Genomic DNA, 55,759 nt, shown 5'->3' with positions numbered 1-55,759 from the left:
AGGCGGTGGCCCCCCGGGTGGCCGCCCGGCTGAAGGCAGGCCTGGTGGCAGGAGCAGTGGCCCTGCCGGACACGTCCAACGGCTTCGTAGTGAAAAAGAACGTCTTCTCCGGAAAGGCATTCGCCCATATATCCCTGACCAGCCCCATAAAGGTGGTGGCGCTGAACCCCAATTCCTTCGCAGCGAAGACAAGCGATGGACAGGCTGAAGTAGCTGCGCTGAATGTGCAGGCGGACACTCCTAAAGTAAAGGTCGTCTCCGCCACCCAGGCTTCCGGCCAGGTCCCCCTCACCGAGGCCGAGATCGTCGTCAGCGGCGGCAGGGGCCTGAAAGGTCCGGAGAACTGGGGAATGGTGGAAGAGCTCGCCAGGCTCCTGGGTGCGGCGACGGCCTGTAGCCGTCCCGTAGCAGACGCCCACTGGCGCCCGCACAATGAGCACGTTGGACAGACAGGCATCGCCATCGCCCCCAATTTATACATCGCCATCGGTATCTCCGGCGCCATTCAGCACCTGGCGGGAGTGAACCGGAGCAAGGTCATAGCTGTTATCAATAAAGACCCCGAGGCGCCTTTCTTTAAAGCAGCCGATTATGGCATTGTCGGGGACGCCTTCGAGGTGGTTCCCAAGCTGATCGCCGCCGTAAAGAAATTGAAGGGATTGGCGTAAATAATACCCTTATAGTCAATATTTCACATGAGACGCCCCCTTGCAGGTAAAGCCGTTGGGGGGGGCGGGCCCCTGAAAGACATCGCCTTTCAGGACGTTAGACGAAAAATGTGACCAGGCCGATTTTTACTGCTTGGGCCGGTCACATTTTTTTTGGATAAAATCCCTTAGTTTCGTGAATTATTTATGAAGAAGATAGAACTGGAAATAGTGGCTTTATCGCACAGCATAACGCAAACCCACTCCTATGCAGTTGTGTTAGGTGAAGTGAACGGCCTGAGGCGTCTGCCCATCGTCATCGGAGGTTTTGAAGCCCAGGCGATCGCCGTCGCATTGGAAAAAATGCACCCCAGCCGCCCACTCACGCACGACCTGATGAAAAACTTCATGAGCGCGTTTACCATCGACCTCCAGGAGATCATTATTTGCGATCTGCAGGAAGGCATCTTCTATTCCAAGCTGGTATGTGTCAGCGAACATGATACGGTGGAGATCGATTCAAGGACCTCCGATGCGCTGGCGCTTGCCGTCCGCTTCGGATGCCCCATCTATACTTACGAGCATATCCTCGACAGCGCCGGCATCCTGATGGAAGACAGCTCTTCCAAAAAGAAAAAAACAGGTGTTGCCGCCACGACGACCACCACCCCCGAAGGAGGAGGCTCCCGGGAAGATCTCAAAATAATGACCATCGAAGAGCTGGGAAAATTATTGAACGAGGTGCTGGAACAGGAAGACTATATCCGCGCCATCGCCATCCGCGACGAGATCAACAGCCGACGTAAGGCCCGATAGTATGCTGTCTTTCCCCAATTGTAAGATCAACCTGGGACTTCGGATCCTGTGCCGCCGGGAAGACGGTTATCACCAGCTGGAAACAGCATTCTACCCCCTACCCGTTAAAGATGTCCTGGAGACGATACGAAGTGAGGCGTTGTCTTTCACCGCCACCGGTCTGCCGATACCGGGAGATGCTTCCGCCAATCTTTGCCTGAAAGCCTGGCAGCTGCTGAAGAAAGATTTCGAACAACTGCCTCCCGTGGAGATCCACCTGCATAAACATATTCCCATAGGGGCCGGCCTGGGTGGCGGCTCGGCCGACGGCGCTTTTACGCTCCTGCAGCTAAACAGGCAATTCCGGCTGGGGTTGAATGAAGAAAAGTTGATGGCCTATGCGGCACAGTTGGGCAGCGACTGCCCCTTCTTCATCCTGAACAAGCCCTGCCTGGCCGGAGGAAGGGGAGAAAAGTTGGAGCCCATTGAATTGGACCTGTCGCGATTTTGGCTGGCGCTGGTGAGCCCCGGCGTTCACATCGGCACTGCCTGGGCCTTTTCCCAATGCACCCCTGCCCAGGAAGGCAGATCCATCCGCGAGATCCTTGCTCAGCCGGCGGAGACATGGAAGGATCAACTGGTGAACGATTTTGAGAAGCCCGTGTTCCTTGCCCACCCCGGTCTGATAAAAATAAAAGAGCAATTATATCGTGCCGGAGCCGTATATGCCTCCATGACGGGCAGCGGGTCCGCTTTCTATGGCATTTTCCCGCGGGACACCGGACTCACTTTGCCGGACGCATCCCTCTTTCCTGGTTATTTTTTCAGTATCGTATAGTTCTTGTAGATAAAGAATTGTTTGCCCGTCAGCTCTTCCAGCCGGCGCATAAGCATTTCCTTTATGCTCATGTCATTGCGCGTAGGATCATAATGGAATTGCCAGTCCTGGGCATCGATCACAGACTTCATGACAGCGGGATGCGTACCCTCATAGATCTTTAAATAGTCATAGTCCGCATAGTTGAAATCCTTGTTGGTCTCCAGGTATTTTTGCACCACCTCATCCGATTCATACCGGGCGATGAACGCCGCCCTTTTCCGCACCTGGTTGGCAGGATTCTTTACATGACTGTAATGGAATATACGCGCCTCCAGGGGAACGACACGCAGCTTACGCCCTTTCTCTTCCCACTGCCGTTCGGGGTTTTCGAAAATGCGGAAGCCTTGTGAATCACGATACGACCGTACATGAGGATCATTGCGGGTAATACGGATCTCATGCTGGTGGAATCGGCGGGAAGGCCCGTAATGCCTGTAATCGCCAAAAAAATTGATGAAATTGAACAGGAAACCTTCCACTTCCGGGTCGCCTGCATACTTTTCCATGGCAGCCCGCACCAGCGGAATGTCATCTTCATGCAATACTTCGTCTGCCTGGATATGGAAAGCCCAGTCCCCCGTCACATGGTCCAGCCCGATATTGGCCTGTTGCGCAAAGATGCGGCCGGCAGTACGCAGCTGCTCATCCCAGATGGTATCGACAATGCGGATACGGGAGTCCCCCAGGGCCTCGATGGCCTCCCTGGTTCCGTCCGTGGAATCCCCTACCACCATGATAAACTCATGGCACAAGGGAAGGACGGACGTAATGGCCTGGATAAAAGGGTAATCGTACTGGAAACCATTACGCACGTAGGAATAGGCGGATACTTTCATGTTGGTTAGCTACAATTTGCGCAAATTAGCTTTTATTTTTTATCTTGCAGTCAGATGTTTGTTAATGCCGCATATTACCTTTCACGGCCGTTCCTGCAGCGGAACCTCGACCTCCTCGATCACAGTTGGTGACGATATGGCCCCATTCATCTGAGGCATCGCTTCCTTTACACTTTTTTTTCTTCTATAATTTAATATTTTATGCCTGGTACCTCCCTATCCCCTGCCCTTTCGGATCGCTCACGCCTTTACCTGGATCTGGAAGAAAAATATGGCGCACATAACTATCATCCCCTTCCCGTCGTTCTCAGCCGGGGAGAACGCATCTATCTATGGGATGTGGATGGCCACCGCTATATCGACTGCCTCAGTGGCTATTCTGCCGTCAACCAGGGACACTGCCATCCTAAGATCATCAACGCCCTGGTAGAGCAGGCACAGCAACTAACGTTGACGTCCAGGGCCTTTCACAGCAATACCCTGGGCGAATATGCTCAATATATTACGACCCTTTTCGGATATGACAAGGTACTGCCCATGAACACGGGCGTCGAGGCAGTGGAAACAGCCATCAAGCTCTGCCGTCGCTGGGGCTACCAGGTGAAAGGCATCCCGGAGAACAAAGCCAGGATCATTGTCTGCGCCGACAACTTCCACGGAAGGACAAGTACCGTGATCTCTTTCAGCACAGACCCCGATTCCAACAGCCGGTTTGGCCCCTATATGCCAGGCTTTGTCATCATCCCCTACAATGACACCAATGCCCTCCGGCAGGCATTGCAGGACCCATATGTGGCCGGATTCCTGGTCGAGCCGATCCAGGGCGAGGCCGGCGTGGTAGTGCCCGAAGACGGCTACCTGCGCAAAGCCTGGCAGCTGTGCCGGGACGCCAATGCCCTCTTCATCGCAGATGAGATCCAGACTGGATTGGGACGCACAGGTCGCATGCTGGCCTGTGACCATGAAGAAGTGCGGCCGGATATCCTCATCCTGGGGAAGGCGCTCAGTGGCGGCGTATTGCCCATCTCTGCCGTGCTGGCGGACGATGACATCATGCTGACCATCCGTCCCGGCGAACACGGGTCCACCTATGGCGGTAATCCCCTGGCCTGTAAGGTGGCAATAGCCGCACTCACCGTGCTGCTGGAAGAAAATATGACGGAAAATGCACAACAATTAGGAGAGCTTTTCCGCGCTGAGCTGCAAAACCTCGATTCACCTCATATTCAGCTGGTAAGAGGTAAAGGCTTGTTGAATGCCATCGTCATCCGGCATGCCAACCCCGGCGCCGCCTGGGAGCTTTGCATGGCCCTGAAAGACAATGGCATGCTGGCAAAACCCACACATGGCGATAAGATCAGGCTCGCCCCTCCCCTGGTGATCACAAGGGAAGAGGTGCTGGCATGCATTGGCATAGTGAAAGACAGCCTGCTTACCCTTGACCGCATCGGCCAATGACCCTTCTCTTTGTTGTGAAAAGGCGTTAAATTCGCGGTCACTATGAATAAACAGTTACAGGCTGGTCACGTCGAAGAGCATTTGAAGGGATCGGAGATCCTGAGAGATATCGTCATCGGTATGTCGGACGGATTGACCGTGCCCTTTGCCCTGGCGGCAGGACTGAGCGGAGCCGTCAGCGCCAATCACCTCAACCTTATTTGGATCGCGGGCATTGCAGAGATAGCCGCAGGCTCCATCGCCATGGGATTGGGAGGCTACCTGGCCGGCAAGACAGAAGTAGACCATTATAATTCCGAGCTGAAGCGGGAATACGATGAGGTCCAGCGAGTACCCGACAGGGAAAAGGAAGAGGTAAAAGAATTCTTTTCCGGCCTGGGTCTGAGTAAAGAACTACAGGAGAAGGCCGCGGACGAGATGACCAAAGACAAGGACGTCTGGGTGGACTTCATGATGAAATATGAGCTGGGCCTGGACAAGCCCGATCCCCGGCGGGCAGGAAAAAGCGCTTTTAATATCGGGTTCTCCTACATTGTCGGCGGTCTCATACCGCTAAGCCCTTATTTCTTCGTGGATGATGGACTGACAGGCCTGAAGATCTCCGCCTTCATTACTCTGATATGCCTGTTCATCTTCGGCTATTTCAAGAGCAGGATGACTGGCGTCAATCCGCTGGCAGGCGCCATACGGGTGATGGTCATCGGGGCCCTGGCGGCAGGCTGCGCCTTTGCCGTCGCAAGACTGATCCAGCACTAACGCGATTTGTCCTTCAGCTGGATATCGGGGAGCACCGCCGCAACGACCATGATAATGGAAGCCAGCAACATCAGGAAAATACCGAGCCTCTTTTCAGGGCAGATCCCCCTCGCGCAGCCGGTAAAGCGGATAAAGATATTAATGGCAAAAGCGAAATTTATAGCGCAGACAAAAAGATTACCCCGCTTGGCCCAGATCCGGGGAATAAGGAACAGGACAATGGCGATGCCGCAGAAAAACACAAAGATCCTGCCCGGCCGGCCATAAGCATTGTTCTCCGAAAAAAAACCGGTAAACTCCTTTTGCAGTTCCGGATAATACGCCCAGGGAAGATAACAGGCACCCATCAGCAACAGGGCGGCGGCGACCCCGATCCATTGAGAATACTTCATCCGCGCAAATTACAGCAAATTCATCATCCGGCCCTTATCTCCTCCAACTCATATCTCCAGCTTCTCCGGCCGCCCCGCCGTCAACCACACCAGCCTCTCCCCCAACCCCGCAGCGATGATCTGCTCCCTGGACGCTGCCCTGTCCTCCAAAAAATGCTCCCAGCCTTCCTGGTGAGTAGGGACCAGCTTGTTCACCTTCATAAGCTTAGCCGTGCGGATAGCCTCCTCCGTAGTGAAAGTGAGATAACGATCGCCTATCTGCGCCGGGAACCCTGCCCTGCCAATGTGGAGAATGGCCGTATCGACGGCATAGCGTTCCGCCACCTCCTCAACGCCCTCGAAAAAGACGGTATCTCCCGATATATACAATACCCCATTTTGCTGACCATCCCATTCCAGGATAAAGCCCAGTACATGTCCTGCTATACGATGCAGTTCCTCATCCGAACCATGCATACAGGGCGTTCCGGTGATCAGCAGGCCGGGCACCTTATCCGTTTCGATCCGCACCGTCTCCCACTCGTCGATGCCCGTCACCGTCGCAAGGCCCAGCCTTTCACGCGCCTCTTTTGTAGAGATCACCCGCGGCGCCGTCTGCAGGAACGCCCGGCCACTGTCATCCAGGTTGTCCTTATGCTGGTCATGGCTCAGCAACACCAGGTCCACTTGTCCCAACGCTTCCGGCCGGATAGCCGGAGAACCCGTTTTTTTCAATATCCTGCCCGAGCCGCTTTGATAGGTCCCGCCTGCCGCGTCGAAGGTAGGATCGGTGACGATGCGAAAACCATTGATGTCGATCAGCATACATGCCGTGTCGATCTGTGTAATAATAACTTGCATAAATCCTATTTTAATACCTGTAATTGCAATTCGATCAGCGGGCCGAGCGCCTTGGGATCAGGATGGATCCGGCGGGTGATATTCAGGCCATTCCACATGGTCTGTAAATAACGTGCCAGCACGGTTGGGTCTTCCTTTGTCTGCAATTCCCCTGATGCCTGTGCCGCAGCGATATAGTGACCGAACAGCGCTTCCATTCTTTCCAGCCGCCGGGCGGCACGTGCGCTCAAGGCATAGTCAGTATTGGTAAGCTCAACAACCGTGTTGCCCATAAAACATCCCTTTTTATGCTGGATGGATCTACCGTCCGCGATCTCCCGAAAGAATTCCCTGATCCTTTCGATAGGATGCGGGTGCGTGGGAAGATCGCCCGCCAGGCGGTGCACGGCGTCATTCACAAAGCGATCCATTACTTTCTCAAACAGCTCTTTCTTACTTCCAAAAGCATGATAGAAGCTGCTCTTGCCCATCCCCATGGCCCCCAGCAGATCGTCCAGGGAAGTAGCCTCATAACCCCTTGTCCAAAAGAGCTCCGTCGCTTTGTCCAGCACTGCTGCTTCATCGAATATGGACGGGCGTCCAGCCATGATCGTGTGTTTATTACGTAAAGTTAGTATTTTGTACTAATTAGTACAAAATTAATTTCTTGAAAATAAACAAATAAAGTATTTAATGTATATATTTTTTTGTATATTTGGACAGACCACTTGTCCTGCCGATCTTTTCTCCCTGATTCCTATGTCCCTCCTGCATATCCTGCAAAAATCAATGCATCGATCCCTTTATTTACTGCGCTGAAAAAACTAATGATCGCCGTCGACGTGATCAAGCAACGATATTGCCATAATTTATGATAGTTAATCTATTGCCCCGCCATTCCTCGAAAAGGTGTCATTCTCCCCCTTATGAGCTGATTCCAGCACGTTCTGTTTTTTTATTAATCCCTAACCAACACAATAGATCATGAAATCAGTAAAATTTGCCGCAACAGCGATTGTATTTGCCATAGCCATCTTTTTAAGCTGTAAACGCGAAAACTTAAGTGACTCCGCCTCAACAGACGCGCGGGCGGCAACAAAAAAAGTCCCATTGAATGCGCCTGTGATCACATGCGGAACTTCAACAGACTCCTCTATAAACATCCAGGTATGCGCAGGTGCTTCCGGCGCCCCGGCTGGTATTTCCGTTCAGTGGATGCTGAAGTCGGATTATGACGCCCACGGATGGGGCAGCGACTCGGATACTACGCTCTGCGGTGCGTCATTCTCCGGGGTACCAAAGTGCTCTAGCTTCAAGCTGACGGCCAATGCCTGTATGACGATCAACATCGGAGCGAACCGGTTCGACGCCTGCGGCGCCTCTTCATCCTGCACTGGCAAGCTTGCCTGTGGCTCCGATTATGTTTTCCGTGTATTCGCCCACAACGACCCTGTTTCCGGACTCGGGAAAAGTGGTTTTTCAAACACGCTTACCTGCTCCACGCTGCCTTGCACTTGCACTTATTCCCAGGGATACTGGAAAACACATGGCCCCGTGGGATGTGCCGCCGGCAACAACGTCAATACATGGAAAGCGACGAGCTTGTGGCTGGGCACTGTCTCATACTCTGACTTGCAATTGTGCAGCATCCTGAACACGCCTGTTGGCGGCAACGGGTTGCTCTCATTGGCTCATCAACTGATTGCTGCGAAATTAAATATTGCCAAAGGTGCCAACGGCTCGGCAGTTACCCAGGCGATTGCAGATGCAGATGCATTGATCGGAAGCCTGGTAATTCCCCCTGTTGGCGGCGGAAGCCTTGCCCCGGCTACGACAAGCGCGCTTGTTACAGCCCTGACCAACTATAATGAAGGGGTGACTGGTCCCGGACATTGTGCCAACTAAGCTGGCATCCTTAAAACAACAACAAAAGAGGATCTTACGAAAGTAAGGTCCTCTTTTTTGATCAAACCGCCGGGAAATCTTAACTTCAGTAGGCTAACTTTGTTGCAAACCTTCAAATCCTGTAAACATGAGCGCTATTTCACGGAGACGTGCCATTAAAACGATCGCTGCCGGCGGCGGCATCCTGTTACTCTCTCCCAAAACGATCTTCTCATCCTCCCGCAACTATAAAGACAAATTGGGCGTGGCCCTGGTAGGCCTGGGATATTACAGCACCGATTTGTTGGCGCCTGCATTACAGCAAACAAAACATTGCTACCTGGCAGGCATTGTTACGGGCACACCCGCCAAAGCTGAAGCATGGAAGAAAAAATACAACATCCCCGACAAGAACATTTATAACTACCAGAATTTCGATTCCATTGCCAATAATTCTGATATAGATGTGATATATGTGGTGTTACCTCCTTCGATGCATAAAGAATATGTGATAAAGGCCGCGAATGCAGGCAAAGAAGTGTGGTGCGAAAAACCAATGGCTTTGACGGAAGCCGAATGCAGCGCCATGATCAATGCCTGTCGCTCCAACAAAAAGTCACTGGCCCTTGGCTACCGGTTGCATCATGAGCCGAATACACAGGAGTGGCGCCGGATCGTGAAGGAACGGCAGTTGGGAAAGATTATCAAAGTGAATTGCGCAGCCGGTTACTACGAAACCCGCACCAACCACTGGAAACAGAAAAAAGAAATGGGCGGCGGTGTATTGTACGATATGGGCGTATACGCGATCCAGGGAGCAAGATTGGGCACGGGCATGGAACCAGTTGCCATAGTATCAGCCCAGACTTCTACTACGCGGCCCGAGATCTATAAGAACGGTCTGGATGAAACAACCATCGCCACACTTGAATTCCCTGGAGGTGTAACAGCCGAAATTAAAACCAGCTTTGGCGAAAACATCAACTTTCTCAATATCGCCTGTGAAAAGGGAGACATAAAAATGCAGCCCTATTCCGCTTACAATGGCCAGAACGGCAGCAGTCCGCTGGGTACCATCAATCATCCATATGACATCCCCTTCCAGCAGGCCACGCAAATGGACGACGATGCATTATCTATCATGCAAAAGAAACCCATGCTGGTGCCAGGTGAAGAAGGTCTGCGCGACATTCGTGTGGTCGAAGCCATTTATAGGTCGGCCGCTACGAAACAGCGTGTGAGGCTATAGACCTTTGGCGCTAGCACATTCATCTTTCTCGCTTTATCCCCTGCCACCCCTTTTCAGGCGCCATTTCCCTCAATTCATTCCCCATCCACTTGCCTAAGGCCTTCCATGAGTGGTATTATTGTGCCATTAACAGCAACCAATGAACCAAATTGTTACTGGCCTTCTTTTAGCCATGCTATTTTTCTCCTGCAAAAAAGGGAATGTCAACAGCGGCGACCTTCCGGATCCCATATCCGGAACCCCACTGAAAACCGCCATCGGCGTACCTCAGGGCGATGCCGTCACGAAAAAGATCGGTGCAGCCGGTGGCAGCATTGCATCCGCCGATGGCAGGATGCGCATCGACATTCCCGAGGGCGCCTTATCGGGCGAGCAAACGCTCAGCATCCAACCCATTACCAATACGTTGGATTTTGCTACCAGCGCTGCTTATCGCCTATTGCCCAAAGATCTCGCTTTTCAGAGACCGGCCACGGTTACGTTCACCTACACAGAAGCAGAGATCAAATCTACCCTGGCAGAGGGCCTCGGCGTAGCAGGACAAACGGCGGATGGCAGCTGGGCCGTTTTGCCGAAGAAGCAATTGAATAAAGCGCAGAAGAAAGTGTCAGCATCCTTTTCGAAAGCGGTGGATCTCACCTTTTTTCCGCTTTGCTATATCAAGCCTTACGACGCCCGTGTAAAAACGGGCGAGAAAATTCAGCTCGCTATATTGGCCACCCTGCCCGAAGGCATGGAAAAATACCCCGAAGTGGACGGGAGTTATATCACCGGGCCCTATCCGTTGAATCCCGGTTTGGTGGGCGATTGGTCCTACAGTGGAAAGGGCCATTTAACGTCCGGCGGTGCAACCGCGGAATATACCGCACCCGCACAAGTGCCCTCACCCAATCCCGAAGCGGTAAGTGTCAAGCTAAAGCTCAGTTTACCCGGCGTCTTCCAGTTGATTTCAAATATCACCGTATTAGGTGAGCAACACATTGACTACCTGCAGGTAGACGAGACCGAAATGGATGCCGGCACCGCGAGCTATCCCAGTCGCCTCTACATCCATGGCAATTTCGGCAACGACCCGGGGATAGGCAAGCGCAGCGTGAAGATCAACGGTTACAACTTGAACGTCGTTCTCTGGACACCTAACCTCATCCTCTGTGACCTGCTCGCTTCAGGACCGAACGCTTCCGGCCCCGTAGTAGTGAGCTGTGATGCCTTCACCGATACCAAGCTGCTCAACGAATGGCTGATTACGCTGGAATACATGAAAGTTGAATCACCGGATGCCGCTCTCACCCGCCGGTTCGATCTCAACGTCCGCCTGCGCGGTGATGCCGATGGTTTCTTCAAAGCGGGCCAGCACTCGCTGTTCAGTTACACCGATATCAATATCAACAGCAGTGGCGTGGTGAATATGCCGGCAGGAACTTTCTCCACACATACGGAGGCCGACGGCTGCGCCGATCATAAAGTGAACTGGGACAAGCTGGAAAATGTGGCTGTCGGCCGCATCAGGCATGAATCCTACGATCCGGGCGTCAGCGGTGAAGTGGTGCATGCACCGGATGGTTTCAAAGTAAAGCTGCGCTTCAATTCAGGCAACATCCTTCGGTGTACCCGCATCGAAACGCCCTGTGGCAGTCCCGCCAGAACCAACATCGTGATGGAACCCATCCTGCTCGCGGGATATGAAGATGCTGAGATCCATTTCCAGTTCTCAGGTGTAGGACAACATGCTTCCATCATGGCGGGCTCCATGCCCGAGTTGAAGCGTACCGGGGTTGCATCCGGTCTCTACTTCGATCAAAGCCAGTTGAACCCCGACCTTTTCTATACTCGTATGAGCTGGAAAGTGGCGCAACCGAAATGGTAAAAAAAAGAGGCCGTCTCACCAATAATTGAGACGGCCTTCATCTGATTTATTACCGTTATTTTAATGCCTTATAGCTAAATTTCTGCCCGCCCAAGGAGGCCTCCAGCATTAATCCACCTTTTTCCTGGGAAAATACCACTACGCCGTCTCTGTAATTCGCATTGGCAGAAGCGCCTGCTTTAGCAGCGATTGCCGAAACTTGTCCGCTGAATTCAACTTTGTCTTGCATAAAGCGATCCAACGCGTCTTTATTTTGAAAAAAGATAACTTCCCGGTATGCTTGTCCCCCTGCCTGCGCACCCACCGTTACCTGTGTCATCTTGGCCATACCCACCGGCTTTCCTTTTTCATATACCATCCCTCTGCCTGCGGCTCCGCCTACTCCTAAACCTCCCTTACCTACATTGGGGAATATTACATATCCGGCGGAATTCTTAAAGAGATTTTCCATAGATGGATCTGCCTTTAAGAAGGCGGCTTTGGCCTTTTTGCTGTCCTCCATTATCCTTTCCTGGTTACCTTCCTGCGCCTTTACTATTCGTGGCAAAAAAAGACCCGACAATATCATTAGGAATACTGCCATCCTGGTCCCGCTTATCTTTTTCATAAATAACAATTTTAAGTTTTACTGTTTAAGAAGGTTGTACAGTAAAAGCTAGGCAAAAAATCTGCCATTAGCGCCACGCCAGGTAAGAGATTGACGACCAGCTACATATATTATATTGAATACTTTCACTGCTGCAGATAACGCGATTAATTATCCCCATCTACCCGATCGTCTCTCAGCCCGCAATATTATGCCAGTCTGCATAAGGCAGCCGGTTCAAACCGCATTGTCTGATCAGATAATGGATGAATATCTAACGGAGTGGAAATAGGTTACCAGCGCTTTGGACCCGCTTCTTTAGCTTCCTTAATGTTCAGCGGATTCGTCTCCAATATTTTGCCCTGCAAAGCAGCCATTGCCTGTTTCGCCTGATCATCCTGCTTCATCTCGACGATTCCTTTTCCCTTGCTTAGACCAGAGAGAGGGTCGATGAGGATTCTTGTATAATCCACCCAGCCAAATGGGTTAAATAGGCGTTGAAGATCAAATTTGTCGAAATGGCGCGGAAGGCCAGATATTGTCATTCGCATAAGGCAAATATATACTGTTTTCATGCATGATCAAATAGCATTAAATCAACTGACTATCAATGCATTAAAAAAAATACCACATTTGAGCATGCCCCAGCGGGTAGTTGCCCAGGCTTTTCTCACCAGCAATACTCTCGCTAAATGTCGTAACTTCCTCATCCCATCTCCATTACATGCCCATACGCTCCGCCCCATTCTACCTTATTTCCGTTTTGTCCTGTGTGGCCCTCATTGCATGTGTACATTCATCAGACCGGTCTATTCTTGTCCGAATAGAGGCGGACCATAAGATCGGCTATATCGACAAGGCGGGGAAAATGGTCATTCCCGCGATCTATTACAATGGCAGCGATTTTTCGGAGGGGTTGGCCGCCGTCCGGGAAAACGGACTATATGGTTACATCGACTCAAAGGGAGATTTCACAATCACCGCCCAGTTCGACTGGGCCGAGCCTTTTTCGTGCGGCCTGGCACTCGTGTACAAGGATGACCATTTCTATTACATCGATCATCAGGGGCGGTCGGCCTTTCCCTGTGCATACGAAGAACTCTCTTCATTCCAGCACGGTGTAGCGGTCGTACGTACCTTCTCTGGTCACCGCGGCTTGATCAACACGCAAGGCAGGCTCGTTCTCGACACCCTTTACGGAATGATCACTGATTTCGACGACGGCCTTGCCTATGTAGACTCCGTTAGTCACGATGGCCATACCCAGGAAGGAGTGGTCGATACACTGGGACATTTCGTCATTCCGGTCGGCAAGTATGCAACGATCAGCCGACCGCACCATGGCTATTGTCTGGCCGTTGACAGCCCCGATTACCAGATAGTCGTGGATCGATCGGGCAAGGTTGTCCTTCGCCGGCAGCAACTCCATGGTACCAGTATCAGCGAAGACGGTTTTTCGGAGGACATCGCGCCCCTTGCGCTTTACAAATTTTGGGAGCCCGAATCACCGGGTGTCCTTTATTCATCTGCGAAAGGTTATATGGGGTTCATTGACCTCCACAACCACGTCCTGCTCAACGATACTACTGTCGACGACGTCCGCCCATTTACCTGCGGGCGCGCCTTCATCCGGCATCGCGGGGGAAACTACCTCCTCGTCGACAGGCACCTGCAACGCGTAGGAAATGAAGAGTACCGTAAAGTAAAAGATCCGGGCTTTTTCCACGGATACGCCATTATCGACAATGATCAAAGCAATGTCATCATCGACACCCTCGGTCGCGTGGTGTTCAAACCTTCTGATGCACCCTTTCACCAACTGGAGTTTCTGGACGATTATCATTTTGTCGATCGATATTTTCATGGACAAAAGCCCCACTACGGAATTGGCGCCTTCAACGGCAAACTTATCCCCACACCCCCTCTCGATGAGGTTGATCGGTCCGGGTTCCTCAATGGTCTGTTGAAAGTGATCGTCGCCGGCAAACTGGCAGTGATGAACACCTCAGGAAAAATAGTTTGGCAAGACAGTTTGCGTTCCAATTCCCACCTACGGACGTTTAACTCGGATTATATGCTTCGCGGCTATTTTTACGCATATTCATCGCCGAACAAAAACGGAGAGCCGGCTCGCAGCGGCGGTTGGGCGTTATCTAAGAACATTCCCAGGAAGATCCGGGATGTCCCCTTTGGCCCCGACAGCCTTCACCTGCTCATCGATACCGCACTGACCGATACGTTTTCAGTCGACTTTCGAGGCTACCGGGTATACCTTGCCAACACGACGGGTGACACCTGTTGGTTCCCGGCCGAAGACAGTCGCCTGAATTGCACCACTCAGGCTCAAGGGAAAGATGGTTCCTGGAAAGACATCGATTATCTGCCCAACAGCTGGTGTGGCAACAGCTATCACAAAATAGCCCTCGAGCCCGGTGCCTACTGGAAATTCACCATGCCGCAAATGGATGGTGCTATTGCAGTCAACGTCCGTTTGCAGCTTGAATATCTGGATCCGCAACATCCCAAAAAGAAGAAGGTATTATACAGCAACGTCATCCACGGGGCCATCAACCCTGCCCAACTGTGGAACAAACGGCCTTATTCACCACAGGGAATTATGGACCCGTACGCCGACTAAGCTTAAAAAAAACTAAAGTCCGCATGTACACAAAAAAAAACCGCCTTTCGGCGGTTCTTGATTGGCTGGAGGTCTCGAGCAGATTCGAACTGCTGTAGAAGCTTTTGCAGAGCTCTGCCTAGCCACTCGGCCACGAGACCCTATACCCGCCCTAAAGGTACCTTTTTCCAGACATCCTGTTAGAGATACCTTATTTTTGAGCAGGTGCAAAATTAAGATAATTTTGAAGAAGTTCGAAAAAAAACATCAGAATTTATGCAAGCAATCGCTGAAAGTGAACTTATTATCAATAGCAGAGGCGCTATTTACCACCTGGACCTCAGGCCGGAAGAGCTGGCGGACACCATATTTACCGTGGGCGACCCCCTCCGGGTATCTGCCGTCAGCAAGCATTTCGACAAGATAGAGCATAAGACGCAACACCGGGAATTCGTCTCCCATACGGGGTACATTGGTAAAAAACGGGTCACCGTCGTCAGTACAGGCATCGGCACCGACAATATCGACATCGTCCTCAATGAGCTGGACGCCCTGGCGAATATCGACCTGGCTACCCGTACGGTGAAACCGACGCTTTCTATTCTGACCATCATCCGGATGGGCACCTCCGGCTCCCTGCAAAAAGACGTCCCCGTAGACGGCTTTGTAGCATCTACCCATGGTCTCGGCATCGACAACCTGTTGAATTTCTACCGGCATGAGGAAAATGAAGAAGATAAGGCCCTCCTCCAGTCCTTCGCTACCCAGACCCAACTGCATCACCGCCTGGCACAACCCTATATCAGCGGGGCCAGCCCCACCCTGCTCCGGCACTTCGTAGATGGCTTCCACCAGGGCATAACGGTCACCTGCCCCGGGTTTTATGGACCCCAGGGAAGGGTCCTGCGTCTCGGATTGAGCCAGCCGGAGCTGATCGACAGGCTGACAGGCTTTTCCTTCGGGCCCCACCGAATCACTAATTTTGAAATGGAGACGGCCGGTATTTATGGATTAGGGCGGCTCATGGGACATCACTGCATAAGCCTCAGCGCTATTGTAGCCAACCGCATCAATAAGACATTTTCGGCGGATGGCACTGCTGCCGTTGAGAAGCTCATTAGCGAGACACTGAGAATTGTCGAGAAGATGTGATACTTTTGTCCATCTTAGACCCATCATGAGCAAAATGCATTTTTATAAGTATCAGGGCACCGGAAATGACTTTATTATCCTGGACAATCGGAACTGGAGCTACACCGCCCTCACCGTAGATCGGGTGAAAAATCTCTGTGACAGACGTTTTGGCATCGGCGCCGACGGGCTGATGCTGTTGAATACCAGGTCAGGCTTTGACTTCGAAATGAAATACTACAACTCCGACGGAAGAGAGAGCAGCATGTGCGGCAATGGCGGTCGCTGCCTGGTCAGGTTCGCCTATGACCTGGGCATGCATAAAGATGAATATTATTTCATTGCAACCGATGGCCCGCACCAGGCCAGGATCGACGACGATGGCATCGTAAGTCTCAAAATGAAGAACGTGACGGGCATCCGGGACTATCACAACGATTTTATCCTGGACACCGGCTCGCCCCATTACATAAAGCTGGTGACGGACGTCATGGATTACGAGGTTTACAGGAAAGGCATGGAGATCCGTTATAGCAGCGAATTTTCCAAGGAAGGTATCAATGTCAACTTTGTAGAGCAAAAGAAGGAAGACGAGATCATCGTCCGCACCTACGAACGGGGCGTCGAGGACGAGACGCTCTCCTGCGGCACGGGCGTTACAGCCAGCGCCCTCGCCTGCTATCACAATGAGCTGGGATACAACAACGTCCGGGTCGTCACCAAAGGCGGCAAGCTGCGGGTGGAATTCGACAGAGTAGGCGATAACGCTTTTGAAAATATATGGCTTTGCGGACCGGCCGTGAAAGTATTCGAAGGAGACATCGACGACCAGCTACAAGCTGCAAGGTAATAGCTACAAGTCGGTTTGGCCTATTTGACATTCTGATCTAAACATATAAAAAAAAGCTTGAAGCTTGCCGCTTGGAGCTTGTAGCTCAAAAATGATCCAGTTTTTCAAGAACATCAACCATCAAACCGTAGAAGTTGAGCAGGCCGCAGACGGCACCTGGATCAATATCCTGCCGCCTTTGAAGCAGCAGGAGTTCTCCAACCTGTCCTCGGAGCTGGATATCCCCCTGGATTTCCTCACGGACTCCCTCGACATCGACGAACGACCCCGCTTCGAAGAGGAGGATAACGTTAAGCTCATCGTCATCAAAACGCCGACGGAAAACAACTCCTTCAACGAAAGCGACGCTTACTATATCACCATTCCCATCTGTATTATCCTTACCCACAATCAGATCGTAACCGTCAACTCCTTTGAGAACGGCGCCATCAAGAAATTCCTCAACACTTTCCAGAACAGGCATCCCGATAAAAAGAACATGATGGTCCTGAAGGTCATCGAAAAGATCACCCAAACCTATCTGGAATACCTGAAGGAGATCAACCAGCGCCGGAATCTCATGGAACAGAAGCTCTATGCCTCCAACAGGAATGAAGAGCTGCTGGAGCTGATGAAGATCCAGAAAAGCATGGTGTATTTCGTGACGGCCCTCCGCAGCAATGAGATCCTGCTGCTGAAAATGGCCCGTACCAATTTCCTGGGCCTCACCGATGAAGAGAAGGAATTCCTCGACGATCTGGCCGTGGATATGTCACAGGCGCTGGAAATGGCCAATATCTATACAAACATACTCAGCAGTACGCTGGATGCCTTTGCCAGCATCATCAACAACAATATGAATAACGTGTTGAAGCGACTGACCTCCATCACGATCATCCTCTCGCTGCCAGCCCTGGTGTCGGGTATCTATGGCATGAACGTGCCCATCCCCGGCTCCAATTCACATTACGCTTTCTATATTCCTATTGTCCTGTCACTGGGCATTTCCATCGTCATCAGCTGGTATTTTATGAAAAAGAAATGGTTTTAATTCAGTACTTTTATTGACGAATGAAATGGCATGTTCATATATTGCTGATGACAGCCCTCACCTACATCGGTGAGACCATCCAATTGCCATTTCATCTGCTGGAACAACAGCAGGCTGCGACAGCCTCCACCACCTGCCACATGAAAGGACAGCAATGCCCTTATGAACATGAACACTCCGGAAAACCGTCCGCACATGACGGTAAAGGATGCTGCAATCCCACAGCCAACTGCACCAATTGTCCACTCTGCTACACGGCAGAGGTTACCGCCACCTATACATCAGCCGGCCTTTCCGCCACTGTCAGACATCCTTATCGCGAGATCCCGGGACAACCGCTGACAGACTATGCCGCATCGACCTGGAAGCCACCCAATGCCTGATCCATACCAAAAAGCACATCATCTTTATTCTCACCATCAAAAAATGTATATGAAAAATATATTTTTATTGGCGCTGGCTACTGCATTGACCATTGGCCAGGCTGCTCAAGCTTCCGACAAACCCAGGCATGCTAAAAAAGCTTGCAAGGATTGCACGGAAAAAGTTTGTACACCCGCCTGTAAGGACCATTGCGGCCAGGGCTGCTGTGCAAAACCACATTAATCATTGATCTCAAGGCCCTCCGGATTGTCCGGAGGGCTCTTAAACACCATACATGATAAACCTGAGAGTATACGGCATCTTACTGGGAGAAAATAAGAAAGTCCTCGTCAGTGATGAATATATCCGTGGCGGCTACTATACAAAATTCCCCGGCGGCGGCCTGGAATTCGGAGAAGGCACAAGGGATTGCCTGAAAAGAGAGTTTAAAGAAGAGATGGACCTGGATGTACGCATCGGAGATCATCTGTATACCACCGACTTTTTCCAGATGTCTGCTTTCAATCCGGAACACCAGATCATCTCCATCTATTATTTTGCCGAAGCCCTGGAGCCCATAAAAGCCCCCCTGCGTACCAAACCATTTGATTTTGACGAAAGAGAACTGAAGATCTACGCCGAAAGAAAAGAAACGGAGACCTTTCGCTTCATCGACTGGGACCTGTTCGGCGCGCAGAGCGTGACGCTGCCCATCGATAAGGTGGTGGCGGATATCGTGAAAGCCAGGTACTGACGGCTCCTGTCGGCTCCGCATGATCTGGCAAACCCACGGAGGTTTCTACCCTTCCACCGGGTGGGCTGGCGTATCCAGCACCAGCTCCATGAACGTAAGGTCCAGCCAGGCCCCGAACTTATAGCCCACCTGCCGGAAATGCCCTACCTCCTCAAACCCAAATCCGCGATGTAGCCGCTTGCTGACCTCATTGGAGCCGTCTATTACGGCAATGATGGCATGTACGTCCTTCTCCCTTGCAGTCCTTACCAACGGCTCCATCAATAACTTCGCGATCCCTTTTCCACGCTGCCCCTCCGCCACATACACGGAGTTTTCCATCGTATACTTATAGGCCGGCCAGGGACGGAAAGGACCATAGGAGCTGAAGCCAACGATCTTCCCTTCCGACTCCGCGACAAAGACAGGATAGCCTCCCTGGACACGGGTATCATACCAGGCTTTGCGCATCTCCATCGTATGAGCCTCATAGTGATATACCGCCGTGGTGTTGAGAATGACGTGATTATAGATCTCCAGCATGGCAGGAAGGTCTTCCTCGCGGGCAGTTCGAATGGTTACCATAATGGCTATGTTTAATGGCGAACAGACAGTTTTTCCACCATCTCTTCCCCTATCTCTTCGGAAGAGACCCCAAAGCCATTCACCAGCACGCCTTTCCGGCCGTCCCTGGACTCGATGGCATATACGACGGCTTCGTCGGCAGGATCGCTGTTGCCCTCGAAACGATAGACCTCCGTGATGGTAAATTCAGCAGGACGCAGCTTGCCGGTATGACAGCTGATCGCGTCTTGCTCCAGGTTGAAGTCGATGGTATATCCTCTTTCCTTAAGCCCCTTGACGGCTTCAACTACAGTGTCGTATGCGTACATGTTATAATGAGTTTAGTGCGTAAAATTCGTATGGGCAACCACTGCAATTTACTAATTTCTAACGTATCTGCTGGTGCGTCTGCTTGATAACACCCATGACGAAAGTGCTTTGCACATGCCCGATATTTTCCACTTGCCCCAGCTTATTGACATGGAAATCGTAGTAGTCGTCCATATTGTCCACCGCCACCTTCAGCAGGAAATCAAATTCCCCGGAAATAATATAACACTCCACGATCTCCGGCAATTCATGGATCGTCCTGATAAATTTTGCGCCGGACCGCTTGTTATGCTCTTTCAACGACACATAGCAGATGGCCATCAACCCCTTCTTCACCTTGGAATGATCCACCAGCGTGGCATAGCGTAGAATGACACCCGTATCCTCCATCCGTTTGATACGCTCATGTACAGGAGTGGTGCTCAAATGCACTTTGGCAGCGATCTCCCGCACGGTTATCTTGGCGTCTGCCTGGAGCAGGCGCAGGATGGCTTTGTCCTTTTCATCCAAAGGGACAGGGGCAACAGCCGTTTTTTCTGTTTCGGAGGATTTTTCCATAGCCTTCTACGTGTTTGTTCTATAAAATTACTACTTTTTACACTTTTGTTCCAAATTTATCGTTCTAAGCTCCATTTTTGTTCTACTATTATACCTTTGTCCAAATTAAAAAAGCAAATACCGATGTCAACAAAAACTCTTGCTATCGATCTGAAGCTCCCTTATAAAGTGAAGGATATGAGCCTGGCTGAGTGGGGCCGTAAAGAGATCCGCCTTGCTGAAGCCGAAATGCCGGGCCTGATGGCCATCCGTGCGGAATATGGCAAACAGCAGCCGCTGAAAGGCGCCCGCATAGCAGGCTGCCTCCATATGACCATCCAGACAGCCGTCCTCATCGAGACGTTGGTTGCCCTGGGCGCAGAAGTGAAATGGAGCTCCTGCAATATATTCTCTACACAGGACCAGGCTGCCGCCGCTATCGCAGCCGCCGGCATCGGCGTATTTGCCTGGAAAGGCCAGTCCCTGGAAGAGGCTGATTGGTGCATCGAACAGACACTGTTCTTCGGCAGCACCGACCGCCCCCTGAACATGATCCTGGACGACGGTGGCGACCTCACCAACATCGTATTCGATAAATATCCCGAGCTGGTACAGCACGTAAAAGGACTCAGCGAAGAAACGACCACTGGCGTACACCGCCTGTACGAAAGAATGGAAAAAGGCACTTTGCCCATTCCCGCCATCAATGTGAATGACTCCGTTACCAAATCCAAGTTCGACAACAAATACGGCTGTAAAGAATCCCTGGTGGACGCTATCCGCCGCGCTACCGATGTCATGATGGCCGGTAAAGTTGCCGTCGTGGGCAGCTATGGCGACGTAGGTAAAGGCTCCGCCGCCAGCCTGAAAGGCGCCGGTTGCCGCGTCATTGTCACGGAGATCGATCCCATCTGCGCACTGCAGGCCGCTATGGACGGATTTGAAGTAAAGAAAATGGTGGACGCCGTGAAAGAAGCCGACATCGTCGTCACTGCCTCCGGTTGCCGCGACCTGATCACGGAAAAACATTTCCGCCTGATGAAGGACAAAGCCATCGTTTGTAACATCGGTCACTTCGACATCGAGATCGATATGGCGTGGTTGAACACCAACTACGGTCATACTAAAGATACCATCAAGCCCCAGGTAGATGTGTACAACATCGACGGAAAGGATGTCATCATCCTGGCAGAAGGCCGCCTGGTCAACCTCGGTTGCGCTACAGGTCACCCCTCTTTCGTGATGAGCAACTCTTTCTCCAACCAGACCCTGGCCCAGATAGAGCTTTGGACCAATCACAACAAATACGAGAACAAAGTGTATGTGCTGCCTAAGGTACTGGACGAGAAAGTGGCACGCCTGCACCTCGCCAAGATCGGCGTAGAGCTGGACGAGCTGACGGATGCCCAGGCCACCTACCTCGGTATCCCCAAGGCCGGTCCTTTCAAACCCGAACACTATCGCTACTAGTAACAATACGAAAGGCCCGCTTTCTCAGCGGGCCTTTTTTTTATCTATCCGATTGATCTATCTATCCGAAAAACTAAACTCCACCGGCTCTTTAAAAACCCTGTCACTGCTCTTCAGGTAAAGCACCTCCCCCGTCACCGAAGCTACCTCCAGGTAAAGATCCTCTCCATTACCGATGGAGTCGAAATCCTCCGGACATATCTCAATGTAATAATCCTCCCTGTCCGGGTAAAACAAAAGACACTTGTTATAGATAGGATCAAGATATTTTCTGGACATAAATGAATGGCAATATTTGGTATCATTACGGGCCTCCTTGAAAAATGGAAGGATCAGCCGCCGGAAATCCTTGATGACAAAGAAGAGGAAAACTGCGCCAAAGAACGTAGCGAAAAAAGGGAATACCGTTTTAAACTCCGCCATCGAATATTTCGCCCGGCGCCCTCCGTAGGCCTCGCCTGGTTTCATTTTGTAATAGACATACACCAGCGTCAGGAAAAGGGGAACATACAGTTTCAGCAAAGTGAACCAGGCCTTTTCCTTTAATTTTTGCAGGACGGCCTTGTCCTCCGGAGAAAGAGGTTTTGTCGTGGGTCCGCTAATAGACATAGGAAATAGATTTTGCTTTCCAATATACTCACGATCAGGGACAAAGTCAATAGGCGCCCTTTTTAGGCCAGCGCGATCACTGCCCACAAAGCTGCCCCCGCGATCAACAACCATACAACGATGCCCTGCACCAGCGGCTTCACACCTGTATTCAGAAGCACCTGCCTCGACAATCCGCACCCTATCAGGAATAGCGTAAGCGTCATCCCCGCATGCGATGCTCCTACGACAACATGGCTAAAGAAAGGCATGGGCATCCAGGTATGCAGCAGCACAGCCAGGACAAATACACCGATGAACCACGGCACCCGTATCCTGGAACTGCCGCCGCGGAAAAAAAGAGCCGCCATCAACGATACCGGAATGATCCACAATGCCCTCGCCAGCTTCACCGTCGTGGCGATCTGCAGCGCTTCCGGACCATACCTGCCGGCAGCGCCAACCACCGAGCTCGTATCGTGAATGGCGATGGCAGCCCACAGTCCGAATTGCGCCTGGCTCAGATGCAGCCACCTGCCGGCAACGGGAAATAGAAATAACGCTGCGCTATTAAGAATAAATACAGTGCCCATAGCCACAGACACCTGTCGCTCTTCCGCCCCGATCACAGGCGACAGGGCGGCAATAGCGCTCCCTCCGCAAATAGCCGTCCCGCCGGAGATCAGTAAAGACGTTTTCTTATCGATCTTTAATATCTTACCAAGCAGCCATCCTATCGTCAGCGTACCTGCGATGGACGCCATAGCAAAGAGTATCCCATCTCTGCCCGCTTTCAGCGCACTGCCCGCATCCATGCCAAATCCCAGCCCTATCACTGAACATTGCAGCAACATGTGCACCGCCCGGTGGTTTATATGCAAAAAAGGGTGGCCCACGAATAAGGCGATAAATAAACCCAACGTCAACGCCGCTGGCGGCGATACCCACGGACTAACACAAAAAAGCCCGGTGAGGGTGAAGACCAGCTCCCGTAACGAGATACGCGTATCGAAGATTTTAATCGTGCTCATAGTCATAATTTCTATGGCACAAAGTTCCAACATTGGTACCCCGGGAAGAAATTGCTATTGGTAATGCCCTATAACAGGATGTTATCAGGGGTTCGCTTATTATAATGCATGGCAAATCGCATGAACAGCTCCGGCAGCGCTTGCGCCTCTCCCTGTAGCCGGGCAAAATAAAAATTCCTTTCAATGTTGAGCCCCTTTACCTCCACGATGCTGCATTCTTTGTTCTGGAGCTCTTTCAGGACCGCATGCACTGAAAGAAAAGCCATACAGGGAGCCCGCAGCAGGTATGATTTGATCACTTCTGTGCTGTCCAGCTGCATTTCCTTTTGCAGCTGCGACAGTTTGATGCCCACTCCTTTTAATGCATGGGCCAGTACCTCCAACGTCCCCGATCCGGGTTCGCGCAGCAATAGTGGGATCCGGAGAAGTTCCTCGGGCCGTATGCCCTGCCGCTTTGCCAGCGGGTGAGACGGATTGCTTACCAGTACGATCCTGTCCTTCATGAATTCAGTGTACCGGATAGAAGCATTCCGCGAATGGCCTTCTACCACCGCCAGATCGATCTCCTTCCGCTCCAGCGCATCCTCCATCTGCTGTGTATTGCCGGTGATAAGGCTCACCTTCACCTTTTCATAACGCTTGTGAAATTCCGAAAGGATGGGCGGAATGACGTACGGCGCAGCAGTCATGCTGCCTCCCAGGTTCAGCCTCCCATTCTGCTCCTGGTTCAGGCTGCTCATGTCGAATTCCATTTTTCTGTAGAGCGCAAAGAGGTCTTCCGTATGCTGTAAAAGGAGTTTACCGGCCGGCGCCAGTCGGATACGCGTCCCATTACGCTCGAAAAGCTTTACTTTAAAATGTTGCTCCAGTTCATGGATATGCCGGGTCACGGCAGGTTGGGTAATGAACAGCTCTTTGGCCGCTTTGGTGAAATTAAGCCGGCTGGCTACTGTATGAAACACCTGCAATCGAAAATCAAATGTCATAGATCAGGGAGTTACCGATGCCTTTAGCCCCGTAAGATACGTTATTCTCTCCTGGGTAAGCTTTGCACCCGGCGCCTCTCCAGTCCTGAATCTTTCTATTGAAACGATAGAATCCGGCACATTCGCCCCATACCAATGCTCGTCCTCTTTCTGCGCCCAGGTCACGAGCGCCAGTTCCGAACCAGCCGGATACACCTCGGCCTGTCCTTTTCGCGCCGCATTCACCGCTGCATCATTACCATATAAAATGACCATCGTCCTTTTCGATTTATCCACCATCGACGTGATGACCTTCCACTCCAACGGATCGAAAGCCGTGGTATCCGCCCCTGCACCAGCCCGTCCTTTCCAGTACACCGGCGACGTAAATACAAAGTCGTGATCATGCATAGGCTGATGACAATGGGTACATTCAGTTGCAAATGATGCATCCTTACCATAAGGCTTTAACTGCATGCCCTTCCATCTTCCCCAGCCCCAGCCGTCAGTACCGGCATATTTACTTTTATCCTTGATCATGAACTCCACCTGTAAGAACTCTCCCGGCATGATCTCACCGGTGGGCCTGAGCAACCCTTTCCAGGCGATCTTGGCAAAGGCAGTCCCGTCAGGCCAGGGATCCGTATGACCCTCCCGGATGGCCTTGACGGCAGTAGGGTTACCCGTGATCACCCGCAGCGTGCCATTGTCCCACCTTTCTGTACTGCTGATGGGCTGCCAATCCCTGTAATCGGGCAAATAGGCAATGCCATTAAGCTCCGGCGGCACATCCGAAGGCCGGCCGGCTGACGCGGTCCATTTTGCATACTGGTCGCCGGCCGACCGGATCATGGCGCTGTCTGCTAACTTCGGCGTAGCCAGGGATGCAAGATATTTTCTCAGCACTTTCACCTCTTCTTCGGATACCCGGGCGTCCTTGTGAAAAGTAGTATACTGACGGGGCGCCATCTCTTTAAAGACGATCTGGTTCAGGGACTCGAAAAGCTTTCCTTTTTGCTGATCGATGGTCAGGCTGTCCCAGTGAGAGAAATTCAACAGGTACCTCCCCTCCTTTACATGGGCCGCCACTAACCAATACGCGGGCGCCGGCTTATCAAACCAGGCCAGCTTCGTTTCATTGGAGTGACAGTCATAGCAGGCCCGTTGCAGGATCGACTTCACTTCGGGGGGAGCCTGCAGGTCGCCCGTCACAGGCGGATTGTCCAACGACGGACGTATCAACTGGATCAGCATGAAGCAGGCCACCAGGACGATGACTGCTTGCGTGACCTTCCTTTTTAAGAATTGCTTAGCCATACCAACATTTTAGGTTTATCGCCGGAGCACTTCCGGATTAATGATCGAGGGCGGATTGCCGGCGTGGGGGCCCAGCCCCAACGCCGCCACAAGATTTTCTGCTGCCAGCTGAGCCAACCCATGCTGCGCCTCCCAGGTACCGCCCGCAATATGCGGCGTCATCACGATATTCGGCAATCCCAGCAATGCCGGATCCACAGCGGGCTCCCCTTCGAATACATCCAGGCCGGCGGCAGCGATCTTTCGTTCAAGCAGCGCTTTCGCCAAGGCAGGCTCATCGATCAGCCCGCCCCTCGCTATATTAAAAAGCATGGCCGTACTCCGCATCAGTTGCAGCTCCTTCTCTCCGATGATATGGTAATTGCCGGAGTTCAGTGGCAGCGCCAGCACGACAAAGTCCGATTGGGCGAGCAGCGCTTCTTTTGTCGCATAGGCCGCCTGACACTCCTCCTCTATCGTGGGATCCAAAGGACGCCTGTTATAATACAGCACCTTCATCCGGAAGCCGATTGCTCTCCTGGCGATAGCCTGCCCAATCCTGCCCATCCCGATGATGCCAAGCGTTTTGTCGCAAAGGTTAGTGCCAAAGAAGCTGCTGCCGGCAGAGCCTTTCCAGTTGCCCCCGCGGATCCAGCGATCCCCTTCCGCCAGGCGGCGGGCCGTCGCGATCATCAGGCCCCATGTATAGTCCGCCACCGTCTCGTCTGCAGGTCCCGGCGAATTGGTGGCAATGACGCCGGCACGGGTGATCGCCCCAATATCTAAATTGTTAAAACCTGCAGCCGAAACACAAATGGCCTTCAGCCGCGTATTGCCTTCCAGCGTGTCTGCATTGATCTTCTCGCCACCTGCCAGCATAACCCCATCCTTATCCTTCAGGGCGGCCTTCAGTCCGTCAGCCGTATAACGGGCACCTTCATTTACCTCCACATCGAAATATTCGCGCGCAAAACTGATAACATCCGGGAAAATAGGCCTGGTAATAAGGATCTTCGGTCGCATAACGCTTTAGCATTTCTTTAATAAACTTCTCAGGCCCGTAGCCTTCTGATATATAAAGCAACAAATTTTAAACAACCTTAAAAAATAAAGTTATGCGCACGTTTATATCTATCCTCCTGCTAATTTCCGTAGTGGTTTCCGGTATTACCAGTATGAACCTCTTCTACCAGTTCGACTTTAACACTTCCGCTGTGCTGACCATCGCCAGCTACCTGTCCATCGTATTCTGTATATATGCATTGACAGTCGGCAGCAAGAAGACATCCATCGCAAAAGCAAAATAGCCTGCCAACATAAGAACATTAAGGACGGATCCGGTTGCCGAAAGGCGCCGGATCATTTTTTGACCAGGCCTCCTTTTTTGACCAGGTTCCCTATTTAATCAGCCCCCTTTTTTGACCAGGTTCCCATTTTAATCAGCCCCCTATTCCGACCAGACCTCCATTTTAACCAGGACCCATGTATTAACCAGGCACCAATTTTGTCCAGCTCCCCTTTTGATCGGAGCTCCATCTCATTTCGGGAAACTTTCCCCCCATGATCCTTCCGGAAGACGGAATATATTTTCAGACAGCACGTCTCCGGACATTTTTGTCAAGTTTCAGCAATTCCCCTAAATTGTACCCCCCTTACATGCGACTGTCGTCCAAAACCTTGAAAATGAAAATAGGCCTCTTTAAATGGTACAGAAATGTATCCATTGCAAAGAAATTGTATTTCACGGTGGGTACGATGGCACTATTGATCGCGTTCGAGCTGTTCGTACTGATCTTTTCCATCAATACATTGTCTTCCGTCAGAGCTTATGTCGGAGGTGAAGGACTATGGTCCAAAGCCCAGAAAGACGCGATGTACCAACTGCTGAAATATGCCCATACCCATGATGAAGCCGACTATGCCCGCTTCCAGGAATTCATGAGGGTCAACCTGGGTGACCATAAGACCCGCCTCGAGCTGAGCAAGCCTCATCCCGATATGGCCATTGCCCGGCAGGGCTTCATCGAAGGCCGCAACCATCCCGACGATATCGATGGTATGATCAGGCTGCTCAGAAGATTCCACGGCGACTATTATATCAATAAAGCCATCACCGCCTGGGCCAATGCAGACCGGGTAGTAGCCGGATTTACCACCATCGGCGAGGAATTACATGAAGAGATCAGTAAAAGCAATCCTTCCCAGGAACGTATAACCGATCTGGTAAACAGGATAGATCCGCTGAATGCCGAGCTCACCCCTTTCGAAGATGAATTCTCCTACGCATTGGGCGAAGGGTCCCGCTGGCTGGAAAACACCGTGCTGCACGTCCTATTCTTCATAGCGCTGAGCGTGGAATGCACCGGCCTGCTCCTCGCCTGGTCAGTGAGCCGCGGCATCCGGAAAGGACTGAAAGAGATCCTCGTGTCATCCAGGGCAGTGGCAAAAGGAGATTTCAGCGTGAAAGCGAAAGCTTTCTCCCGCGATGAGATCGGTATCCTCGCCAATGACTTCAACATGATGGCCGAAGAGCTGGAAAGACTGGGAAAAGAAAATAAAGAGGTCAATAATTCGCTGGAAAAAAAGGTGCGGCAACGGACTGCCCAGATCGAAAGCAAGAACAAAGAACTGGAGCAGTTCGCTTATGTGGCATCCCATGATTTGCAGGAACCCCTCCGGACCATTTCCGGCTTTGTCGAGCTGCTACAGCAACAATATAAAGGCCAGCTGGATGAGAACGCAGATAAGTTCCTGGATTATCTGCTGCAGGCTTCCGAAAGAATGAAAGTGCTCATCAAGGACCTGCTCGATTATTCGCGCATCGGTCGCGAAAAAGAATCCAGACAGGTGGATTGCAATCTGCTGGTGAAGGAAGTAATGGCCGACCTCGACAAGATCATTGCGGATACGGGCGCCACCGTCCATGCCAGCTCCCTTCCCGTCCTGCAGGCATATCCCACCGAGCTGAAGCTGCTGTTCCAGAATCTTATCAGCAACTCCATTAAATTTCGCAAATCAAACGAGGTCCCCACCATCGATATCGGATCAGTAAGAGAGAACGGGCATTGGAAATTCTTCGTGCAGGATAATGGCATCGGCATCGACCCCCAATTTCTGGACAGGATCTTTATTATCTTTCAACGGCTGCATACCCGCAGCGAATATGAAGGCTCCGGCATAGGACTGGCCCACTGTAAAAAGATCGTGGAAATGCATGGCGGCAGGATCTGGGCAGAATCGACGCCCGGAGAAGGAAGCCGGTTCTTCTTCACCATTGGCAATGAGCTGTCATAGGGGCTCCCGACAGCAGCTCAACGGGAGGAATCCCTCTTTATACGCCCCGTATCTTTCTGAAAGGCGGTATCAGCCACGGACGGATTGGTAGCGCTGTTATTGTCCGGCGCAGGACTGTTCAAATGGTTGCTGGTGCTCGTCGAATCCTGCGTTCCGGACTTCGGCCTGCCTCCCTCGCACCTGGTCAGGACAACCGCGGCAACGAATGACGCCGCCAATACCGGCAAAACAAACCTTTTCCCGTTCATAAATGTTGATTTTGATAAATTGACAAAAAAACTGTGCCATCCCGAAAGTATAACGGGAGAATACAGACCTTTGTAAAAACAGGAGTACTATTCATGGATTTTATAGATTATTATAAAGTATTGGGAATTAATAAGAACGCCACGCAGGACGAGATCCGTGCGGCTTATCGCAAACTGGCCCGGAAGCACCATCCGGATCTGAACCAGAATGACAAGGAGGCCAATAAAAAATTTCAGCAGATCAACGAGGCCAATGAAGTGCTCAGCGATCCGGACAAACGGAAAAAATATGATCAGTACGGCAAGGACTGGCAACACGCCGAGGCTTTCGAGAAAGCTCAACAGTCCGGAGGCGCCCGGGGAAGGCGAAGCCAGGGCTTCCATTCGGGAGGCGATTTTGGCGAGGAGTCATTCTCGGGTGGATTTGGCGGCGCCTCGGGTTTTGAGGATGGGGGTCAATTCTCAGACTTCTTCGAATCGCTCTTCGGCAGGGGCAACAGCTCCGGCGCCAGCCGCAGTAAGTTTCGGGGACAGGACCTGCAGGCGGAACTGCATCTAACCCTGGCGGATGCCTACCAGACACAACAGCAGGTGATTACCATCAACGGAAAAAACATCCGGATCACCATTCCGGCAGGCGTGGAGAATGGCCAGGTCATTAAATTAAAAGGGCATGGTAACCCCGGAGTGAACAAAGGCCCCAATGGCGACCTGTATATTACTTTCATCATTGAAGAAGACAGCCGCTTCAGACGGGAAGCCAACGATCTTTATGCCAAAGTCCCCATTGATCTCTACACCGCGGTCCTGGGTGGAGAAACGACGGTAGATACGCTCGGTGGAAAGATCAAGCTGAAGATCAAGCCGGCGACGCAGAACGGGACCATCATGCGCCTGAAAGGAAAAGGCTTTCCCGTCTACAAAAAAGAAGGGCAATATGGCGACCTTTACCTCACCCTGGAGATCAAACTGCCGGAGGACCTCTCGGAGAAAGAAAAGGCATTGTTCAGAGAGCTGGCAAAGCTCGCCGGGAACAAAACATAACCGCCATGGCATAATAGTTGAATCCGCGCCTGTAAAATATATCATGTATACCTCCATCGTAAAAGACCAGGATCAGGCGCTCTGTCATCTCTTTTTCCATTGTTGTCTGGAAGACGATCGGTTCACCGAAGCCGAAATGGACAACCTGTCCGCCAAGCTGGTGACCCTGGGCCTGCAGCCTAAAGTGCATATCAAAGATGAACTGGTGAGCTATCGCTCCTACAAGCCTTCCATTGCGGACGAAAGGTCCTATCTCATCTATCTCATACAGCTGATAAAACCCGTGAATGAGCTGGCCCTCTACTCCTATTGCCTCGAGCTCTGCATCAGCGATCCCTCGCTGGATGCCAGGGAAGAATCACTCCTGGGCAAACTGGCCGACATACTGGAAATAGAGCCCGGTATTGCACAGATAATTGAAAAACTGATCGCCCAGCGCAGGGCGGTCGAGATCCAGAAAGTATTCTAACGGGAAGCAAAAGAGGGATTATTTTCCCCATCGTCCTGCCCGGTAGGCTGTCCAGCCCCTGGCATGATTTTACTGCTTCATCCTATTGTAACTGATTACTTCCACATTAAAACAATGGTTATGACAAACACAAAAGAAACCATCGAGGTGCTGAATGACCTTATCCAGATCAACAATGACAGAATTGCCGGCTATGAAAAAGCGATAAAAGAAACGAAGGATGAAGACGAGGACCTGAAGGTGCTGTATGCTTCAATGATCGCTGAAAGCCATAGAAATAAGATCGCCCTCGCTTCCGAGGTGCAGGCATTGGGTGCAGACGTCGAATCGGGAACCACCACCAGTGGCAAAATTTACCGGGCCTGGATGGATGTGAAGGCAGTGTTCGGCGGTCACGACAGGCATGCGATCCTGTCCAATTGCGAGGCAGGAGAAGATGCGGCCCAACGTGCTTACAGGACAGGGCTTGAAAATGAAAACCTCCCCGCATTCATCCGCGATCTGCTCATCCAGCAACAGCAAACATTAAGGGAATCGCATGACGAGATCAAAGCCCTGCGTGATCAATACGCCTAAGCCGAGCACAGCGAGGCTGCCCGTAACCGAGAAAAGCGAAGGGCCATCATTAGCGTACTAAACAAACCATTCTGGTCCGATCAGGACCAACTCCTAATTAAACCAGGCGCAGTCGTCATGACTGCGCTTTTATTTTTTGAGCAACGTCCTTGCCGCTATTGAGCGCCGCCTCTACCGTTGCCAGTGCCTGCCCCTCATACAACGCTTCTCCGGCAAAATAGATCGTATCTTCCAATGATTGACGCAGCCGTGCGCGGGCAGCCCCGCTTCCCACCGTCTCATAGCTATAACCGCCCCGGACATAAGGCGCCATCATCCAGTCATGGATGCTGTAAGTCCCCAGCTCTTGCTTCAAAAAAGCAACATCCACCTGGAACAAGACAGCCAACGATCGCAGGCAGGCCGATAAACGTCCCTCCGCATCCAACGCCTGGAAATTCCGCATAGCCGCAGCCGCGATCCATGCCGTCAGCAGATTGCTTTTTCCGGGAAACTGTGTCCACCAGGTGGGCACAGGCTCGTCACTGAGGATAAAGCCAATGCCTTTTTCTTTTTTCTCCCAAAAAGGAGACCTGAACTCCATCAGTACCTTAATGACCGATCCATACCCCATTTCGGCAGCCGCTTGCCGGTAAGCCGGGATCTCCGGTGTAAACCGCAACGCAAAAGGCAGCCCCGCCGCCAATTGCAAAATGCCCAGGGATACCGTGGAGATCAGCCGGTTCCCCGTGAACGTCCTGCCGGTAGCACATTGCACTGCCACCTTATCTTTTTGCCATTGGATCTCCTCCACGGGTGTGCTGTAATGAAACGTACAGCCACGGGCAAGGCATGCTCCTTCCAGGTAATGGACCAGCCGGCTGTAACCGCCCTCCACGCGGTATTCCTGTTCTCCTTCCTCCTGCCACTCCTTATACAACGCCAGTGTGCTGGCCCTTCGCAGATCCACCAGGTCGTATCCTTCGGCAAAGCCACGCACAGAGCTGCGGAGAAGGGCATAACGATCCCCTGCAAAATAAGTATCCAGAAAAGCTTCTATTGACACATCGTTCTGCAGACTGCCCATTCGCTCCATCAGTTCGGCCCAGTCCCCTGAAAAAAGATCCTGTTCTATCCACTCTCCCTTTCGCACACGTGTCATCTTCCCCTTTACAGGATGATAGGAAATACCCGCCATCTTCAACAATCCCAATGTGACAGGTAAAGAGCCGTGCACAAACTCCGCGCCGGCCTCCGCAGGAGCAGAAAAACCGCTATCGTGCAGGGTCAATATCCTCCCGCCGGGCCGGGCCGACGCTTCCACTATCGTGACTGAAAACCCGGCTCCGGATAACTCGTAAGCTGCCATTAATCCGGAGGCGCCGGCGCCGATGATAAGTATTGTATAACCCATGGTAAAAAAATATAAAATTACGGGACTGGCTGGCTACCTTTGCACTTTCTTATGAGCGCACCTAAAAAGAACCCGGCTTTCATTATTCTCATCCTGGGGGTTCTCTCTGCCATCGGACCTTTTTCCATCGACATGTATCTGCCGGGCTTCCCGGACATCGCCAAAGATCTGAAAACGACGGTGGCCGAAGTAGCGCTGTCGCTCTCCAGCTTTTTCATAGGCATTTCCGCGGGACAATTTCTCTATGGGCCCTTACTGGACCGCTTCGGCAGGAAAAAACCCCTGTATGCAGGAATTGCCCTCTACCTGGTGGCTTCGGCACTCTGCGCCATGGCCCGAACGGTAGAATTGCTCATCATCCTGCGCCTGTTCCAGGCATTGGGAGCCTGTGCATGCCTGGTAGCTTCCCGGGCACTGGTGCGGGACCTTTTCCCTGTGGATCAAAATGCCAGGGTATTTTCCCAGCTGATGCTGGTCATCGCAGTATCCCCTATCATCGCCCCCACTTTGGGTGGCTACCTCGCCGCTGGTCTGGGCTGGAAGTATATTTTCGTCGTCCTCACCATCATTGCCGCCTTTATTCTGACGGCCGTCCACTTTGCCCTGCCGGAAGGGCGGCCGCCTGACAAACAGATGTCATTAAAGCCCGGCCCCATCATATCCGGCTTTTTGAATGTGCTGAAAGAACCCCAGTTCTATACCTATGCATTTACAGGGGCCATCGCCTCGGCAGGCCTGTATGCCTATATCGCCGGGTCTCCAGCCGTTTTCATGGAACTGTTCAGGGTGACGGAAAGACAGTACGGATGGATCTTTGCCGTGGTTGCCCTGGGTCTCATCGGCTGCAGCCAGCTCAACAGCCTGTTGCTCAAGACCTACAAAAGCCAGCAGATCATAAGGGTAGCCCTCATCTGCCAGTCCCTGATAGCCGTCGCCCTGTTCACCGGCAGCTTCCTGGGCTGGTGGGGGCTGTTCAGCACCATCACCCTTTGTTTTCTCTTTCTCTGCTGCCAGGGTTGCGTTTTCCCCAATTCTTCAGCCCTCTCGCTGGCCCTTTTTGGCCGGAATGCGGGTACGGCATCAGCCCTGATGGGCGGGGTCCAGATGAGCATCGGCGCCCTTGCCTCGGCCATCGTGAGCTTTCTCAACAACCATACCGCCCTGCCAATGACAGGTGTCATGGCCTGCTGCCCCCTGATAGCACTGATGGTCCTCCTGACGGGCGATCGGAACATCCGCCGCCTGTCCTCGGCAGCCAACACCCTCAAAGGGCTGTCCATTACCCCGACAGGGCTGGAAAATCTTCAAAATGGGGACAACTAATTTTCCAGGATAGTATAGGGAAAATACGATTTTTAGTACTTTTGTAGTCACCCTCCTATCCCTGCGTAAAAAATTCACTATTCTTTAAGAAGGCCAGTCACTTTACAGCAAAAAAGAATTGATAATTTAAATTCTAAAGTCAGCCTTATGCAAATTCAATTCATCCGAAACATTCAGTTTACCAAACTGGTAAAAGCCGAAGGACGGCTCCGGGAATTCAATTTCCGTAAATCAAATGGCTTGCAGGAAGGATTGTTCACGGTGGATGTGAGCGATGACCGAGGCAACCGTATCGTATTGAAAATGGAGAAAGAAGATGGCGTGTGGAAGATCATCAAGCAACAGCTGCCTGCATGGATCTGGGAGAACGAAGCCGTTTTTCACACTTTGATAGAAGAAGAGCTTGCGTCGGCTGGGATCGTAAAATAAAACCAGCTGCCCTTTCCCCACTCGCTGTCGATACGGAATTTACCTCCATTTACTTCTGTGAACTCCCGGCATAACAACATGCCAAGGCCTGTGCCTTTCTCCCTGGCAGTGCCATAGGTCGTAATACTTTCCTTACGACGTATCATACCCAGGATGTCATCCTTTATACCAATGCCGGTATCAGCCACACATACCTCCACACTATCCCCGGATCGCCGGCCCGTAATAGAGATCGAATCTCCGCTACGGCAAAATTTAATAGCGTTGCTGATAAGGTTGCGCAGGACGACCTGGATCATATCCTTATCCGCATAAGCCGTCAGCGCCTCATCGATTCCATTCCTTAACAGAATGCCCTTCTCTCCTGACTGTTTCGCATACAAGGGTAGGATGTCATCCACCAGCTGATGCAGCGGAAGACAGACTGGCGCAACCGCCACGCCGCTCAGCTGGCTGCTGGCCCAGAAAAGCAGGTTGCCCACCAGCTCGGAGGAATAATCGACATTCCTGCGCAGCTCATCCAGCATGCTTTTTATTTCCGCATCGGAAAGCCTGTTCTCTTTCAAAAAGTCAAGAACCCCCTTCAAAGAGTTCAAAGGACCGCGAAGGTCATGGGCAATAATGGAGAATAGCTTGTCCTTTTGCCGATTGTTCAGTAAGAGCTGTACAGCCTGGTGCTCCATCGCCTCCTTCTGCAGCTCGATCTCCTTGTTTTTTTCGGATAGCGCCTTGTTGCTCTTCTTGCTGGCAGCCCTGCTCCGCTGCAGCAGCACGGCCACCATGATCAGGAAAAGAATGAAGATGATGGCTATAGATATCTGTAGCGTATGATTCCGGTCGATATGCCGTTGGATGAGCTCCTTTTTCGCAACCGCCTGCTGTATGGAATCCGCCTTTCTTTCATATTCATACCTGGTTTCCAGGGAGAACGACTGCTTGCGGATCTGCTCGCTGAAAAGGCTGTCGGAATAATCCTTATACAATTGGAAATAACGCAAGGCAGTAGCATACTCGCCCTTCGCCTGGTAGATCTCGGCCAGCACCTGCCCCAGGTCCATGATGTCCTTCTTCCTGTGAAGCCGGCGGGCGAGGTCAAGGCCCTGGAAAGCATAGCGCAGCGCACTTGAGTGATCTTTCAGGAGCAGGCTGGCGTGGGCAAGATGGTTAAAGGTCTCCGTCTGGCCCAACTTATCGTCCGTCCGCCGGTAATAGTCCATGGATCGAAGATGGCTTGCCATAGCTTCTTTATAGAGCCCCTTGGCCGCCAGCGCCCTTCCAAGATCGTTGTTGAAAGAGGCAAAGGCCAGCGAATCCTTGATCGCAACAGCCACCTCTATTGATTTTTGGGCATATTCCAGCGCCTTATCATATTGATGATGATGGTAGTTGACGTCGGAGAGATGAGAATAAACATACGCCAATTGCGTACTGTCCCCATTGTCGCGGTACACTGTGCTGTCATTATCCATTTGCCTCAGCGCCTCGTCGTATTCCCCCAGCTGCCGGTAAAAAAGTGCGATGTTCACGTTGACCTTCGCCACCTGTGCCGCGTTGCCGATGCTGTCGGCAATAAGCCGGGATCGCCGGTAGGCAGACAGCATCTCATGATAGCTGCCGATCATTTCATAAGTGTTCCCGATCATTCGCCAGCTCTCCGCCCTGCCCTTCCCGTAACCGGTGGAATCCGCATATTGTAAAGCCTTCTTACCAAAGAAAAAGGCGCTGTCCGCATTGACGCCGTAATAGCTGCGGGCCAGGAGATTGAGCGTGTTGACATAGGTAGTATCAGGGCCGTTGCGCTGAACAATGGGGCCGTCTTTCACCATCTCCCTCAACTTTTGCACTCCCGCCGACTGGGCAGTAACCGCCCCGGTCATTAACCATAAACAAGAACCCAACCAAACCAGTATACGGAGGCCGCTCATCTTCAACAGTGTATTTAGATTAAATTTTTTATATTCTAAAATATCCTCAGGTGAATCGCCGTTTAATAAGATAAATAATGCAGGCCTGCTTACGAACAAAATCGTAAGAACCTTCGTTATTCTTTTTAAGGATCATGGGAGCACGTTCTGAATGGGTCGTCCGCCAGTCGGAGGACAAGTGAGGAGCTGTAAAACTACAAAAAAAAGCCTAAAGTAGCTGATGCGCTCCGGAATATTCACATGCTGTTAATAAGTAAGACTAGGAAATTATACGGTAGGTTGGTTATATTTGGATACACAGGGCAGCATCAGAGGGCAACATGATCCCGGTAGGTAAAGTACCCATTCCGAACGGACGGGAGGGTCGTTGGACAGATAATTGATTCAGAACATTAAACGACTTGAATTTGACTGAGACTATCATCAACCTGGAAACCGTTAACCCCATTGAATTTTTCGGCGTAAACAACGGTAAGTTAGATATCCTGAAGAAAAAGTTCCCACTGTTAAAGATCCTGTCGCGAGGCACCCAGATCAAATTGAGCGGATCGCCCGAGCAAGTGGAAACAGCCAAAGAGAAAATCGACCTTCTGGTGCAATATTTGGAACGCAACGGACATGTCAGCGAGAACTATTTCGAGCAGATCCTCGGAGGCGACGATGCCGAGACAGTAGATCATTTTGTCGACAGGCATCCCAACGACATCCTGGTGTTTGGCCCGAATGGCAAAACAGTGCGCGCCCGCACGATCAACCAGAAAAGAATGGTGGCCGCCGCAGAGAAGAATGACGTGGTATTCGCCATAGGACCTGCCGGTACGGGTAAGACCTATACGGCCGTTGCACTGGCAGTAAGGGCCCTGAAGAACAAAATGGTCAAAAAGATCATCCTCACCCGCCCCGCGGTAGAAGCCGGCGAAAGCCTGGGTTTCCTCCCCGGCGACCTGAAGGAAAAGATCGACCCCTATCTTCGCCCCCTGTACGATGCGCTGGATGACATGATCCCCGCCGACAAACTGGGCTACTACATGAGCACAAGGACCATCGAGATAGCACCCCTCGCCTACATGCGGGGACGTACGCTGGACAACGCTTTCATCATCCTGGATGAGGCCCAGAACGCCACCGACCTGCAGATAAAAATGTTCCTCACCCGCATCGGCGCCAACGCAAAAGCCATCATCACCGGCGACCTCACGCAGATCGACCTGCCGAAAAATCAAAAAAGCGGGCTGGCAAAAGCCCTCTATATCCTGAAAGGCATCGACGGCATCTCCCATATAGAGCTGGACGAAGAAGACGTAGTCCGCCACCGACTGGTGAAAGCCATCATCAAGGCCTATGAAAAAGATAAAAAAGAAAATGAGGACAACACACGTCCTGAGAGATAAAGAAGCCCGTCTTTTCCATCTGAGTTGTTAAACTATCTGGCCCGTAGAATTTTCTACGGGCTTTTCTTATTTTTACACCATGATAAGAAAAATCTTTGTCCCCTCCCTGCTGCTGCTGGCAGCCTGCGGCGGCTCCCATTCCTATAAGAAAGCTGAAGACGCACAGGACGCCGGCCGCGAATTCATCCGCGCTTCCCTGGATGGTGATTATGAAAAAGCCAGTTTCTACCTTTATTCCGACTCCACCAATGAAATGCTCCTGGCCAAGTGGAAAAAAGATTACGATAAGCTCGGCCACGAAGAGCAGAAAAAATACAGGGATGCAGACATCCTGCCGATCAATATCCAGGCAGTCAACGATTCAATTACTTCCTACACCTACGCAAATACGTATAAGAAAGATACGACTACCATCCGGGTTGTCCGTGTCAAAGGAGATTGGCTGGTGGATCTGAAAGAGATCCTGAATGCAAAAAAATAACGGGCTACCCCCTCTTACTAAAGACCACCTTAGGTACATGCACCCGCTGTGCCCGATAGATGCCCGTGTCCCCGCTGAAATAATAAGCAGTGAAACAGGCTACGGCATAGTACAGCATATGGTCCGCCCCGAACAGCTCGACCCCCATCAGCGTACAGGCAATGGGGGTATTGGTAGCTCCCGCAAACACGGCGATAAAGCCCAGCCCCGCCATAAGATCCACGGGAGCACCGCTGATCATGGCAATGGTGTTCCCCAATGCGGCCCCGATGAAGAACAATGGCGTCACCTCTCCCCCTTTAAACCCTGTCCCCAGGGTAATAGCCGTAAACAACAGCTTCCACAGCCAGCTGAAACGGGTAGCGCCTCCCGCGGAGAAGCAGGAGACAAGGGTGACCGAATTACTGTACTTGCCGGCTACCCCCAAACTTAAATAATCCTCCGTCCCCAGCACATAGGTCAGCAAAATGATCAAAACGCCCCCGATGACCGGGATGATCCATGGACGGCGGATCCACTGGCTGCCGTATTTCCTGATGGCATGAGAGATTTGAACAAAACCATACGATGCCAGCCCGAACAAGCCGCCGGCAATGATCACCCTGATCAACAGGATAAAATCGAAATGAATGAAAGAATGGGCCTTATCCACAAAATGAATGGCATACTGTGTATGATGGATACCCCAGGCAGAACAGGTAATATCCGCCAGCACGCTTGCGATAAAGCATGGCATAAGCGCATCGTGGCGGATACGCCCCAGCGCCAACACTTCCAGCGCAAATATCGCCCCGGTCACCGGCGTTCCAAACACCGCTCCGAAGCCGGCGGCAATCCCTGTAGTCAGCAGTATCACCGTATCTTCCCTCGACAATCTTAATTTCCTGGCAAAAAAATGCGCGAGGCTGCCTCCCATCTGTACAGCCGTGCCTTCCCTCCCGGCAGATCCACCAAACAAATGGGTGATGAGGGTTGTCAGCAGCACCAGCGGAGCCATACGGGCAGGAACGCCTCCCCCTGGCTCATGGATCTCGTCCATGATCAGGTTGTTGCCGGCATCCGCATTTTTCCCCCAATATCTGTAAAGTGCATAGATCAACACACCCGCCAGTGGCAGCAGGAACAATAACCAGGGTTGAGCAAAACGCAGAAGAATAGCCCTGTCCAGCAGCCATAGGAACAAGGCCACCAGCGATCCGGCCGTCAAGGCCACCGGAATGACCAGCAGGGTCCAGCGAAACAAATAAGAAATAATGAAAGCAAGGTGCTCAAAAGTGAGTCTAAAACGTCGCATAGCTACAAATTAAATCTGTATTAACAATTTGTAGGCGTCATCAGCTCCAGCGATCCAATTAAGTCAGACCCGGGCGGTTAATAAGGTGGTACACCATCACCTGAGGGCGTAAAGGTAAGGGATTGTTTTGTCCTGCGGACGTTTTGCAGTAAATTTGCGATACCAATTTTTTAATCTATGATGACAGTCTCACATCCCTGGCATGGTGTTCCGGTTGGCGATAGTGCTCCCAGAGTGGTAAATGCGATCATCGAGATCCCACAGGGATCCCGCTGTAAGTACGAGATCGACAAGGAAAGCGGTCTGCTGAAATTAGACCGCGTGATCTACTCCTCTTTTTACTACCCCGTAAATTACGGCTTTATTCCTCAGACATACGGTGACGACAAGGATCCTCTGGACATCCTGGTGATCACTTCCCTCCCTGTGCAGGCGCTGTGCCTGATGGAAGCAAAAGTAATGGGTGTCATGCAAATGGTAGACAACGGAGATTCGGATGACAAGATCATCGCTGTCGCAGCCAAGGACCCCAGCGTCAATCATTATAATAACCTGGAAGAGCTGCCCAAGCATTTCTTCGAAGAGCTGCGGCATTTTTTCGAAGAATATAAAAAACTGGAAAACAAGACGGTGGTCGTGGAAGAGTTCCAGGATAAGACGGTTGCCCTCAAAGTCATCGAGGAAGCCGCTAAGCTTTATAAAGAGACTTTCAGGAAGTCGTAGCCGGTAGCAGCCGCTTGATGATCCGCAGATGATGCGTACGCTGGAAATTGTCTGACCTGACGATGCCCATGTTATCAATCTTGTCTATCCTTACTTTCACGGAAGCATGAATGATCTCATGAGCGCTCAAAAGAATACCTACATGCGTGATCTTCCCTTCCTCATTATCGAAAAATGCGAGGTCGCCGGTCTTCGTTTCTTCGAGAAAGCCTACCGCTTCGCCTTGCGTGGCCTGCTGATAAGCGTCACGCAGCAACGGAATATGGAGGAATTTAAAGATCGTTTGGGTAAAGCCGCTGCAGTCCACGCCAAACACCGACTTACCTCCCCAGAGGTAGGGCGTGTTTAAGAATTTATAGGTCAGCTGGCGTATGGACTTGGGGTCCCGCAGCGCCTGGGCAGGTTCCCAGGCCTTGCCTTTGAAATGGACCTGGTTCTTACGCCAATGAGCACGACCGCCCTTCATAGCCGTCAGATGCGCCCCCATGGGCACCATCATGGGATGCCCATTATATTCAAGATTGTTAACCCAGTCAGGCGTCAGGGCATTACCGCCTTTCTCAAATTCAGGTTCGTCTATCTCTGTCAGTTGGTCGGTCTGGCACCAGCCTTCATATCCATCATACGTACACCGTACCCGGCTCCAATTATCCTTCGCCTGCTCCAGTATTTCGCTACATTCGCCAAACACCTGCTGGCTGATCATTTCCGATCTATGAGAAGGCTCCGCTCGTAAGGGACTGACCGGGACACAACAAATTGCTCTGACCATGCCGGAAAATTATGAATTTTCTCCGAACCTGCATCTTAACAAATGAGAAATTACTTACTTTACTATTGTGAACCACGATCCTAATAACCATACCACCGACCAGGAACTATTGGACCGATATTACGCCGATGGCAACAATGACTGGCTGGGCATCTTATTGCCTCGCTATACCCTGCTGCTCTTCGGCGTTTGTATGAAATACCTGAAACAGGAAGAGGAAGCAAAAGATTGTGTCCAGCAGATCTTCGTAAAGATCATCATGGAGTTACCCAAATACCGGGTGACATTTTTTAAGTCCTGGATCTATACCATTGCCCGTAACCATTGTTTGATGAAGCTGCGGGACAGGCATGGACGCCAGGTAGAGCTTTCAGAGACGATGCTGGCGGATTGGGACGATGAACCCGGCAAAGGCCGTCACCTGGAAAAAGACCAGCTCCTGGAGCTGATGGGCCAGGCCCTGGAGGAATTGAATAAAGAACAAAAACAATGTGTAATTTTATTCTACCTGGACAAGAGATCCTACCAGGAGATCGCCGACATCACAGGCTTTACCCTTATGCAGGTGAAAAGTCATATACAGAATGGAAAGAGGAACCTGAAGCTGCTAATAGAGCGAAAAACAACTAAATCATGAAGGACGATCTGTTGAAAATATTATCCGGTCACAACAAGGACATCGATCACCAGCATCTGATGGACTACCTGCAGGGCAAACTTTCCCCGGACGAAAGTCATGAAGTGGAAAAACTGATGGCGGACAATGAGCTGTTCAACGACGCCGTGGAAGGCCTGCAAAGCATCCGGGATAAAAGGGATATACAGACGTATGTCGAACAGCTGAACAGGGGCATCCAGAAAAGCCTGACCAAAAAAAGACAACGGCGGGAAAAAAGGAAGCTGAAGGAAGGCCCCTGGGGATATGTAGCCATCATCGTGATCATCATGTTGTGTATTGCCGCGTATTATGTTGTAAAAAAAGCCCTGTTATCACACTAGCCATGACTAAAAAAATATTCGCCTTCTCCATCCTGACCTGTTTAGCGCAATTAATTTTTGGACAAAAGATCAGCTACAACGTATCATTCCCCCATCTCGCTCACCACGAAGCACAGATCTCCCTGACCGTTAGCGGTATCCCCATCCGTAGCACGATCTTCCGCATGAGCCGCAGCTCTCCCGGCAGGTATGCCACCCACGAGTTCGGTAAGAATATCTACGACATCAAAGCCTTCGATCAGCAGGGGACGCCCCTGACGATCCATCGGATGGACGGGGATGTCTACGAAGTACCCCGGCACAGCGGTTATATCCGGGTGCAGTATACGCTGTATGCAGATTACCCGGACGGCACTTATGCGGGAATAGACCCCGACGGTGTTCACCTCAACATGCCTGCTGCTTTCCTATGGATAAAAGGCATGGACAACAGCCCCATCAATATCCATTTTTCCGTCCCGGACAGCCTGCATTGGACCATCGCTACACAGCTGCAGCCCACCAAAGATCCCTGGACCTTCAACGCGAGGAACTTTCAATACTTTATGGACTGCCCGACAAAGATCGGCAGCCTGCATTACAAAAAATGGACGGTGAAGAACCCCGACGGCAGATCCTATGAATTCCGCATCGCCCTGGACGGCAACGGAGAAGACAGCGTCTTCACTCCCTTCAGCGGAAAAGTGCAGAAGATCGTGCAGCAGGCCCAGGCCGTATTCGGAGAGACTCCGGCCTACGATTATGGAACGTACACCTTCCTGGCCAGCATCAACCCCTATGTCCAGGGGGACGGCATGGAGCACCGCAATTCCACGATGATCAGCATACCGGCAGCTTTTCACGGAGAAGATTGGCTATTGGGCGTCTTTGCCCACGAATTCTTCCACTGCTGGAATGTCAAAAGAATAAGGCCCAAATCCCTCGAACCATTCAATTTTGAGAAAAGCAATATGAGCGCCGAACTCTGGTTTGCCGAAGGCTTTACCCAATACTATGGTGATCTGCTGGTACTGCGATCCGGGATAGGCGCCGATACGGGATATGTAAAAAGCACGGCGGCAGGCCTTATCAGGTCCCGCATCAATACGCCCGGCGCGCGGTTATACTCCCCTATTGACGCCAGCCGTATGGCCGTGTTCGTCGATGCAGGTGTTTCCGTGGACAAGACCAATTATCCCAATATCTATACCTCCTATTACCCATACGGTGGCGCCATCGCCCTGGCGCTGGACCTGGAGCTGAGAGAACGCTTCCACAAGACCCTCGACGATGTGATGGCCGCCGCATGGAAAAAATTCGGGAAACCGGAAATACCCTACACCGTAGCCGGTCTGGAGGACGTGCTGGCTGCCGTCACAGGCGATGAGCTATTCGCCAGGGAATATTTTCAAAAATACATTTATGGACACGAGCCGGTGGATTATTCTCCCCTTTTGGCGCCCGCCGGCTTCCTGGTCAAAAAAGAGGGAGAAGGAAAGGCTTACATCGGCAATCCCAGGTTCCAGGAAAAGGAAGGGCTGACCCTCACCAGCAATACGCTACGGGGAACTCCCCTGTACGATGCGGGGCTCGACATCGATGATAAGCTGACCGCCCTGGATGGTCAACCCATCACTACAGTGGCCGACCTGACTGGAATATTGGACCGCTCCCATCCCGGCGCCACCGTCAGCGTCCGTTATATCCACCACGGAGTTGAAAAGACAGGCACCCTGGTCCTTGCGGAAAGCCCCTCCTGGAAGATCGTCACTTATGAACAGGAAGGCAGGTCCCTAACACCCGCCATTTTACAATTCCGCAAAAGCTGGTTAGGAGGAAAAATAATATGAGTATCAGGCAAGCCAGGCCAGACGATTGGAAAAGTATCGGCGCCCTGCTGGATCAGTTGGAATATCCCGGATCGGAACGTTTTCTGGAGAGCAAGATCAGCCAGATGATCGAAGATCCGGGGGAAAGGCTGCTTGTCTTTGAGGAAAAAGGCGAGATCCTGGGGTTCATTTCCCTGCATTTTATCCCACAGATCGCCCTGGAAGGGGATTTTGCCCGCATCAGCTATTTCGCCGTGGAAAGACGAGCCCGGGGCGGAGGCATCGGACGCCGGATGGAAGAGCATTGCACCCGCCTCGCAATGGAAAAAGGCTGCCAGCTGATAGAAGTGCATTGCCATACCCGACGATCCCAGGCACACAGCTTCTATTTTCGGCAGGGATATGAAGAGTCCCCTAAATACCTGATAAAGAGACTCAGGTAGAGGGCATAATAATTGCTGCCGTAATAATGGACCATCAAATCTATTGTTATGGCCACATTAAGGAGCATACATCAGTGGAGCATCGCCCACCACCCCCGATGGCTTATTTTCCCCCGGATAATACTGGGTGGCCTGCTTTGTATAAAAGGTATTGCCTTTATGAGTAATGCCACATTAGTGGAAAACCTTCTTTCTGGCTATTGGGCAGGGGATACACATGCATTGGAGATCATCATCAGCTGGGCAAATATGCTGGGCGGTTTTCTGATCATCATCGGGCTGCAAACCCGGATCATGTGTCTGATCCAGCTGCCGATATTAATTGGAGCCGTCGTCTTTATCAACGCGCAGAAAGGGGGCTTTGTACCACAGTCGGAATTGGGACTGGCCATACTGGCGCTGCTCCTGACGATCCTGTTCCTGATCGAAGGCAGCGGCCCGCTATCTTTGGACGCCTATTTTTCGCACAATAAGGATCGGGATTCGCAAGGAAGAAATTTGCCATAGAAGAAGAGGGTGCCCTGCCGACCTGGCGCGGCCCGCACCTGTTGCAGACCTGCAGTCTGGCGCAGACCCGCAGCTTGAGAGCAGGCCCCCGACGACCTGCAGCAGCAGGATAGGCTTGATTAGGTGGACTTTGGTCCACGAGCCTGTACCGGATCACCGGCACAGGCTTATTTTTTACTGATATTGAATATAGATAGGGCTGGGCTTCTGCTTCAGCACCTCCGGAGGAGTCAGCATACGGCTCTTCGGTTTACGTATATCGTTCTTGTAGAACAATTTGAAGCCCGTGAATTGAACAGGTTCATTACTGACATAAGACTTATAGCTGTCGTATTTCAGCGTAGGCTCTCCCCAGCCGTCCATATCGACGACCAGCTGCACTTCCGGCCGCTTTTGTATATTCTTGTAATTGGTGATCATAGGACGGGTGAAACGATGAACCACCAGGATCTTGGGAGGCAGGTTGTTGGCCTTTACCAATCCGGCCAGATAGTTCGAGACAAAATTCACGTCCGTTGCATCCATCGTGCCAATGACAGTGCCTGGCTTCTTACCCGTCTTCATGGAAAATTCAGGGTCGATCCCCAGGTGAACATGGGGCATTTTCAGATATTTCTCCAACTGGGGAATTTCCGCCTGAACATTGCTGAAACCCACCTGCACATCCAGGAAAACGAGGGCATTGATGCGCTCGGCGATATGCAGGATAGAATCTATTTGCTTAAAAGGCATCCGCAACCGGTATTTTCCATCCTTTCCGGGACTGCCCTGGGCTGTCACCGCAATATAATGGAGGGCGGGAATCACCGGGGTGGCCGGGTCGGCCTCCTGCCATTTCTTCAGCTCAACTTTCAGCCTTTTCAGCATTTCATCAGGGGGGTATTCTCCTAAAATACCCATATTCTTGGAGTAAAGATTACCATAGTATGCCACGATCCGCTTGAAAGGGAGGATCGCCCCCGCATTCGGATAGACCGCACGCACAGGCCAGCGGCCCGAGGAATCCCCGTTTGCCAGAAAAGCGATCTTCTTATTATATAAAGCAGTGTCCACGGGTGTCATGGGAATAACAGCGGGACCCGAAGAATCCTTGGGAGCCTGCACTTTCACCGTAGCCGCCGAATCCCCCTTCCCTGAAGCCTGCGATTGGCCGCTGTTACAGGCGCTTACCAGGATCGCCAGGCTGCAAAAGGCTGGCAGACCGGCAGATCTGACAGATGGAGAAGATAAAATGTGGTTGATTTTCCGGGCGATCGTTTGAAGAGACGGCTGATAGCGCATGTGTTAGCAAATAGTAGTTTAAATAAGTATGCAAAGGTAATTCATAACGAAGGCCTTTGAATTTTATTTTCTAACAAAATCATAAAAATGTGAACAAACCTTAACAAACCTTGAAAACTATTAGTCCACTAATTTTGTAGACTAATTAAATTGAACTATTTTGCCGCATGCTTTTACTCCTGCTGATAAGAATTATATATGAGTTACGTGGCCGAGCGGCAAGGCGGAGGTCCGCATGACCTTTTACGAGGGTTCGAATCCTTCCGTAACTGCCAGGGCAGGGACTGATCCCGCCATTTTTTTATAGCAACAATGGTTAGACCTTAGCCGGGTGGTGTATCTACACCGCCCTTTTTATTGCTTCACGGGCATAGGCTCTCTCGGGTGCAATATTTTCACCGGTATGGGCTCTACCATGACCTTCGTCACCAAACAAGGCATATTATCCGGCCGCAAGATTCGAATCGAATCATCATGCGGCACCACCCGCACCGGAGCGATCACCGGTCTGCCACCCGGTAGCGGCATAAACAAGGGAGCGGGCCGCACAAACCCCGGCGCCACCAGTACCGGGTCAGACTTCAACACCAGCGGAGGCAGCTGCGTCCTGCCGCTTTTGACTTGTCCAAAAACAAAAACGTTGCAGGTAAGCCCCGCTACCAGCAACGTCATGGTTAAAGATCTATTCATAAAACCTGGTTTTCCCGACAGGATGCCGATACCAGGAACATTACATAAGACCTATCGCATCTTTTTATACGTATTGATCAGCCCATTGGTCGAGCTGTCGTGGCTCCTCACATCTTCCCCACCCTGCAGCTCGGGCAGGATCTTGCCCGCCAGCTGCTTGCCCAGCTCCACACCCCACTGATCGAAAGTATAGATATTCCATATTACCCCCTGCACGAAGATCTTATGCTCGTACAATGCGATCAGCTCGCCCAGACTAAAAGGGGTAATCTCTTTCACCAGGAAAGAATTGGTGGGCCGGTTGCCGCTGAACATTTTGTAGGGTATCAACGCTGCCGGCACCTTTTCTGCCTCCAGCTCAGCCCCGGTCTTGCCATTCATCAATGCCTGAGTCTGGGCAAAAAAGTTGGAAAGGAGCTTCATGTGGTGGTCGCCAATGGGATTATGACTGATAGCAGGTGCGATAAAATCACAGGGAATCAATGGCTTACCCTGGTGGATCAGCTGGTAAAAAGCATGCTGACCATTGGTCCCCGGCTCTCCCCATACTACGGGACCAGTGGCCCATTCTACAGGTATACCATTACGATCCACGCTCTTCCCATTGCTCTCCATATTCCCCTGCTGGAAATAAGCGGCAAACCGGTGCATATACTGGTCATAAGGAAGGATGGCTTCCGTCTGCGACCCGAAGAAATTGGTATACCAAAGTCCGATCAGCGCCATCGTCACCGGAATATTCTTTTCAAAAGGAGTGTTGCGGAAATGCAGGTCAGCTGCATGAGCTCCCTTTAGAAGCATCTCGAAATGCTCAAATCCCACCGTCAGCGCGATGGAAAGACCAATGGCGCTCCACAGGGAGTAGCGTCCGCCTACCCAATCCCAGAATTCGAACATATTGGCCTTATCGATGCCGAACTTTACCACCTCTTTCTCATTGGTCGACAAAGCCACGAAATGCTTGGCTACCTGTGCCTCGTCCTTCGCGGACTGCAGGAACCAGCTGCGAGCCGTGTGGGCGTTGGTCATCGTCTCCTGCGTAGTAAAGGTCTTGGAAGCAATGAGGAACAGCACCTCTTCCGGGCTTACTTTCTTCAGGGTTTCGGCAATATGCGTACCATCCACATTGGAAACAAAATAGGTCTGTATCCCCGCTACCCAATATGGTCTCAACGCTTCAGTCACCATCACAGGCCCAAGGTCGCTGCCGCCAATGCCGATATTGACGATATATTTGATCTTTTTGCCTGTGTATCCTTTCCATTCCCCGCTGTGTATCCGGGCGCAGAAAGCTTTTATTTGCGCCAGCACCCGCAGGACATCGGGCATGACGTCCTTACCCTCGCTGTACACTGGCTCTCCGGAAAAATTGCGCAGCGCCGTATGCAGTACGCTGCGCCCCTCGGTCTCGTTGATCTTTTCACCCGTGAACATGGCCTCGATGGCCTCTTTCACCTTGGATTCCGCCGCCAGCTGACGCAGCAGGCCAAGTGTCTTATCCGTAACGATATTCTTGGAAAAGTCGAAAAGGATATCATCCAGCTGAAGAGAGTATTTTGCAAAACGATCAGGGTCTTCCTTGAAAAGGGATCGCATATGAAGGTGTTTCATCACCTCTGTCTGGTAGTGCTGTTGTAACTGCTGCCATGCTGCTGTGCCGTTAGGTGCTACTTTCGGAAACATAATATAAGCTTTTGAGGTTATAAATTTACAGACTCCCGATGATATTGATCACCTGATCTGTCATTTGCGGCGAAATATCAAGGTGGGTGACAAATCGCAACTGGTTGGCGGAGATGGCGATCGCGAGAATACCCGCTTCCTTCAGCTGAGCTGCGATGGTCCTGGCGCAATAAGGCTCGTCCACTTCGAAAAGGATAATATTGGTTTCCACTGGCAGAACGCGATTGACAAAGCTCTTTTTCGCCAGGGCCTCCCCTATAAGAGACGCGTGGGCGTGGTCTTCGGACAGCCGCTCCACATGGTGCTCCAGGGCATAGATGCCGGCGGCGGCCATAAAACCAGCCTGGCGCATCCCGCCCCCCAATACTTTTCGTATCCGCCGGGCTTGCCGGATAAAGGCTGCCGGCCCCATGAGAATGCTGCCGATGGGGCATCCCAACCCCTTGTTGAGGCATACGGATATACTGTCGAAAAGCCGGCCATAGTCAGCCGGGGCTTGTTTGCTGGCTACCAGGGCATTGAATAACCTGGCCCCGTCGAGATGTAGCTTGAGGTGGTTGTCCGCGCACACCTGCCTGATCTTCTTTACTTCTTCCAGGTCATAGCAGCTCCCGCCTCCCCGATTGGAAGTATTTTCCAGGCAGACCAGGGAAGTACGGGCCTTATGCACATCATCCGGATTGATCACCGCCGACACCTGCGCCGCCGCGATGCGTCCACGGTCGCCTTCCACAGCCCGCACTTGCGAGCCGGAATTGAAGGCTATACCGCCCCCCTCATATATATATACATGTGCATTTTTCTCGCATATCACCTCGTCGCCGGGTTGCGTGTGACATTTAATGGCTATCTGATTGGACATCGTGCCGGTGGGACAATAAAGGGCCGCCTCCATTCCAAAGAGCCGGGCTGCCTTCGCCTCCAGCTGGTTGATCGATGGATCCTCTCCAAAAACATCATCCCCCACGCTGGCCTGCATCATCGCCTGCAGCATGGCGGGTGTAGGACGCGTAACGGTGTCCGAACGAAGATCTATAGTCATAGTCTTGTGTAGTGCTTTGTAAAGGCTGCAAATTACACAAAAAAACGTCCAATGGTCGGACAGCCGTTATACCTAAACCTGACACATAAAAAAAAGCCGCCCACCAATGGTGGCCGGCCACGTCTTCCGGCGATGGGCCCAATGACCGATCTGCCTAGGACAATGCAGTTTCCTTTATGTGATTGCCTTTAACTTTAGCTGCCTTGATCAATTCCAGCACACGCTCACGTACATCCTCTTTCAGGCCCTGTGTCTCTTTTTCAAAGATTTCTTTTAGCTCGTCCAGCTCATCCGCGGTGACCCCTCTCAGATGCCGGAGCTTTCTCTTCAGGTTCTCAGCTGTATCCGCAATGCGTTGGCGGGTTTCTGCTCCTTCAGCGGGGGCAGTCAAAACACCGATGGCTACGCCGGCAACCAATCCGGCCAAAGCCCCTACAATTACTTTTTGCGCACTCATGACTATAAGATTTAAAATGAAAGAATGGTAATCAATATGGATTATAATTTTCAATAACCCTGCCAGAAAATTCCCAAAGGGAGCTATAGAAATGTTAAGACATCCATTTGTGTAATTTTCTCCCCAATACTACCTGCCGTAGTACCTTTTTACCATCCAATAATACGGCTCGAACAGATGGTGCTGGAACACCCTCCCCGGTATATCCGGAAATTTTTGGTAATAGATGGAGTCGGGCTGCAGCACGATCGGCACACCCGCCCGCTGATAGTTATACCCATTGGAATACACCGGCGCCTTCAACTGCGGCAATGTCTTCTTCGCCTGCCTGTACATTACATTCCCCAGCACGTTCCTGAAATTTCTCTGCGCCTTGCGGGTGGATCTCCTGAGCCTGTTATATTTTCCTTTTAGATACCAGCGGACGAGAAAAGGTTGTTTTTTCAACGCCAGGTCGACATGCATAAATGGGTTCGTCTTATTGAAATCGGCTACCGTCTGTATGGAAAAAGGGCTTTCCGGCACCCAATCGGCAGCGTTTACCACATTAAAACCCCACCCGTTGCGGGTGATGAAATCGAAATCATAAGCATAGTAAAGATTGCCCGGTTTGGGACCGGCGCTGCAGTATGTCTTAAATACAATGTCCGAAGGCAGCTGCTCTTTTTCCACCAGGTAATGAAGATAACTGCTGGTAAGAAAAGCAATGGCCCCGCCCTGGCTATGGCCGCTGATGATAAAATCATGGATGCCTTTTTCATAAGCTTTCCGGATCTGCTGCACCATACTGGGCGCCAGAAAACCCAGGCTCACCAGCCATCCGACATGGACCATGGCTTTTTCGTCAGCCGCCAGCTGATAGGCAAAGACATTGCTGTCGCTGAGCTGAAGCACCCCATTGGCAGGGACCAGGGCCGCGTAAAAATTTGCCAGCCAGCTGGCTGCATCGGCAATGGTGCCGCGGATACTGATGACAGCGACCTTACGGTCGCGACGATACCACATGGACCAGCGATTTTTAAATCCGGCCTCGGCGCTGCGATATTGCCGGATATAGCCTTCAGGCGGATTTACCCTGAACCCGCTGTCGCTGGCAGGAAGGGAAGAGAGAGAATCCTGGCCGGTAAAATCTATCCTGAGCATCGCCAGGTATTCGGAAGGGTCAAAGCCGGCCTGCAGGACGGATTGCCCCCTCACGGTGAGGCTTGCAGCCGGCAGCAACATCAGTATCGCTCCATACAAAATGTTTCGCATCATCGGATAAGACATGCTTAAAGTTAACGCTTTCCCCGCCGGAAAACTTAAGCCGTTTTTTCGTAACTTTGCGGCCTATGACACAAGAACAGATCAAAAGTATGAGAGACCGTGTGGTGGTTTTGAGGAGGTTTCTTTGACGTGGAGAGCCGCACATACAAGATAACCGAGGAAAGGCAGCTATCTCTGAGCCCAGGCTTCTGGGACGACAACAAGCGCGCGACAGAAATTCTTAAGAACATCAAGCTGAACGAATATTGGGTAAAGCTATACGATTCCGTACAGACGGCCGTAGAGGACTTTGCCGTATTATTCGACTTCTGGAAAGCGGGGGAAGCCACGGAGGAAGAGACCCGCGAAGCATATGAAAAAGCCCTCCGTCAGATAGAGGAAGCCGAGTTCAAGAGTACGCTTAACCAGCCCGAGGACGAGCTGCCGGCAGTGATGCAGATCAACTCAGGAGCCGGCGGCACCGAAAGCCAGGACTGGGCGGAGATGCTGTTGCGGATGTACCGCATGTACGGGGAAAAGCAGGGCTGGCACCTCACGGAGCTGGACCTGCAGGACGGGGAAGGCGCCGGCATCAAGAGCGCTACCATCCAGTTCGACGGTCCTTTCGCCTATGGGTTCCTGAAAGCGGAAAGCGGGGTTCACCGCCTGGTGAGGATCTCTCCTTTCGACAGCAATGCCCGGCGCCATACTTCCTTTGCCTCCATCTTCGTATACCCGCTGGTGGATGACAGCATCGAGATCGAGGTCAGCCCTGCGGACCTGGAATGGGAGTTCTATCGCAGTGGCGGTAAGGGTGGTCAGAACGTGAACAAGGTGGAGACGGCCGTACGGCTGAAACATATTCCCAGCGGCATCATCGTAGAGTGCCAGCAGGCGCGCACCCAGGGAGAGAACAGGGAAAAAGCCCTGAAAATGCTGAAAAGCCGGCTGTACGAAGAAGAGCTGCGTCGACGGGAAGAGCTGAAGAATGCCACCAACTCCACCAAGAAGAAGATCGAGTGGGGCTCCCAGATCCGCAGCTACGTATTCCACCCCTACAAGATGATAAAGGACCACCGGACGGATTATGAGGTGGGCAATGTGCAGCCTGTGATGGACGGGGAGCTGGACGGCTTTATCAAAGCTTACCTGATGAGCGAAAAGGAAAGCGCCTGATCCAACGTGACGCATTCATAAAATATACTTATACTACGCAAATGAATCTAGGTTATTTCAATTACCCTGCGCCTGTCAATGAACCCGTACTCGGCTATGGTCCGGGCAGCAAGGAAAAAGAAGTGCTGAAACAAACCTTACAGGAATTAAAAAAGACAACGCACGATGTCCCCATGTACATCGGCGGTCAGGAAGTAAGGACAGGAAAGAAGGTAACGATGCATCCCCCCCATGAGATCGCCCATACATTAGGTTTCTTCCATGCAGGAGATGAAAGCCATGTGCAGCAGGCCATCGACGCGGCACTGCAGGCCAAAGCCGCATGGGCCGCCGTCAGTTGGGAGAACAGGGCCGCTATCTTCTTAAAGGCAGCAGACCTCATCGCCACGAAATACCGGAGCTACATGAATGGCACCACGATGCTGGGCCAAAGCAAGAATGCCTACCAGGCGGAGATCGACAGCGCCTGCGAGATCATCGACTTCCTCCGTTGGAACGTCCATTTCCTCAGCGAGATTTACCGGCAGCAGCCCATCAGCAGCCCGGGCGTTCATAACAGGCTGGAGTATCGCCCTCTGGAAGGCTTTGTCCTGGCGATCACCCCCTTCAACTTCACCGCCATCGGGGGCAACCTGCCCACCTCCGCCGCTATGTGCGGTAACACCGTGGTCTGGAAGCCGGCGAATACGCAGGTTTTCTCCGCGCAGATGTTCATGCGCATCCTGAAGGAAGCTGGCCTGCCCGACGGCGTCATCAACCTTATTTATGTCGACGGACCGGCCCTGGGGAAGGTCTGCTTCAGCCATCCGGACTTCGCAGGCATCCATTTTACAGGTTCCACAGGCGTCTTCAACGCCATCTGGAAAACCATCGGTGAGAATATCAGCAGATACCGCTCGTATCCCCGTATCGTCGGCGAGACAGGGGGCAAGGACTTCGTGCTGGCGCATGAAAGCGCCGACCCGGATGTGCTGGCGACAGCCCTGCTCCGGGGCGCCTTCGAATTCCAGGGACAGAAATGCTCCGCCGCCTCCCGTGCCTATATCCCGGAAAATCTCGCAGCCGCCGTCAAAGCGAAGCTCATCGAAGGGATCAATAGCTTTAAGATGGGCACCGTGGAGAACTTTTCCAACTTCATCAACGCCGTCATCGACGAAAAAAGCTTCGATAAGATCCAGTCCTACATTGATAAAGCAAAGAACGACCCGAAAGCCGTGATCTGGGCCGGCGGCAAATGCGACAAGTCAAAAGGATACTTCATCGAGCCTACCGTCATCGAAGCCAAAGACCCGAAATTCGTAACGATGTGTGAAGAGATCTTCGGACCCGTGCTAACGGTGTATGTATACAAACCTTCCGAATTCGAACAGGTGCTGGACCTCGTGAACACTACCTCCCCCTATGCGCTGACAGGCTCCATCATCTCGAAGGACAGAAATGCCGTTGAGCTGGCGACAGACAGGCTGCGACAGGCCGCAGGTAACTTTTACATCAACGATAAGCCCACCGGCGCCGTGGTCGGACAACAACCTTTTGGAGGAGCCAGGGCTTCCGGTACGAATGACAAGGCAGGATCTATTCTCAATCTATATCGCTGGCTCAGTGCCCGGACCATCAAAGAGACATTTGTACCACCCACCGATTATAGATATCCGTTCCTTTCGCAGGAGTAAATACGCACTGCACCAGGGGACATCTACGCACCCTCAAAAGTGTAACTACGCATATATTTTATATTTTATTTATTGCCGGAAGTCAATTTCCGGCAATTTTTTTAGCCTGTTCGTCCTTTTTTTCTAGTGCAGACGGCATTACATATTACATGCTGACATATTTATATCACAATGATAATCATATCATATTAAAAGTCATTTCGCATATTTTTAGTATTACACAATAAAAAAATACTCTTTTCGTGGTATTGCTCATTACAAATCAGCACATTAGATTTGCGACAGTTTTAAACCAAACACCTAAATTCTCTATTATGAAAAAACTCGCGTTAGTACTAACCGTTTTCACTGCATCAATTTTTGGAGTAAATGCTCAAGTTCAATTTGGCGTTAAAGCCGGCGCTAACTTTGCCAACATCACTGGCGGCGGAGGAAAAACCCTCGTTAGCTTTAATGCAGGCGCCCTGGTAAAATTACCGCTGGCAGATGCGTTGAGCTTGCAACCTGAGGTTGTCTATTCCGGACAGGGGGCAAAGACCACCATCAGCGGTACGGATTACAAGCAAACCCTCAATTACCTCAACATTCCCGTACTGGTGAAGTATACGATCCCTGCGGGCGTATTCTTCGAGACGGGCCCCCAGATCGGCTTCCTGATGAGCGCGAAAGCTAAGGCAGGCGACCAGAGCGAAAGCAACAAGGATGCCTTCAAATCCACGGATTTCGCATGGGCATTTGGCGCGGGTTATGTGATCCCCGATGTTAACCTTGGTGTTGACGTGCGTTATAACCTCGGCGTTACCAAGATCGCCGACGGCAGTGACAGCAAGAACACCTGTTTCCAGGTAGGCTTATTCTACATGTTCGGTGAGAGCAGCAAAAAGTAGTTTTTTTTAGTGTTTTGAAGAATGTTTGTATAGTTTGTAAAGAGACCGGCGATGCCGGTCTCTTCTTTTTGCCTATTTTTATTAAAAATATCTTTGTTTGAAGACGATCCTGAACGAGCAGCAACTGGCTATCACCATACAGCGTTTGACCCACCAGGTGCTGGAAAACCACCTGAACCTTGAGAACACCGTGCTCATCGGCATTCAACCCCGCGGCATCTATTTTTCCGATCGTATCGTAGCGCAGCTAAAACAGCAGGTGCCCGGCGCAGCGATCCGTTATGGCAGGCTGGACATCACCTTCTACCGGGATGATGTGCGCAAGGGGCTTCACGAGCTGAACAAGACCGACATTCCCTTTTCCATCGAAGATAAAAATGTCATCCTCATCGACGATGTCCTCTACACAGGCAGAACGATCCGTGCCGCCCTGGACGCCCTGCTGGATTTCGGCAGGCCTGCCAAGGTGGAGCTTTGCATCCTGATCGACCGGCGCTTTAGCCGCCAATTGCCCATACAAGCGGATTATACGGGTAAATCCATCGACTCCATCATCACCCAGAAGGTAAAAGTTTTCTGGAAGGAAAAAGACGGAAAAGAGGAAGTGGCGCTGCTGGAGTAGCCTCAAGCTGCAAGTGGGCTGGAATAGCCTCAAGCTGCAAGCTTCAAGCTACAAGCGGGCTGGAATAGCCTCAAGCTGCAAGCTGCAAGCTACAAGCGGGCTGGAATAGCCTCAAGCTGCAAGCTGCTAGCTACAAGTGGGCTGGAATAGCCTCAAGCTGCAAGCTTCAAGCTACAAGCGGGCTGGAATAGCCTCAAGCTGCAAGCTGCA

60 protein-coding genes, 2 tRNA genes and 1 riboswitch (1 of these 63 cut by a window edge) are annotated in these 55,759 nt (G+C 51.6%); of the genes, 36 read left to right on the top strand and 26 right to left on the bottom strand.

Annotated features, from left to right (window positions below):
• The 3 genes from Q4E93_RS32290 to ispE form a co-directional block, all read left to right on the top strand.
• On the top strand, positions 1-668 hold the 3' portion of the coding sequence (locus tag Q4E93_RS32290) for an electron transfer flavoprotein subunit alpha/FixB family protein (RefSeq protein WP_303592083.1). It extends 298 nt beyond the left edge of the window; only the last 668 of its 966 coding nucleotides appear in the window; its start codon lies off the left edge, out of view; the stop codon is at positions 666-668.
• Between the two features lie 186 nt (positions 669-854).
• Complete coding sequence (locus Q4E93_RS32285; protein WP_303592082.1) at positions 855-1,463, top strand: bifunctional nuclease family protein; 609 nt, start codon at positions 855-857, stop codon at positions 1,461-1,463.
• A 1-nt stretch (position 1,464) separates the two neighbouring features.
• A complete protein-coding gene (ispE, locus tag Q4E93_RS32280; protein ID WP_303592081.1) occupies positions 1,465-2,280 on the top strand; it encodes a 4-(cytidine 5'-diphospho)-2-C-methyl-D-erythritol kinase in 816 nt (271 codons plus the stop codon).
• Here the strand turns inward: ispE and Q4E93_RS32275 are convergent.
• Positions 2,259-3,158: a glycosyltransferase gene (locus Q4E93_RS32275; RefSeq protein WP_303592080.1), complete on the bottom strand. Its 900-nt coding sequence runs from the start codon at positions 3,156-3,158 to the stop codon at positions 2,259-2,261. The two genes, ispE and Q4E93_RS32275, sit on opposite strands and share 22 nt — an antisense overlap.
• Positions 3,159-3,359: 201 nt before the next feature.
• On the opposite strand from Q4E93_RS32275, the gene rocD reads away from it, so the two are divergent.
• Both rocD and Q4E93_RS32265 read left to right on the top strand, forming a co-directional pair.
• Entirely contained in the window at positions 3,360-4,616 is a 1,257-nt protein-coding gene (rocD, locus tag Q4E93_RS32270; RefSeq protein WP_303592079.1) for an ornithine--oxo-acid transaminase, read from the top strand.
• A 42-nt stretch (positions 4,617-4,658) separates the two neighbouring features.
• Positions 4,659-5,372 carry a VIT1/CCC1 transporter family protein gene (locus Q4E93_RS32265; protein ID WP_303592078.1) on the top strand — a complete coding sequence of 238 codons (714 nt, stop codon included), beginning with the start codon at positions 4,659-4,661 and terminating at the stop codon, positions 5,370-5,372.
• Here the strand turns inward: Q4E93_RS32265 and Q4E93_RS32260 are convergent.
• Genes Q4E93_RS32260 through Q4E93_RS32250 form a run of 3 tightly spaced genes read right to left on the bottom strand, consistent with a single transcriptional unit; the run spans position 5,369 to position 7,191 of the window.
• The gene (locus Q4E93_RS32260) at positions 5,369-5,764 is read right to left on the bottom strand and encodes a hypothetical protein (RefSeq protein WP_303592077.1); all 396 of its coding nucleotides are present in this window, start codon (positions 5,762-5,764) and stop codon (positions 5,369-5,371) included. The two genes, Q4E93_RS32265 and Q4E93_RS32260, sit on opposite strands and share 4 nt — an antisense overlap.
• A 48-nt stretch (positions 5,765-5,812) precedes the next feature.
• Positions 5,813-6,604: an MBL fold metallo-hydrolase gene (locus Q4E93_RS32255; RefSeq protein ID WP_303592076.1), complete on the bottom strand. Its 792-nt coding sequence runs from the start codon at positions 6,602-6,604 to the stop codon at positions 5,813-5,815.
• A 5-nt stretch (positions 6,605-6,609) separates the two neighbouring features.
• Positions 6,610-7,191, bottom strand: a complete 582-nt coding sequence (locus tag Q4E93_RS32250; RefSeq protein WP_303592075.1) for a TetR/AcrR family transcriptional regulator — start codon at positions 7,189-7,191, stop codon at positions 6,610-6,612.
• Positions 7,192-7,567: 376 nt separating this feature from the next.
• On the opposite strand from Q4E93_RS32250, the gene Q4E93_RS32245 reads away from it, so the two are divergent.
• The 3 genes from Q4E93_RS32245 (at position 7,568) to Q4E93_RS32235 (ending at position 11,583) form a co-directional block, all read left to right on the top strand.
• Positions 7,568-8,488: a hypothetical protein gene (locus Q4E93_RS32245; protein ID WP_303592074.1), complete on the top strand. Its 921-nt coding sequence runs from the start codon at positions 7,568-7,570 to the stop codon at positions 8,486-8,488.
• A 127-nt stretch (positions 8,489-8,615) separates the two neighbouring features.
• Positions 8,616-9,716, top strand: coding sequence for a Gfo/Idh/MocA family protein (locus Q4E93_RS32240; protein WP_303592073.1), 1,101 nt, complete (start codon positions 8,616-8,618; stop codon positions 9,714-9,716).
• A gap of 139 nt (positions 9,717-9,855) precedes the next feature.
• A complete protein-coding gene (locus Q4E93_RS32235) occupies positions 9,856-11,583 on the top strand; it encodes a hypothetical protein (RefSeq protein ID WP_303592072.1) in 1,728 nt (575 codons plus the stop codon).
• Positions 11,584-11,638: 55 nt separating this feature from the next.
• On the opposite strand, the gene Q4E93_RS32230 is transcribed toward Q4E93_RS32235, so the two are convergent.
• Complete coding sequence (locus Q4E93_RS32230; RefSeq protein WP_303592071.1) at positions 11,639-12,190, bottom strand: lipid-binding SYLF domain-containing protein; 552 nt, start codon at positions 12,188-12,190, stop codon at positions 11,639-11,641.
• Between the two features lie 272 nt (positions 12,191-12,462).
• On the bottom strand, positions 12,463-12,744 hold the full coding sequence (locus Q4E93_RS32225; RefSeq protein ID WP_303592070.1) for an RNA recognition motif domain-containing protein: 282 nt from the start codon (positions 12,742-12,744) through the stop codon (positions 12,463-12,465).
• A gap of 149 nt (positions 12,745-12,893) precedes the next feature.
• Here Q4E93_RS32225 and Q4E93_RS32220 point away from each other — a divergent pair, with 149 nt between their 5' ends.
• On the top strand, positions 12,894-14,807 hold the full coding sequence (locus tag Q4E93_RS32220) for a WG repeat-containing protein (RefSeq protein WP_303592069.1): 1,914 nt from the start codon (positions 12,894-12,896) through the stop codon (positions 14,805-14,807).
• A 66-nt stretch (positions 14,808-14,873) separates the two neighbouring features.
• Here Q4E93_RS32220 and Q4E93_RS32215 read toward each other — a convergent pair.
• Positions 14,874-14,947, bottom strand: a tRNA-Cys gene (locus tag Q4E93_RS32215).
• Between the two features lie 115 nt (positions 14,948-15,062).
• Here Q4E93_RS32215 and Q4E93_RS32210 point away from each other — a divergent pair.
• From Q4E93_RS32210 to Q4E93_RS32185, 6 genes are all read left to right on the top strand, one after another.
• Positions 15,063-15,938 carry a nucleoside phosphorylase gene (locus Q4E93_RS32210; protein ID WP_303592068.1) on the top strand — a complete coding sequence of 292 codons (876 nt, stop codon included), beginning with the start codon at positions 15,063-15,065 and terminating at the stop codon, positions 15,936-15,938.
• A gap of 25 nt (positions 15,939-15,963) precedes the next feature.
• The gene (dapF, locus tag Q4E93_RS32205; RefSeq protein ID WP_303592067.1) at positions 15,964-16,767 is read left to right on the top strand and encodes a diaminopimelate epimerase; all 804 of its coding nucleotides are present in this window, start codon (positions 15,964-15,966) and stop codon (positions 16,765-16,767) included.
• Positions 16,768-16,858: 91 nt separating this feature from the next.
• Complete coding sequence (locus Q4E93_RS32200) at positions 16,859-17,797, top strand: magnesium transporter CorA family protein (protein ID WP_303592066.1); 939 nt, start codon at positions 16,859-16,861, stop codon at positions 17,795-17,797.
• 20 nt (positions 17,798-17,817) lie between these two features.
• Positions 17,818-18,180, top strand: a complete 363-nt coding sequence (locus Q4E93_RS32195) for a hypothetical protein (RefSeq protein ID WP_303592065.1) — start codon at positions 17,818-17,820, stop codon at positions 18,178-18,180.
• Between the two features lie 49 nt (positions 18,181-18,229).
• Complete coding sequence (locus Q4E93_RS32190; RefSeq protein WP_303592064.1) at positions 18,230-18,403, top strand: hypothetical protein; 174 nt, start codon at positions 18,230-18,232, stop codon at positions 18,401-18,403.
• Positions 18,404-18,455: 52 nt separating this feature from the next.
• The gene (locus Q4E93_RS32185) at positions 18,456-18,914 is read left to right on the top strand and encodes an NUDIX hydrolase (protein ID WP_303592063.1); all 459 of its coding nucleotides are present in this window, start codon (positions 18,456-18,458) and stop codon (positions 18,912-18,914) included.
• Between the two features lie 45 nt (positions 18,915-18,959).
• Here Q4E93_RS32185 and Q4E93_RS32180 read toward each other — a convergent pair whose 3' ends face one another.
• The 3 genes from Q4E93_RS32180 to Q4E93_RS32170 are packed head-to-tail and all read right to left on the bottom strand — an operon-like array spanning position 18,960 to position 20,345.
• Positions 18,960-19,478, bottom strand: a complete 519-nt coding sequence (locus tag Q4E93_RS32180; RefSeq protein ID WP_303592062.1) for a GNAT family N-acetyltransferase — start codon at positions 19,476-19,478, stop codon at positions 18,960-18,962.
• A gap of 11 nt (positions 19,479-19,489) precedes the next feature.
• Complete coding sequence (locus tag Q4E93_RS32175; protein ID WP_303592061.1) at positions 19,490-19,786, bottom strand: hypothetical protein; 297 nt, start codon at positions 19,784-19,786, stop codon at positions 19,490-19,492.
• Between the two features lie 58 nt (positions 19,787-19,844).
• Positions 19,845-20,345, bottom strand: coding sequence for an Lrp/AsnC family transcriptional regulator (locus tag Q4E93_RS32170; protein WP_303592060.1), 501 nt, complete (start codon positions 20,343-20,345; stop codon positions 19,845-19,847).
• 123 nt (positions 20,346-20,468) lie between these two features.
• Between Q4E93_RS32170 and ahcY the strand changes: the two genes are divergently transcribed.
• Positions 20,469-21,794 carry an adenosylhomocysteinase gene (gene ahcY, locus Q4E93_RS32165; protein ID WP_303592059.1) on the top strand — a complete coding sequence of 442 codons (1,326 nt, stop codon included), beginning with the start codon at positions 20,469-20,471 and terminating at the stop codon, positions 21,792-21,794.
• 57 nt (positions 21,795-21,851) lie between these two features.
• Here the strand turns inward: ahcY and Q4E93_RS32160 are convergent, their stop codons facing one another.
• From Q4E93_RS32160 to Q4E93_RS32140, 5 genes are all read right to left on the bottom strand, one after another.
• Entirely contained in the window at positions 21,852-22,403 is a 552-nt protein-coding gene (locus Q4E93_RS32160; protein ID WP_303592058.1) for a hypothetical protein, read from the bottom strand.
• Positions 22,404-22,465: 62 nt separating this feature from the next.
• Positions 22,466-23,413: a YeiH family protein gene (locus Q4E93_RS32155; protein ID WP_303592057.1), complete on the bottom strand. Its 948-nt coding sequence runs from the start codon at positions 23,411-23,413 to the stop codon at positions 22,466-22,468.
• A 68-nt stretch (positions 23,414-23,481) separates the two neighbouring features.
• On the bottom strand, positions 23,482-24,399 hold the full coding sequence (locus tag Q4E93_RS32150) for a LysR family transcriptional regulator (protein ID WP_303592056.1): 918 nt from the start codon (positions 24,397-24,399) through the stop codon (positions 23,482-23,484).
• A 3-nt stretch (positions 24,400-24,402) separates the two neighbouring features.
• Positions 24,403-25,695 carry a cytochrome P460 family protein gene (locus tag Q4E93_RS32145; protein WP_303592055.1) on the bottom strand — a complete coding sequence of 431 codons (1,293 nt, stop codon included), beginning with the start codon at positions 25,693-25,695 and terminating at the stop codon, positions 24,403-24,405.
• A gap of 15 nt (positions 25,696-25,710) precedes the next feature.
• On the bottom strand, positions 25,711-26,697 hold the full coding sequence (locus Q4E93_RS32140; RefSeq protein WP_303592054.1) for a 2-hydroxyacid dehydrogenase: 987 nt from the start codon (positions 26,695-26,697) through the stop codon (positions 25,711-25,713).
• Between the two features lie 92 nt (positions 26,698-26,789).
• Between Q4E93_RS32140 and Q4E93_RS32135 the strand changes: the two genes are divergently transcribed.
• Both Q4E93_RS32135 and Q4E93_RS32130 read left to right on the top strand, forming a co-directional pair.
• Positions 26,790-26,981, top strand: a complete 192-nt coding sequence (locus Q4E93_RS32135; protein ID WP_303592053.1) for a hypothetical protein — start codon at positions 26,790-26,792, stop codon at positions 26,979-26,981.
• Positions 26,982-27,357: 376 nt separating this feature from the next.
• Entirely contained in the window at positions 27,358-28,968 is a 1,611-nt protein-coding gene (locus tag Q4E93_RS32130; protein WP_303592052.1) for a sensor histidine kinase, read from the top strand.
• Positions 28,969-28,985: 17 nt separating this feature from the next.
• On the opposite strand, the gene Q4E93_RS32125 is transcribed toward Q4E93_RS32130, so the two are convergent.
• Entirely contained in the window at positions 28,986-29,216 is a 231-nt protein-coding gene (locus Q4E93_RS32125; RefSeq protein ID WP_303592051.1) for a hypothetical protein, read from the bottom strand.
• A gap of 93 nt (positions 29,217-29,309) precedes the next feature.
• Here Q4E93_RS32125 and Q4E93_RS32120 point away from each other — a divergent pair, with 93 nt between their 5' ends.
• The 3 genes from Q4E93_RS32120 to Q4E93_RS32110 all read left to right on the top strand — a co-directional run bounded on the left by Q4E93_RS32120 (position 29,310) and on the right by Q4E93_RS32110 (position 31,305).
• Positions 29,310-30,260 (top strand): DnaJ C-terminal domain-containing protein, encoded by a 951-nt coding sequence (locus Q4E93_RS32120; protein ID WP_303592050.1) that lies wholly within the window; start codon positions 29,310-29,312, stop codon positions 30,258-30,260.
• Positions 30,261-30,303: 43 nt separating this feature from the next.
• Positions 30,304-30,729 (top strand): hypothetical protein, encoded by a 426-nt coding sequence (locus Q4E93_RS32115; RefSeq protein WP_303592049.1) that lies wholly within the window; start codon positions 30,304-30,306, stop codon positions 30,727-30,729.
• A 120-nt stretch (positions 30,730-30,849) separates the two neighbouring features.
• Positions 30,850-31,305, top strand: a complete 456-nt coding sequence (locus Q4E93_RS32110) for a PA2169 family four-helix-bundle protein (RefSeq protein WP_303592048.1) — start codon at positions 30,850-30,852, stop codon at positions 31,303-31,305.
• A gap of 115 nt (positions 31,306-31,420) precedes the next feature.
• Here Q4E93_RS32110 and Q4E93_RS32105 read toward each other — a convergent pair whose 3' ends face one another.
• On the bottom strand, positions 31,421-32,698 hold the full coding sequence (locus Q4E93_RS32105; protein ID WP_303592047.1) for a flavin monoamine oxidase family protein: 1,278 nt from the start codon (positions 32,696-32,698) through the stop codon (positions 31,421-31,423).
• A 51-nt stretch (positions 32,699-32,749) separates the two neighbouring features.
• On the opposite strand from Q4E93_RS32105, the gene Q4E93_RS32100 reads away from it, so the two are divergent.
• Both Q4E93_RS32100 and Q4E93_RS32095 read left to right on the top strand, forming a co-directional pair.
• A complete protein-coding gene (locus tag Q4E93_RS32100; RefSeq protein WP_303592046.1) occupies positions 32,750-34,021 on the top strand; it encodes a multidrug effflux MFS transporter in 1,272 nt (423 codons plus the stop codon).
• A gap of 147 nt (positions 34,022-34,168) precedes the next feature.
• Positions 34,169-34,450 carry a hypothetical protein gene (locus Q4E93_RS32095; RefSeq protein WP_303592045.1) on the top strand — a complete coding sequence of 94 codons (282 nt, stop codon included), beginning with the start codon at positions 34,169-34,171 and terminating at the stop codon, positions 34,448-34,450.
• Here the strand turns inward: Q4E93_RS32095 and Q4E93_RS32090 are convergent.
• Positions 34,402-36,294: a tetratricopeptide repeat-containing sensor histidine kinase gene (locus Q4E93_RS32090; protein ID WP_303592044.1), complete on the bottom strand. Its 1,893-nt coding sequence runs from the start codon at positions 36,292-36,294 to the stop codon at positions 34,402-34,404. The genes Q4E93_RS32095 and Q4E93_RS32090 overlap by 49 nt on opposite strands.
• A gap of 488 nt (positions 36,295-36,782) precedes the next feature.
• Between Q4E93_RS32090 and Q4E93_RS32085 the strand changes: the two genes are divergently transcribed.
• A complete protein-coding gene (locus tag Q4E93_RS32085; protein ID WP_303592043.1) occupies positions 36,783-37,766 on the top strand; it encodes a PhoH family protein in 984 nt (327 codons plus the stop codon).
• A gap of 79 nt (positions 37,767-37,845) precedes the next feature.
• Positions 37,846-38,247, top strand: a complete 402-nt coding sequence (locus Q4E93_RS32080; protein WP_303592042.1) for a hypothetical protein — start codon at positions 37,846-37,848, stop codon at positions 38,245-38,247.
• A gap of 4 nt (positions 38,248-38,251) precedes the next feature.
• Here the strand turns inward: Q4E93_RS32080 and Q4E93_RS32075 are convergent, their stop codons facing one another.
• Positions 38,252-39,541, bottom strand: a complete 1,290-nt coding sequence (locus Q4E93_RS32075; protein WP_303592041.1) for a voltage-gated chloride channel family protein — start codon at positions 39,539-39,541, stop codon at positions 38,252-38,254.
• Positions 39,542-39,565: 24 nt separating this feature from the next.
• A riboswitch (Fluoride riboswitch) is annotated at positions 39,566-39,651 on the bottom strand.
• Positions 39,652-39,718: 67 nt separating this feature from the next.
• Here Q4E93_RS32075 and Q4E93_RS32070 point away from each other — a divergent pair.
• Positions 39,719-40,264, top strand: a complete 546-nt coding sequence (locus tag Q4E93_RS32070; protein WP_303592040.1) for an inorganic diphosphatase — start codon at positions 39,719-39,721, stop codon at positions 40,262-40,264.
• On the opposite strand, the gene Q4E93_RS32065 is transcribed toward Q4E93_RS32070, so the two are convergent.
• Complete coding sequence (locus Q4E93_RS32065) at positions 40,251-41,036, bottom strand: C40 family peptidase (RefSeq protein ID WP_303592039.1); 786 nt, start codon at positions 41,034-41,036, stop codon at positions 40,251-40,253. The two genes, Q4E93_RS32070 and Q4E93_RS32065, sit on opposite strands and share 14 nt — an antisense overlap.
• Before the next feature lie 67 nt (positions 41,037-41,103).
• Here Q4E93_RS32065 and Q4E93_RS32060 point away from each other — a divergent pair, with 67 nt between their 5' ends.
• Genes Q4E93_RS32060 through Q4E93_RS32040 form a run of 5 tightly spaced genes read left to right on the top strand, consistent with a single transcriptional unit; the run spans position 41,104 to position 44,793 of the window.
• Positions 41,104-41,673: an RNA polymerase sigma factor gene (locus Q4E93_RS32060; RefSeq protein WP_303592038.1), complete on the top strand. Its 570-nt coding sequence runs from the start codon at positions 41,104-41,106 to the stop codon at positions 41,671-41,673.
• Positions 41,670-42,035 (top strand): hypothetical protein, encoded by a 366-nt coding sequence (locus Q4E93_RS32055; RefSeq protein ID WP_303592037.1) that lies wholly within the window; start codon positions 41,670-41,672, stop codon positions 42,033-42,035. The genes Q4E93_RS32060 and Q4E93_RS32055 overlap by 4 nt, the downstream gene beginning before the upstream one ends.
• Before the next feature lie 2 nt (positions 42,036-42,037).
• The gene (locus tag Q4E93_RS32050) at positions 42,038-43,864 is read left to right on the top strand and encodes a M61 family metallopeptidase (RefSeq protein WP_303592036.1); all 1,827 of its coding nucleotides are present in this window, start codon (positions 42,038-42,040) and stop codon (positions 43,862-43,864) included.
• A complete protein-coding gene (locus Q4E93_RS32045) occupies positions 43,861-44,286 on the top strand; it encodes a GNAT family N-acetyltransferase (RefSeq protein WP_303592035.1) in 426 nt (141 codons plus the stop codon). The genes Q4E93_RS32050 and Q4E93_RS32045 overlap by 4 nt, the downstream gene beginning before the upstream one ends.
• 48 nt (positions 44,287-44,334) lie before the next feature.
• Positions 44,335-44,793: a TQO small subunit DoxD gene (locus tag Q4E93_RS32040; protein WP_303592034.1), complete on the top strand. Its 459-nt coding sequence runs from the start codon at positions 44,335-44,337 to the stop codon at positions 44,791-44,793.
• A gap of 174 nt (positions 44,794-44,967) precedes the next feature.
• Here the strand turns inward: Q4E93_RS32040 and Q4E93_RS32035 are convergent, their stop codons facing one another.
• Positions 44,968-46,074: a hypothetical protein gene (locus tag Q4E93_RS32035; RefSeq protein ID WP_303592033.1), complete on the bottom strand. Its 1,107-nt coding sequence runs from the start codon at positions 46,072-46,074 to the stop codon at positions 44,968-44,970.
• A 201-nt stretch (positions 46,075-46,275) separates the two neighbouring features.
• On the opposite strand from Q4E93_RS32035, the gene Q4E93_RS32030 reads away from it, so the two are divergent.
• Positions 46,276-46,349 (top strand) — tRNA-Cys (locus Q4E93_RS32030).
• Positions 46,350-46,428: 79 nt separating this feature from the next.
• Here the strand turns inward: Q4E93_RS32030 and Q4E93_RS32025 are convergent.
• The 5 genes from Q4E93_RS32025 to Q4E93_RS32005 form a co-directional block, all read right to left on the bottom strand.
• Complete coding sequence (locus tag Q4E93_RS32025; protein ID WP_303592032.1) at positions 46,429-46,764, bottom strand: hypothetical protein; 336 nt, start codon at positions 46,762-46,764, stop codon at positions 46,429-46,431.
• Positions 46,765-46,815: 51 nt separating this feature from the next.
• Positions 46,816-48,447 carry a glucose-6-phosphate isomerase gene (gene pgi, locus Q4E93_RS32020; protein ID WP_303592031.1) on the bottom strand — a complete coding sequence of 544 codons (1,632 nt, stop codon included), beginning with the start codon at positions 48,445-48,447 and terminating at the stop codon, positions 46,816-46,818.
• Between the two features lie 25 nt (positions 48,448-48,472).
• A complete protein-coding gene (gene ltaE, locus Q4E93_RS32015) occupies positions 48,473-49,489 on the bottom strand; it encodes a low-specificity L-threonine aldolase (RefSeq protein ID WP_303592030.1) in 1,017 nt (338 codons plus the stop codon).
• A gap of 154 nt (positions 49,490-49,643) precedes the next feature.
• The gene (locus Q4E93_RS32010; protein ID WP_303592029.1) at positions 49,644-49,946 is read right to left on the bottom strand and encodes a YtxH domain-containing protein; all 303 of its coding nucleotides are present in this window, start codon (positions 49,944-49,946) and stop codon (positions 49,644-49,646) included.
• Between the two features lie 129 nt (positions 49,947-50,075).
• Positions 50,076-51,215, bottom strand: coding sequence for a lipase family protein (locus Q4E93_RS32005; protein ID WP_303592028.1), 1,140 nt, complete (start codon positions 51,213-51,215; stop codon positions 50,076-50,078).
• A gap of 62 nt (positions 51,216-51,277) precedes the next feature.
• Here Q4E93_RS32005 and prfB point away from each other — a divergent pair.
• From prfB to pyrR, 4 genes are all read left to right on the top strand, one after another.
• A protein-coding gene (prfB, locus tag Q4E93_RS32000) for a peptide chain release factor 2 (protein WP_303592027.1) occupies positions 51,278-52,367 on the top strand; the annotation gives its coding sequence in 2 pieces (ribosomal slippage) (positions 51,278-51,337 and positions 51,339-52,367; 1,089 coding nt in all).
• A 41-nt stretch (positions 52,368-52,408) separates the two neighbouring features.
• Positions 52,409-54,040, top strand: coding sequence for an L-glutamate gamma-semialdehyde dehydrogenase (pruA, locus tag Q4E93_RS31995; protein WP_303592026.1), 1,632 nt, complete (start codon positions 52,409-52,411; stop codon positions 54,038-54,040).
• Positions 54,041-54,354: 314 nt separating this feature from the next.
• The gene (locus Q4E93_RS31990) at positions 54,355-54,927 is read left to right on the top strand and encodes a porin family protein (protein WP_303592025.1); all 573 of its coding nucleotides are present in this window, start codon (positions 54,355-54,357) and stop codon (positions 54,925-54,927) included.
• A gap of 97 nt (positions 54,928-55,024) precedes the next feature.
• Positions 55,025-55,549: a bifunctional pyr operon transcriptional regulator/uracil phosphoribosyltransferase PyrR gene (gene pyrR / locus Q4E93_RS31985; protein ID WP_303592024.1), complete on the top strand. Its 525-nt coding sequence runs from the start codon at positions 55,025-55,027 to the stop codon at positions 55,547-55,549.
• Positions 55,550-55,759 lie beyond the last annotated feature (210 nt).

The sequence above is a fragment of the Flavitalea plasmicola genome (assembly GCF_030546645.1).
GTDB lineage: Bacteria > Bacteroidota > Bacteroidia > Chitinophagales > Chitinophagaceae > Puia.
This window is presented reverse-complemented; position numbering and strand designations above follow the sequence as displayed.

Excerpts from the sequence above, each read along its gene's own strand:
- Q4E93_RS32245 (WP_303592074.1), top strand. The coding sequence starts at position 7,568 with ATGAAATCAGTAAAATTTGCCGCAACAGCGATTGTATTTGCCATAGCC.
- ahcY (WP_303592059.1), top strand. The coding sequence starts at position 20,469 with ATGTCAACAAAAACTCTTGCTATCGATCTGAAGCTCCCTTATAAAGTG.
- Q4E93_RS32265 (WP_303592078.1), top strand. The coding sequence starts at position 4,659 with ATGAATAAACAGTTACAGGCTGGTCACGTCGAAGAGCATTTGAAGGGA.
- Q4E93_RS32145 (WP_303592055.1), bottom strand. The coding sequence starts at position 25,695 with ATGGCTAAGCAATTCTTAAAAAGGAAGGTCACGCAAGCAGTCATCGTC.
- Q4E93_RS32095 (WP_303592045.1), top strand. The coding sequence starts at position 34,169 with ATGCAAATTCAATTCATCCGAAACATTCAGTTTACCAAACTGGTAAAA.
- ltaE (WP_303592030.1), bottom strand. The coding sequence starts at position 49,489 with ATGACTATAGATCTTCGTTCGGACACCGTTACGCGTCCTACACCCGCC.
- Q4E93_RS32285 (WP_303592082.1), top strand. The coding sequence starts at position 855 with ATGAAGAAGATAGAACTGGAAATAGTGGCTTTATCGCACAGCATAACG.
- Q4E93_RS32140 (WP_303592054.1), bottom strand. The coding sequence starts at position 26,697 with ATGCGACCGAAGATCCTTATTACCAGGCCTATTTTCCCGGATGTTATC.
- Q4E93_RS32160 (WP_303592058.1), bottom strand. The coding sequence starts at position 22,403 with ATGTCTATTAGCGGACCCACGACAAAACCTCTTTCTCCGGAGGACAAG.
- Q4E93_RS32040 (WP_303592034.1), top strand. The coding sequence starts at position 44,335 with ATGGCCACATTAAGGAGCATACATCAGTGGAGCATCGCCCACCACCCC.
- Q4E93_RS32120 (WP_303592050.1), top strand. The coding sequence starts at position 29,310 with ATGGATTTTATAGATTATTATAAAGTATTGGGAATTAATAAGAACGCC.
- Q4E93_RS32255 (WP_303592076.1), bottom strand. The coding sequence starts at position 6,604 with ATGCAAGTTATTATTACACAGATCGACACGGCATGTATGCTGATCGAC.
- Q4E93_RS32220 (WP_303592069.1), top strand. The coding sequence starts at position 12,894 with ATGCCCATACGCTCCGCCCCATTCTACCTTATTTCCGTTTTGTCCTGT.
- Q4E93_RS32135 (WP_303592053.1), top strand. The coding sequence starts at position 26,790 with ATGCGCACGTTTATATCTATCCTCCTGCTAATTTCCGTAGTGGTTTCC.
- Q4E93_RS32050 (WP_303592036.1), top strand. The coding sequence starts at position 42,038 with ATGACTAAAAAAATATTCGCCTTCTCCATCCTGACCTGTTTAGCGCAA.
- Q4E93_RS32230 (WP_303592071.1), bottom strand. The coding sequence starts at position 12,190 with ATGAAAAAGATAAGCGGGACCAGGATGGCAGTATTCCTAATGATATTG.
- Q4E93_RS31990 (WP_303592025.1), top strand. The coding sequence starts at position 54,355 with ATGAAAAAACTCGCGTTAGTACTAACCGTTTTCACTGCATCAATTTTT.
- Q4E93_RS32080 (WP_303592042.1), top strand. The coding sequence starts at position 37,846 with ATGATAAGAAAAATCTTTGTCCCCTCCCTGCTGCTGCTGGCAGCCTGC.
- Q4E93_RS32225 (WP_303592070.1), bottom strand. The coding sequence starts at position 12,744 with ATGAAAACAGTATATATTTGCCTTATGCGAATGACAATATCTGGCCTT.
- Q4E93_RS32035 (WP_303592033.1), bottom strand. The coding sequence starts at position 46,074 with ATGCGCTATCAGCCGTCTCTTCAAACGATCGCCCGGAAAATCAACCAC.
- Q4E93_RS32130 (WP_303592052.1), top strand. The coding sequence starts at position 27,358 with ATGAAAATAGGCCTCTTTAAATGGTACAGAAATGTATCCATTGCAAAG.
- Q4E93_RS32155 (WP_303592057.1), bottom strand. The coding sequence starts at position 23,413 with ATGAGCACGATTAAAATCTTCGATACGCGTATCTCGTTACGGGAGCTG.
- Q4E93_RS32075 (WP_303592041.1), bottom strand. The coding sequence starts at position 39,541 with ATGCGACGTTTTAGACTCACTTTTGAGCACCTTGCTTTCATTATTTCT.
- Q4E93_RS32260 (WP_303592077.1), bottom strand. The coding sequence starts at position 5,764 with ATGAAGTATTCTCAATGGATCGGGGTCGCCGCCGCCCTGTTGCTGATG.
- Q4E93_RS32105 (WP_303592047.1), bottom strand. The coding sequence starts at position 32,698 with ATGGGTTATACAATACTTATCATCGGCGCCGGCGCCTCCGGATTAATG.
- Q4E93_RS32175 (WP_303592061.1), bottom strand. The coding sequence starts at position 19,786 with ATGTACGCATACGACACTGTAGTTGAAGCCGTCAAGGGGCTTAAGGAA.
- Q4E93_RS32240 (WP_303592073.1), top strand. The coding sequence starts at position 8,616 with ATGAGCGCTATTTCACGGAGACGTGCCATTAAAACGATCGCTGCCGGC.
- Q4E93_RS32250 (WP_303592075.1), bottom strand. The coding sequence starts at position 7,191 with ATGGCTGGACGCCCGTCCATATTCGATGAAGCAGCAGTGCTGGACAAA.
- Q4E93_RS32150 (WP_303592056.1), bottom strand. The coding sequence starts at position 24,399 with ATGACATTTGATTTTCGATTGCAGGTGTTTCATACAGTAGCCAGCCGG.
- Q4E93_RS32180 (WP_303592062.1), bottom strand. The coding sequence starts at position 19,478 with ATGGTAACCATTCGAACTGCCCGCGAGGAAGACCTTCCTGCCATGCTG.
- Q4E93_RS32005 (WP_303592028.1), bottom strand. The coding sequence starts at position 51,215 with ATGTCTTATCCGATGATGCGAAACATTTTGTATGGAGCGATACTGATG.
- Q4E93_RS32125 (WP_303592051.1), bottom strand. The coding sequence starts at position 29,216 with ATGAACGGGAAAAGGTTTGTTTTGCCGGTATTGGCGGCGTCATTCGTT.
- Q4E93_RS32200 (WP_303592066.1), top strand. The coding sequence starts at position 16,859 with ATGATCCAGTTTTTCAAGAACATCAACCATCAAACCGTAGAAGTTGAG.
- Q4E93_RS32210 (WP_303592068.1), top strand. The coding sequence starts at position 15,063 with ATGCAAGCAATCGCTGAAAGTGAACTTATTATCAATAGCAGAGGCGCT.
- Q4E93_RS32100 (WP_303592046.1), top strand. The coding sequence starts at position 32,750 with ATGAGCGCACCTAAAAAGAACCCGGCTTTCATTATTCTCATCCTGGGG.
- Q4E93_RS32185 (WP_303592063.1), top strand. The coding sequence starts at position 18,456 with ATGATAAACCTGAGAGTATACGGCATCTTACTGGGAGAAAATAAGAAA.
- Q4E93_RS32115 (WP_303592049.1), top strand. The coding sequence starts at position 30,304 with ATGTATACCTCCATCGTAAAAGACCAGGATCAGGCGCTCTGTCATCTC.
- Q4E93_RS32235 (WP_303592072.1), top strand. The coding sequence starts at position 9,856 with ATGAACCAAATTGTTACTGGCCTTCTTTTAGCCATGCTATTTTTCTCC.
- Q4E93_RS32010 (WP_303592029.1), bottom strand. The coding sequence starts at position 49,946 with ATGAGTGCGCAAAAAGTAATTGTAGGGGCTTTGGCCGGATTGGTTGCC.
- rocD (WP_303592079.1), top strand. The coding sequence starts at position 3,360 with ATGCCTGGTACCTCCCTATCCCCTGCCCTTTCGGATCGCTCACGCCTT.
- Q4E93_RS32110 (WP_303592048.1), top strand. The coding sequence starts at position 30,850 with ATGACAAACACAAAAGAAACCATCGAGGTGCTGAATGACCTTATCCAG.
- Q4E93_RS32025 (WP_303592032.1), bottom strand. The coding sequence starts at position 46,764 with ATGAATAGATCTTTAACCATGACGTTGCTGGTAGCGGGGCTTACCTGC.
- Q4E93_RS32045 (WP_303592035.1), top strand. The coding sequence starts at position 43,861 with ATGAGTATCAGGCAAGCCAGGCCAGACGATTGGAAAAGTATCGGCGCC.
- Q4E93_RS32275 (WP_303592080.1), bottom strand. The coding sequence starts at position 3,158 with ATGAAAGTATCCGCCTATTCCTACGTGCGTAATGGTTTCCAGTACGAT.
- Q4E93_RS32070 (WP_303592040.1), top strand. The coding sequence starts at position 39,719 with ATGATGACAGTCTCACATCCCTGGCATGGTGTTCCGGTTGGCGATAGT.
- pruA (WP_303592026.1), top strand. The coding sequence starts at position 52,409 with ATGAATCTAGGTTATTTCAATTACCCTGCGCCTGTCAATGAACCCGTA.
- Q4E93_RS32055 (WP_303592037.1), top strand. The coding sequence starts at position 41,670 with ATGAAGGACGATCTGTTGAAAATATTATCCGGTCACAACAAGGACATC.
- Q4E93_RS32190 (WP_303592064.1), top strand. The coding sequence starts at position 18,230 with ATGAAAAATATATTTTTATTGGCGCTGGCTACTGCATTGACCATTGGC.
- Q4E93_RS32065 (WP_303592039.1), bottom strand. The coding sequence starts at position 41,036 with ATGGTCAGAGCAATTTGTTGTGTCCCGGTCAGTCCCTTACGAGCGGAG.
- pgi (WP_303592031.1), bottom strand. The coding sequence starts at position 48,447 with ATGTTTCCGAAAGTAGCACCTAACGGCACAGCAGCATGGCAGCAGTTA.
- Q4E93_RS32170 (WP_303592060.1), bottom strand. The coding sequence starts at position 20,345 with ATGGAAAAATCCTCCGAAACAGAAAAAACGGCTGTTGCCCCTGTCCCT.
- Q4E93_RS32195 (WP_303592065.1), top strand. The coding sequence starts at position 17,818 with ATGAAATGGCATGTTCATATATTGCTGATGACAGCCCTCACCTACATC.
- ispE (WP_303592081.1), top strand. The coding sequence starts at position 1,465 with ATGCTGTCTTTCCCCAATTGTAAGATCAACCTGGGACTTCGGATCCTG.
- dapF (WP_303592067.1), top strand. The coding sequence starts at position 15,964 with ATGAGCAAAATGCATTTTTATAAGTATCAGGGCACCGGAAATGACTTT.